Annotated in this window: 50 protein-coding genes (1 of these 50 cut by a window edge); 24 read left to right on the top strand and 26 right to left on the bottom strand. The window is 66.9% G+C overall.

Going from position 1 to position 56,557, the window contains the following annotated elements; all coding sequences use genetic code 11:
• Positions 1-143 carry the final stretch of a site-specific integrase gene (locus ACI2KI_RS00250; RefSeq protein ID WP_292082408.1) on the top strand. 1,180 nt of this gene lie to the left of the window's left edge, so the window shows 143 of its 1,323 coding nt (coding positions 1,181-1,323); its start codon lies off the left edge, out of view; the stop codon is at positions 141-143.
• Positions 144-231: 88 nt separating this feature from the next.
• Here the strand turns inward: ACI2KI_RS00250 and ACI2KI_RS00245 are convergent, their stop codons facing one another.
• The 5 genes from ACI2KI_RS00245 to ACI2KI_RS00225 all read right to left on the bottom strand — a co-directional run bounded on the left by ACI2KI_RS00245 (position 232) and on the right by ACI2KI_RS00225 (position 6,631).
• A complete protein-coding gene (locus ACI2KI_RS00245) occupies positions 232-1,770 on the bottom strand; it encodes a Fic family protein (protein WP_404616757.1) in 1,539 nt (512 codons plus the stop codon).
• A 275-nt stretch (positions 1,771-2,045) separates the two neighbouring features.
• Positions 2,046-3,665: an FMN-binding glutamate synthase family protein gene (locus tag ACI2KI_RS00240; protein WP_292082407.1), complete on the bottom strand. Its 1,620-nt coding sequence runs from the start codon at positions 3,663-3,665 to the stop codon at positions 2,046-2,048.
• A gap of 322 nt (positions 3,666-3,987) precedes the next feature.
• Positions 3,988-4,590, bottom strand: a complete 603-nt coding sequence (locus tag ACI2KI_RS00235; RefSeq protein ID WP_404616755.1) for a hypothetical protein — start codon at positions 4,588-4,590, stop codon at positions 3,988-3,990.
• A gap of 1 nt (position 4,591) precedes the next feature.
• Positions 4,592-5,665, bottom strand: coding sequence for an MFS transporter (locus ACI2KI_RS00230; RefSeq protein ID WP_292082405.1), 1,074 nt, complete (start codon positions 5,663-5,665; stop codon positions 4,592-4,594).
• Positions 5,666-5,770: 105 nt separating this feature from the next.
• Positions 5,771-6,631: an NAD(P)-dependent oxidoreductase gene (locus ACI2KI_RS00225; RefSeq protein WP_292082403.1), complete on the bottom strand. Its 861-nt coding sequence runs from the start codon at positions 6,629-6,631 to the stop codon at positions 5,771-5,773.
• 75 nt (positions 6,632-6,706) lie between these two features.
• Between ACI2KI_RS00225 and ACI2KI_RS00220 the strand changes: the two genes are divergently transcribed.
• The 4 genes from ACI2KI_RS00220 to ACI2KI_RS00205 all read left to right on the top strand — a co-directional run bounded on the left by ACI2KI_RS00220 (position 6,707) and on the right by ACI2KI_RS00205 (position 9,910).
• Positions 6,707-7,324: a TetR/AcrR family transcriptional regulator gene (locus tag ACI2KI_RS00220; protein WP_292082402.1), complete on the top strand. Its 618-nt coding sequence runs from the start codon at positions 6,707-6,709 to the stop codon at positions 7,322-7,324.
• Positions 7,325-7,352: 28 nt separating this feature from the next.
• Positions 7,353-8,141 carry an SDR family NAD(P)-dependent oxidoreductase gene (locus tag ACI2KI_RS00215; protein ID WP_404616753.1) on the top strand — a complete coding sequence of 263 codons (789 nt, stop codon included), beginning with the start codon at positions 7,353-7,355 and terminating at the stop codon, positions 8,139-8,141.
• 75 nt (positions 8,142-8,216) lie between these two features.
• Complete coding sequence (locus tag ACI2KI_RS00210; protein WP_404616751.1) at positions 8,217-8,981, top strand: electron transfer flavoprotein subunit beta/FixA family protein; 765 nt, start codon at positions 8,217-8,219, stop codon at positions 8,979-8,981.
• Positions 8,981-9,910 (top strand): electron transfer flavoprotein subunit alpha/FixB family protein, encoded by a 930-nt coding sequence (locus ACI2KI_RS00205; protein WP_404616749.1) that lies wholly within the window; start codon positions 8,981-8,983, stop codon positions 9,908-9,910. The genes ACI2KI_RS00210 and ACI2KI_RS00205 overlap by 1 nt, the downstream gene beginning before the upstream one ends.
• A 111-nt stretch (positions 9,911-10,021) precedes the next feature.
• On the opposite strand, the gene ACI2KI_RS00200 is transcribed toward ACI2KI_RS00205, so the two are convergent.
• The 3 genes from ACI2KI_RS00200 to ACI2KI_RS00190 form a co-directional block, all read right to left on the bottom strand.
• Positions 10,022-11,149 (bottom strand): acyl-CoA dehydrogenase family protein, encoded by a 1,128-nt coding sequence (locus ACI2KI_RS00200; RefSeq protein ID WP_292082399.1) that lies wholly within the window; start codon positions 11,147-11,149, stop codon positions 10,022-10,024.
• On the bottom strand, positions 11,146-12,453 hold the full coding sequence (locus ACI2KI_RS00195) for an MFS transporter (RefSeq protein ID WP_292082398.1): 1,308 nt from the start codon (positions 12,451-12,453) through the stop codon (positions 11,146-11,148). Before ACI2KI_RS00195 ends, ACI2KI_RS00200 begins: the two co-directional genes overlap by 4 nt.
• A 68-nt stretch (positions 12,454-12,521) precedes the next feature.
• A complete protein-coding gene (locus ACI2KI_RS00190; protein WP_292082397.1) occupies positions 12,522-14,837 on the bottom strand; it encodes a TonB-dependent receptor in 2,316 nt (771 codons plus the stop codon).
• Between the two features lie 156 nt (positions 14,838-14,993).
• On the opposite strand from ACI2KI_RS00190, the gene ACI2KI_RS00185 reads away from it, so the two are divergent.
• The 9 genes from ACI2KI_RS00185 (at position 14,994) to ACI2KI_RS00145 (ending at position 23,211) form a co-directional block, all read left to right on the top strand.
• Complete coding sequence (locus tag ACI2KI_RS00185) at positions 14,994-15,641, top strand: TetR/AcrR family transcriptional regulator (protein WP_292082396.1); 648 nt, start codon at positions 14,994-14,996, stop codon at positions 15,639-15,641.
• Positions 15,638-16,504: a MaoC/PaaZ C-terminal domain-containing protein gene (locus ACI2KI_RS00180; protein WP_292082395.1), complete on the top strand. Its 867-nt coding sequence runs from the start codon at positions 15,638-15,640 to the stop codon at positions 16,502-16,504. Before ACI2KI_RS00185 ends, ACI2KI_RS00180 begins: the two co-directional genes overlap by 4 nt.
• Entirely contained in the window at positions 16,485-16,850 is a 366-nt protein-coding gene (locus tag ACI2KI_RS00175; protein ID WP_292082394.1) for a Zn-ribbon domain-containing OB-fold protein, read from the top strand. Before ACI2KI_RS00180 ends, ACI2KI_RS00175 begins: the two co-directional genes overlap by 20 nt.
• 100 nt (positions 16,851-16,950) lie before the next feature.
• Positions 16,951-18,042, top strand: a complete 1,092-nt coding sequence (locus ACI2KI_RS00170; protein WP_292082392.1) for an acyl-CoA dehydrogenase family protein — start codon at positions 16,951-16,953, stop codon at positions 18,040-18,042.
• The gene (locus ACI2KI_RS00165; protein WP_292082391.1) at positions 18,035-19,192 is read left to right on the top strand and encodes an acyl-CoA dehydrogenase family protein; all 1,158 of its coding nucleotides are present in this window, start codon (positions 18,035-18,037) and stop codon (positions 19,190-19,192) included. The genes ACI2KI_RS00170 and ACI2KI_RS00165 overlap by 8 nt, the downstream gene beginning before the upstream one ends.
• Positions 19,189-20,430 carry a CaiB/BaiF CoA-transferase family protein gene (locus ACI2KI_RS00160; protein ID WP_292082390.1) on the top strand — a complete coding sequence of 414 codons (1,242 nt, stop codon included), beginning with the start codon at positions 19,189-19,191 and terminating at the stop codon, positions 20,428-20,430. Before ACI2KI_RS00165 ends, ACI2KI_RS00160 begins: the two co-directional genes overlap by 4 nt.
• A complete protein-coding gene (locus ACI2KI_RS00155) occupies positions 20,430-21,584 on the top strand; it encodes an acyl-CoA dehydrogenase family protein (protein WP_292082389.1) in 1,155 nt (384 codons plus the stop codon). Before ACI2KI_RS00160 ends, ACI2KI_RS00155 begins: the two co-directional genes overlap by 1 nt.
• Positions 21,581-22,480 carry an acyl-CoA dehydrogenase family protein gene (locus tag ACI2KI_RS00150; protein WP_292082388.1) on the top strand — a complete coding sequence of 300 codons (900 nt, stop codon included), beginning with the start codon at positions 21,581-21,583 and terminating at the stop codon, positions 22,478-22,480. Before ACI2KI_RS00155 ends, ACI2KI_RS00150 begins: the two co-directional genes overlap by 4 nt.
• Entirely contained in the window at positions 22,477-23,211 is a 735-nt protein-coding gene (locus tag ACI2KI_RS00145; RefSeq protein WP_292082387.1) for an SDR family NAD(P)-dependent oxidoreductase, read from the top strand. The genes ACI2KI_RS00150 and ACI2KI_RS00145 overlap by 4 nt, the downstream gene beginning before the upstream one ends.
• Here ACI2KI_RS00145 and ACI2KI_RS00140 read toward each other — a convergent pair whose 3' ends face one another.
• From ACI2KI_RS00140 to ACI2KI_RS00115, 6 genes are all read right to left on the bottom strand, one after another.
• A complete protein-coding gene (locus ACI2KI_RS00140; RefSeq protein ID WP_292082386.1) occupies positions 23,212-23,985 on the bottom strand; it encodes an SDR family NAD(P)-dependent oxidoreductase in 774 nt (257 codons plus the stop codon).
• Positions 23,982-25,544: a class I adenylate-forming enzyme family protein gene (locus tag ACI2KI_RS00135; protein ID WP_292082385.1), complete on the bottom strand. Its 1,563-nt coding sequence runs from the start codon at positions 25,542-25,544 to the stop codon at positions 23,982-23,984. The genes ACI2KI_RS00140 and ACI2KI_RS00135 overlap by 4 nt, the downstream gene beginning before the upstream one ends.
• 5 nt (positions 25,545-25,549) lie before the next feature.
• Positions 25,550-26,362, bottom strand: coding sequence for an SDR family NAD(P)-dependent oxidoreductase (locus ACI2KI_RS00130; RefSeq protein ID WP_292082384.1), 813 nt, complete (start codon positions 26,360-26,362; stop codon positions 25,550-25,552).
• A 1-nt stretch (position 26,363) separates the two neighbouring features.
• Complete coding sequence (locus ACI2KI_RS00125; protein WP_292082383.1) at positions 26,364-27,158, bottom strand: enoyl-CoA hydratase-related protein; 795 nt, start codon at positions 27,156-27,158, stop codon at positions 26,364-26,366.
• Positions 27,159-27,174: 16 nt separating this feature from the next.
• A complete protein-coding gene (locus ACI2KI_RS00120) occupies positions 27,175-28,326 on the bottom strand; it encodes a thiolase (RefSeq protein WP_292082382.1) in 1,152 nt (383 codons plus the stop codon).
• 79 nt (positions 28,327-28,405) lie between these two features.
• Positions 28,406-29,185: an enoyl-CoA hydratase/isomerase family protein gene (locus ACI2KI_RS00115; RefSeq protein WP_292082381.1), complete on the bottom strand. Its 780-nt coding sequence runs from the start codon at positions 29,183-29,185 to the stop codon at positions 28,406-28,408.
• A gap of 149 nt (positions 29,186-29,334) precedes the next feature.
• Between ACI2KI_RS00115 and ACI2KI_RS00110 the strand changes: the two genes are divergently transcribed.
• Genes ACI2KI_RS00110 through ACI2KI_RS00100 form a run of 3 tightly spaced genes read left to right on the top strand, consistent with a single transcriptional unit; the run spans position 29,335 to position 32,547 of the window.
• Positions 29,335-30,501: an acyl-CoA dehydrogenase family protein gene (locus tag ACI2KI_RS00110; protein ID WP_292082380.1), complete on the top strand. Its 1,167-nt coding sequence runs from the start codon at positions 29,335-29,337 to the stop codon at positions 30,499-30,501.
• Positions 30,502-30,539: 38 nt separating this feature from the next.
• Positions 30,540-31,361: an acyl-CoA thioesterase II gene (locus tag ACI2KI_RS00105; protein WP_292082379.1), complete on the top strand. Its 822-nt coding sequence runs from the start codon at positions 30,540-30,542 to the stop codon at positions 31,359-31,361.
• A gap of 16 nt (positions 31,362-31,377) precedes the next feature.
• Positions 31,378-32,547 (top strand): acetyl-CoA C-acetyltransferase, encoded by a 1,170-nt coding sequence (locus ACI2KI_RS00100; protein WP_292082378.1) that lies wholly within the window; start codon positions 31,378-31,380, stop codon positions 32,545-32,547.
• Here the strand turns inward: ACI2KI_RS00100 and ACI2KI_RS00095 are convergent.
• From ACI2KI_RS00095 to ACI2KI_RS00075, 5 genes are all read right to left on the bottom strand, one after another.
• Positions 32,531-33,826: an MFS transporter gene (locus tag ACI2KI_RS00095; RefSeq protein WP_292082377.1), complete on the bottom strand. Its 1,296-nt coding sequence runs from the start codon at positions 33,824-33,826 to the stop codon at positions 32,531-32,533. The two genes, ACI2KI_RS00100 and ACI2KI_RS00095, sit on opposite strands and share 17 nt — an antisense overlap.
• Before the next feature lie 66 nt (positions 33,827-33,892).
• Entirely contained in the window at positions 33,893-35,062 is a 1,170-nt protein-coding gene (locus tag ACI2KI_RS00090) for an amidohydrolase family protein (RefSeq protein WP_292082376.1), read from the bottom strand.
• A gap of 14 nt (positions 35,063-35,076) precedes the next feature.
• Positions 35,077-37,236: a TonB-dependent receptor gene (locus tag ACI2KI_RS00085; protein WP_404616739.1), complete on the bottom strand. Its 2,160-nt coding sequence runs from the start codon at positions 37,234-37,236 to the stop codon at positions 35,077-35,079.
• A gap of 123 nt (positions 37,237-37,359) precedes the next feature.
• On the bottom strand, positions 37,360-38,148 hold the full coding sequence (locus ACI2KI_RS00080; protein WP_292082374.1) for an enoyl-CoA hydratase/isomerase family protein: 789 nt from the start codon (positions 38,146-38,148) through the stop codon (positions 37,360-37,362).
• On the bottom strand, positions 38,141-39,052 hold the full coding sequence (locus ACI2KI_RS00075; protein WP_292082373.1) for a crotonase/enoyl-CoA hydratase family protein: 912 nt from the start codon (positions 39,050-39,052) through the stop codon (positions 38,141-38,143). The genes ACI2KI_RS00080 and ACI2KI_RS00075 overlap by 8 nt, the downstream gene beginning before the upstream one ends.
• A 152-nt stretch (positions 39,053-39,204) precedes the next feature.
• Between ACI2KI_RS00075 and ACI2KI_RS00070 the strand changes: the two genes are divergently transcribed.
• Complete coding sequence (locus tag ACI2KI_RS00070; protein WP_292082372.1) at positions 39,205-40,410, top strand: alpha/beta fold hydrolase; 1,206 nt, start codon at positions 39,205-39,207, stop codon at positions 40,408-40,410.
• On the opposite strand, the gene ACI2KI_RS00065 is transcribed toward ACI2KI_RS00070, so the two are convergent.
• Entirely contained in the window at positions 40,331-41,254 is a 924-nt protein-coding gene (locus ACI2KI_RS00065) for an IclR family transcriptional regulator (protein ID WP_292082371.1), read from the bottom strand. The two genes, ACI2KI_RS00070 and ACI2KI_RS00065, sit on opposite strands and share 80 nt — an antisense overlap.
• A gap of 184 nt (positions 41,255-41,438) precedes the next feature.
• On the opposite strand from ACI2KI_RS00065, the gene ACI2KI_RS00060 reads away from it, so the two are divergent.
• Positions 41,439-43,769, top strand: coding sequence for a CaiB/BaiF CoA-transferase family protein (locus tag ACI2KI_RS00060; protein WP_292082370.1), 2,331 nt, complete (start codon positions 41,439-41,441; stop codon positions 43,767-43,769).
• 81 nt (positions 43,770-43,850) lie between these two features.
• Here the strand turns inward: ACI2KI_RS00060 and ACI2KI_RS00055 are convergent, their stop codons facing one another.
• The 5 genes from ACI2KI_RS00055 to ACI2KI_RS00035 form a co-directional block, all read right to left on the bottom strand.
• On the bottom strand, positions 43,851-44,285 hold the full coding sequence (locus tag ACI2KI_RS00055) for a MerR family transcriptional regulator (protein WP_292082369.1): 435 nt from the start codon (positions 44,283-44,285) through the stop codon (positions 43,851-43,853).
• A 113-nt stretch (positions 44,286-44,398) separates the two neighbouring features.
• The gene (locus ACI2KI_RS00050) at positions 44,399-45,142 is read right to left on the bottom strand and encodes an NAD(P)-dependent oxidoreductase (RefSeq protein WP_404618887.1); all 744 of its coding nucleotides are present in this window, start codon (positions 45,140-45,142) and stop codon (positions 44,399-44,401) included.
• A gap of 79 nt (positions 45,143-45,221) precedes the next feature.
• The gene (locus ACI2KI_RS00045; protein WP_292082367.1) at positions 45,222-46,577 is read right to left on the bottom strand and encodes an MFS transporter; all 1,356 of its coding nucleotides are present in this window, start codon (positions 46,575-46,577) and stop codon (positions 45,222-45,224) included.
• A gap of 234 nt (positions 46,578-46,811) precedes the next feature.
• Positions 46,812-47,576, bottom strand: a complete 765-nt coding sequence (locus ACI2KI_RS00040; RefSeq protein WP_292082366.1) for an SDR family NAD(P)-dependent oxidoreductase — start codon at positions 47,574-47,576, stop codon at positions 46,812-46,814.
• A gap of 122 nt (positions 47,577-47,698) precedes the next feature.
• Positions 47,699-49,978, bottom strand: a complete 2,280-nt coding sequence (locus tag ACI2KI_RS00035; protein WP_312784151.1) for a TonB-dependent receptor domain-containing protein — start codon at positions 49,976-49,978, stop codon at positions 47,699-47,701.
• Between the two features lie 475 nt (positions 49,979-50,453).
• Between ACI2KI_RS00035 and ACI2KI_RS00030 the strand changes: the two genes are divergently transcribed.
• The 5 genes from ACI2KI_RS00030 to ACI2KI_RS00010 are packed head-to-tail and all read left to right on the top strand — an operon-like array spanning position 50,454 to position 55,309.
• Positions 50,454-51,551, top strand: coding sequence for an acyl-CoA dehydrogenase family protein (locus tag ACI2KI_RS00030; RefSeq protein ID WP_292083349.1), 1,098 nt, complete (start codon positions 50,454-50,456; stop codon positions 51,549-51,551).
• Positions 51,551-52,567: an acyl-CoA dehydrogenase family protein gene (locus ACI2KI_RS00025; protein WP_404616734.1), complete on the top strand. Its 1,017-nt coding sequence runs from the start codon at positions 51,551-51,553 to the stop codon at positions 52,565-52,567. Before ACI2KI_RS00030 ends, ACI2KI_RS00025 begins: the two co-directional genes overlap by 1 nt.
• On the top strand, positions 52,564-53,364 hold the full coding sequence (locus ACI2KI_RS00020; protein WP_292082363.1) for a crotonase/enoyl-CoA hydratase family protein: 801 nt from the start codon (positions 52,564-52,566) through the stop codon (positions 53,362-53,364). Before ACI2KI_RS00025 ends, ACI2KI_RS00020 begins: the two co-directional genes overlap by 4 nt.
• A 12-nt stretch (positions 53,365-53,376) precedes the next feature.
• Complete coding sequence (locus tag ACI2KI_RS00015) at positions 53,377-54,507, top strand: acyl-CoA dehydrogenase family protein (protein WP_292082362.1); 1,131 nt, start codon at positions 53,377-53,379, stop codon at positions 54,505-54,507.
• Positions 54,508-54,529: 22 nt separating this feature from the next.
• Positions 54,530-55,309 (top strand): SDR family oxidoreductase, encoded by a 780-nt coding sequence (locus ACI2KI_RS00010; protein WP_292082361.1) that lies wholly within the window; start codon positions 54,530-54,532, stop codon positions 55,307-55,309.
• 342 nt (positions 55,310-55,651) lie between these two features.
• On the opposite strand, the gene ACI2KI_RS00005 is transcribed toward ACI2KI_RS00010, so the two are convergent.
• Positions 55,652-56,557, bottom strand: a 906-nt coding sequence (locus ACI2KI_RS00005; RefSeq protein WP_404616731.1) for an amidohydrolase family protein, incomplete at its 5' end; no start/stop codon positions are given.

Raw genomic sequence — 56,557 nt, 5'->3', positions numbered from 1 at the left:
GCGGAGCCGCCGCCGTCACCCTGTCGACCTACGCCCTCTATGATTTCATGGTGGAGAAGCGATCAGCGCTGGCAGCATGGAGCGTGTTAGTCGGTGAGATAGTGGCCAAGCAGCCTCTGAATGCACCAAGCTCTCCTGGCTGAGACTTCGAGATGTGACGCGCTCGCGCAAGTCCCTCCCCCAACGAGCAGCCTGACCCGACGCCTTCAGGAATGATCGACCCGCAACCTATCATGCCGGAGCGGCGGGCGGCGTCTCTCCAATCAGACCTGCAAGAAAGTCGGCGAAGGGCCCAATGTTCTGATCGACGCTCGCCTGTTCCAGCGCGGCCATATAGGCCTGACGCCGTTGAACCGAGATGACGGTCCATGGATAGCCGCCCGAGGCGAACATCAGATTCATCAGAAACCGCCCCATCCGGCCGTTCCCGTCCAGATAGGGGTGAATATAGACGAAGATGAAATGACCCAGCACCACGCGCACGCTGGGCTCGGCCTCTTCATCGAGCAGTTCGAATAGCGTCCCCATGGCGTCTCTCACCGCATCAGGGTTCAGCGGCGTGTGGCGCGACCCGCGAATATAGACCGGCCCGTTGCGATAACCGGCGAGCGCGCCGGCAGGAATAAGCCCGGCCGTGACGCTCGGACCGAAGAGTTGGCGATACCAGCCTCTATGGTCCTCATCGGCGATGCGCCCGGCGTTCTGGCCCTCCAGCACCCGCGCGACGCTGGCTTTCACCGCCTGGAAGGCGTCATGGTAGCCCCTTGCCGCCAGAGCGTCGCGTTGCCGACGGTCTTCATCATTTGACTCGGGATTCCAGTCTCCGCGCCGCACCCGATCGATCAGGGCCGCATCGACCCGGTAGCCCTCGATCGAGAGCGAATGATAGGCGTCGGTGACGTAGAGGTCCTCCACCGCCTGGAGATAGTCCCTGGGGGCGACGGCTTGGTGGGCAGGCGCCGGAAAACGCGCGGGTATGTCGTCCCGCAAGGTTTGCCACATCAACCTGATCCGTCGGGAAGCCGGCGGCTCGTCACGGCGATAGACAAAGCCGGGCAATCGTCCGGCAAAGGGATCGGTCTCCCTGACATCATAGCCGGCGGCGCGCATGGTTTCGAGAATTTCGACGGCTTCGCCATCACGGCCGATATTTCGGCACGCGCCCGCGAGGCGACCGGCGATGACGGAATGCCCCCCGTTCAACAGCCTCTCAAGCACGGCGGAGAAATCGCGCTGGCCAGCCAGAACGGTCCTCATCTCCGTCGGATGGGTTGCGTAGACGCCGGGCCCAGCGGCGATGAGCGCCGCCTCCACCTTGTAGACCCGCAGGTTTCTCAGAACCGTCTGGTCCCGGTCCTGAGCCCCCGGCAAGCGGAGATCGTACACGCTTGAGCCGTGAATGAACTGCGTGACCTGACCGCGGCCACGTGGAGACCGGACCAGAAGCTGCTCAGGCACCCTCCACTGCTCTGCATGCAGCAGCAGGGATTGTTCCGGGGAAAGCGACCAGGCGTCTCCAAAGCGGTCTTCCAGATAGGCGCTGACGAAATCCCAGTAGGAGGCATACCAGGCGGTGGTTTCTCCAACAGTCTCGTCTGGACGAGCCGGAATGTACCAGCCGTTGATGACCGGGCGGATGAAACCCTGCCTGGTGAGACGTTCGCGCTGAACCCGCGTGAGATCCTGCGTGCGAATGACGGTTCGCCCCTGCTCCTGAAGCGCGTGCAGCGCCTCCAGGGCGTCAGCTAGCTTTTCCTGCGGCGTGGCCAAGGGGTCTGCGTCCTTCGTCCAAAACGTGCGCTTCGATCGCTGAATCAAGCTACGCGCTATTTTTCGCTTTTCATGCTGTATCAAATTTCGCTTTTAATGTCGTTTTATATTTCGCTTTTTTGGCTGCGTTAAATTTCGCTTTTCTTGTTGCGCCAAATTTCGCTTTTTACGTCATTAAAAATTCCAGGACGGTTTCGGTCCGATGCCCAAGACCAAAATCAACCCGTTGGGACGGCGTTCAAGAACGTAGATTGGCAAACCGTGGGGCCGCCCTGCTAGACCCGCGCTGTCGCGGGCTCTTCGAGATCGAAACGGTCGGCCCGGGCCAGGCGCCAGCTCTCGGAATAGAAGCTGCGGCCCTCTTCGCCAGTCAGGAGTTCGCCCGGGCGAAGGAAGACGTGAAGCTGTGAAAACAGCTTGATCTCGGTCTGGCTGATGCGACGCGCCAGATGGTGGGGGCGCAGGTCGCTGGGGTGGCGGATGCCCGCCGCCGCCAGCATTTCCGACAAGGCCTTCAGGGTGGTGCGGTGGAACTGGTGCACCCGCTCGGCCTTGTCCGGCACGACGAGGGCGCGCTGGCGCAGGGGGTCCTGGGTCGCAACCCCGGTGGGGCAGCGGTTGGTGCCGCAACTCAGAGACTGGACGCAGCCAAGGGCGAACATGAAGCCGCGCGCGGCATTGGCCCAGTCAGCGCCTATGGCCAGAACGCTGGCGATGTCGAAGGCGCTGGTGATCTTGCCGGCCGCGCCGATGCGGATCTGGTCGCGCAGGCCGGCGCCGACGAGCGTATTGTGGACGAACAGCAGACCCTCGCGCATCGGCGTGCCCAGATGGTCGGTGAACTCCACGGGCGCCGCGCCGGTGCCGCCCTCGCCGCCGTCGACGACGATGAAGTCGGGACGGATGCCCGTCGCCAGCATGGCCTTGACGATGCCCATGAACTCCCACGGCTGGCCGATGCACAGCTTGAAGCCCACCGGCTTGCCGCCCGACAGTTCACGCAACTTGGCGATGAATTCCATCATCTGCAGCGGGGTCGAGAAGGCGCTGTGGCTTGCGGGAGAGACACAGTCCCGTCCCATGGGCACGCCCCGCGTGGCCGCGATCTCGGCGCTGACCTTTTGAGCGGGTAGGATCCCGCCGTGGCCCGGCTTGGCGCCCTGGCTCAGCTTGATTTCGATCATCTTGATCTGGGGGTTCGCCGCCTGGGCCGCGAACCTTTCGGGGTCGAAGGCCCCGGTCTCCGTGCGGCAGCCGAAATAGCCGCTGCCCAGCTCCCAGATGATGTCGCCGCCGTTTTCGCGGTGATAGGGGCTATAGCCGCCCTCTCCCGTGTCATGGGCGAACCCGCCCATGGCCGCGCCCTTGTTCAGGGCGCGGATGGCGTTGGCGCTGAGCGAACCGAAGCTCATGGCCGAGATGTTGAAAACCGAGCCCAAGTAGGGCTGGGCGCACTGGTCGCCGCCGATCAGGATGCGGAAGGTGGCGGGGTCCGCAACGGGCGCGGGCCGGATCGAATGGCCCATGAAGTCATAGCCGACGCTATAGACATCCATCTGGGTGCCGAACGATCGTTCCGAACCTTCCTTCTTGGCCCGGGCATAGACCAGCGAGCGCTGGTTGCGGGAAAAGGGCGCAGCCTCCTGATCGGCCTCAATCAGATACTGCCGGATTTCCGGTCGGACCATCTCGGCCAACCAGCGGACGTGGCCCAGGACCGGATAGTTGCGGCGGATCGAGTGTTGCGGCTGGATCAGGTCGACGACGCCCAGCAGGACCAGCGCGCCGGCGATCACGGGCACAAACCACAGCCACGGATAATACAGGGCCAACGCCACGCCGACGATGAGAACGAGGATGCAGAGGCCAAAGGCCGAATACTGATTTAACCGCATGTTGCTGAGGTCCCTGTCGCCAGCGACCCGAATGCTCGGCCGGGTCTCATAGTCCCGCAACTATGGCGGCTGGATTGCGCCGAGACCAGCGTCAGCTTCTCCGACGACGCCCGCACGGCGCGCCGTCGTCTGGCGTAGATCGGCATCTCAATGCCAGATCAACGAGACCCCTCCTCCGATGGTCGCACCGCCTGGGCGGCGCAGGCGATCTGGGGCGCCCTCCCTCTCACCGGGCCTTCTGCATATCTACTTCGAAGCAATAGGGCTCGGGTCCAGTTTCGAGACCTATGTCATGATCTGTAATCTTCCCCTCCGAACCGCCTCAACCGGCGCCGCGATCAGGCTGAGGCGGTTCGCCGGGCGCTTCGCCCAGCGCGCGGACATCCAGAGGTTCTGGCTTGCGGCTGGCCAGGAGCGGCAGGTCGGGGACCAGCAGCGTCGACGCCAATCCCAGAAGGCAGACGAGGAATCCCGTGAACACCACGCCCAGAATGGCCGAGGTCACCGCAGCGCGAACCTCCGGCTGGACGACAGCGACCGCGCCCTCCCCCGCCGCGCCCTGATGCGCGCCCACCGCCATCTTCTCGATCTCCGCCAGCGACAGGCTGCGAACCTGCGCCGTCGGATCAGCAGCGGGCGCGCTCTTCATGGGAGCGGCCAGATTGTGGGTCAGGACCGCGCCGAAAACCGCCACGCCGACGGTTGAGCCGACCTGGCGGAAGAACTGACCCGCGCTGGTGGCCACGCCCAACTGGTCCCGCGGCACGGCGTTCTGGGACGCCAGGTTGAAAACGCTCTGCGCCGGGCCGAGCCCCAGCCCCAGAAGCGTCACCCGCCACATCAGGTCCGGCAGTTCAGCGTCTGGGGGCGTCTGCGACAGAAGGAAGGCGGCCAGGGCCGTGAGGGCCGCGCCGGCCACCATCACTTTAGCGGCCGATGCGGTTGACCAGAAACCCGCTCGCCGTCGCCGCCACGATCAGGCCGATCGTCAGGGGCGTCATCGCCAGGCCGCTGGTCGTGGCGGGAAGGCCCAGCCCCATCTGCATGTAGAGCGGCAGGTAGGACACCATCCCCATGAAGGCCATGAACATCAGGAAGGCCGAGAGGTTGGCGGTGGCGAAGGTCCGGTTCTTGAACAGCGACAGGGATATGATCGGGTTTTCGACCTTGGCTTCGACGACAAGGCAGGCGATCAGCGAAAGCGCCGCCAGAGCGAACAAGCCCAGAACGTGCGGCGCCGCCCAGCCGGCCGTACCGCCCAGGCTCAGCGCCAACAGCAGCGGCACGAAACAGGTCAGCAACAGCGCCGCGCCGATGAAGTCGATACGCCCGCCCGTCCGATGGGTCAGACGCGGCGTCTTCACCAGGATCATGAACAGGGCCAGACCCGCGAGCGGCAGGTTGATATAGAAGACCCAGCGCCAGCCGGCGACCTCATAGCCCAGCAGTTGGACGGTCGGCAGATCAGTCAGGAACCCGCCGACCAGCGGCCCGACAACGCTCGCCAGACCAAAGGTGGACCCGAACAGCCCGCCCAGCTTGGCCCGCTCGCGCGGCGGATAGAGGTCGGCGATGACGGCGAAGGCGGACGTGATCAGCGCGGCGCCGCCCAGGCCCTGGATAGCCCGGAAGACAATCAGCTGGATCATGCCCCCACCTAGCAGCGGTAGATCGCCGAACTCTCCCGACAGGCCGCACAGGGCCGACCCCACGATGAAGATGACGATGCCGATCACCAGGATCGGCTTGCGGCCATAGATGTCCGACAGCTTGCCGTAGATCGGCACCATGACGGTCGAGGCCAGCAGATAGGCCGTCGTCACCCAGGGGTAGAGATCCAGCCCGGACAACTGTCCTACGATGCGCGGCATGGCCGTGGCGACGATGGTCTGGTCCAGCGCCGACAGAAGAAAAACGATCATCAGGGCGATCAGGGTCACGCGCTTTTCAAGCGGCGTGAAGGTCTGCGGCTGGCTCTGCGTCATGGCGTGAGAGTGCATCGTGATTCCGTCCGCTGTCCACGCACGACACGGACGCTGGCCGGGACTGGGGCGGCGGCGCCTCCCGACGCCTTGACGCCGCCCCCGCCTGGCCGCGCGGGGAGGTTAATAGAAGCGATTCAGCTTCGTGGGCGACCGTTCGAAAACCTCTTCGGGCACGAAATAATCGGCCAGGAGGTCCGCCGCAGGATCATGCGCATAGGCCGAGAAGTCCGTCACTCCCGCTTCACGGAGCACTTCCTCGTCAATGAAGAAGTTGCCCGTGCAGGACAGCGCGGGCTTTTGGAAGATGACATAGGCGGCGTCGGCCACGATCTCGGCCTTGCGCGCCGCCCCGCGCTCCGTACCGATCACGTTTCGCACCGCCGCCGTATCGATAGCGGTCAATGGCCACAGGGAATTCACCGCGACGCCCCTGTCGGCGTACTCGGCCGCATGGCCCAGGGTGCACAGGCTCATGTTGAACTTCGCGATGGTGTAGGCCACGTGCGGCGCGAACCATTTCGCCTTCATGTCCAGCGGTGGCGACAGGTTGAGCACGTGGGGATTTTTCGCCGCCACGAGATAGGGCGCGGCGGCGCGCGTGCAAAAGAAGGCGCCGCGGCCGTTGATCTGATCCATCAGATCGTACCGCTTGGCGTCGGTCGCCGCCGTATCCGAAAGCGAGATGGCGCTGGCGTTGTTCACCAGAATGTCGATGCCCCCGAAGGTTTCGGCGGCCAGGGCCATGGCTGCTGCGATCTGATCCTCAAAGCGCACGTCGCCGATGATGGCCAGGCTCCGGCCTCCCGCCGCCTCGATCTCGGCAGCGGCGCTATAGACGGTCCCGGGCAATTTGGGATGGGGTTCGGCCGTCTTGGCGAAGATGACCACATTGGCCCCGTCGCGCGCTGCCTTCAGCCCGATCGCCAGACCGATCCCTCTCGATCCGCCGGTAATAAACAGCGTCTTTCCCTTAAGGCTCATCACGCACCCTCCAACCTCATCTTGAGATGGACATCTACTATCAGTTCGCTATTCTACTGACCAGTAGGAGGCATCATGATTCAGCCGGACTCCCCTTGGAAGCCAAAGGAAGATCGTTCCAAGGAGCGGTCCGCCAAGCGCGAGGCCGTGCTGCTCGCGGCGGCCACGGCGTTCAACGAGAACGGCTTCCACAACACGTCTCTGGATGACATTGCGGCCCGCCTGAACGTCTCCAAGCCGACCGTCTATTATTACGGAGCGAGCAAGGAGGCCCTCCTTTCAGCCTGCTATCTCGCCGCCCTGGGCCTGCTGGACGAGGTGACGCAACGCACGGGACCGCGAGACGCCTCCGGCGCTTCCCGGCTCTGGATCCTGATCGTCGCCTACGCCGAGGCCATCCTCTCCGTCTATGGCCGCTGCCTGACGCGCGTGCCCGACAACAGCCTTTCCCCGCCCTTGCGCGAGGAGGTTCGTCGCCTGAAGCGCACGGTGGACGACCGTATCCGCGCCGTGCTGGCTGACGGCGCATCCGACGGCTCGCTGACGCCCACAGATCCCAAGCTGACCGCCTTCGCCATCGCTGGCGCGCTCAATGCGGCGGCGTTGTGGTTCGAAGACGACGGCGAGCGCTCGCCGCGACAGATCGGCGAGCACTATGCGGACCTTTTCACCAACGCTCTGAAGCCGGCCTGAAGATCACGCCGCCCTCCCCGGAACCGACATGAATTTGACAATGGACACCGCCATCGCCGCCGTCGTCACGGGCGGCGCCTCGGGTTTGGGCGAAGCCGCAGCCCGCGCACTCGCCGCTAGAGGCGTCAAGGTCGCCCTGTTCGACATGAACGCCGAGCGCGGCGATCGCATCGCTGAAGAAATCGGCGGCGTCTTCTGCAAGGTCGACGTCACCTCCGACGCCGAAGTGGACGCAGCGTTCGAAGTCGCACGCGCATCGCACGGTCAGGAACGCATCCAGATTAACTGCGCCGGCATTGTTTCCGGGGCCAAAACCGTAAGCCGCAACCGCGAAACCGGTGCCCTTTCGCACTTCCCCCTCGACGTCTTCGAACGCACGATAAAGGTGAATTTGATCGGGACCTACCGATGCATCGCCAAGTCGGCTGCGGGGATGGCCACGCTTGATCGGCTGACCGACGGCGAGCGCGGGGTGATCATCAACACGGGCTCGGTCGCCGCCACAGACGGCCAGATCGGCCAGGCCGCCTACGCCGCCTCCAAGGCCGGCGTCGTGGGCCTGACCCTTCCGACGGCCCGCGACCTCTCCGGCGAAGGCATCCGGATCAACACCATTCTTCCGGGCATCTTCCAGACACCGATGATGGACAGCCTTCCCGCCAAGGTTCAGGAAGCCCTGGCTGCGGACATTCCCTTCCCGAAACGGCTTGGCGTCGGCCAGGACTACGCCGCGCTTGCGCTCCACATCATCGAAAATGTCTATCTCAACGGCGAATCCTTCCGCCTGGACGGGGCCGTACGCCTGGCGCCGCGCTAAGACATCCTACTCATCGGTAAACAAATTTAAGACCAACAACACGACCGCCGCAAACTGCGGCAAGGAGCCCCCGTCATGAAGGTACTCGTCCCGGTGAAACGGGTGATCGACTATAACGTCAAGGCCCGCGTCAAGGCGGACCAGACCGGCGTCGATCTGGCCAACGTCAAGATGAGCATGAACCCCTTCGACGAGATCGCCGTCGAAGAGGCCGTGCGTCTGAAGGAAGGCAAGGAACACCATGCCGCCGGCACGGCGACGGAAATCGTCGTCGTCTCCATCGGCGTGACCCAGGCCCAGGAAACCCTGCGCACGGCCCTGGCCATGGGCGCCGATCGCGGCGTCCTGATCCAGTCGGACGCCGACCTGGAGCCGCTGGCCGTCGCCAAGCTGCTGAAGGCGGTCGTGGACGAGGAGAAGCCGGACCTGGTCCTGATGGGCAAGCAGTCCATCGACGGCGACAACAACGCCGTGGGTCAGATGCTGGCCGCCCTGCTGGACTGGCCGCAAGCCACCTTCGCCGGCAAGCTGGTCATTGACGGCGGCAAGGCGACCGTGACGCGTGAAGTCGACGGCGGTCTGCAGACCGTGGCGGCGACCCTGCCGGCCGTGGTCACCGTGGACCTGCGCCTGAACACCCCCCGCTACGCCAGCCTGCCCAACATCATGAAGGCCAAGAAGAAGGAGATCGCGGTCAAGGCGGTTGCCGACTACGGCGTCGATGTCGCGGATCGCCTCAAGGTTCTGAAGGTGACGGAGCCGCCGAAGCGTTCGGCGGGCGTCAAGGTCGCCGACGCGGCCGAACTGGTTTCCAAGCTCAAAGACGCAGGGGTTCTGTAATGGCCGTTCTCGTCATCGCCGACCATGACGGCTCGGCCGTTCGCGACACCACCCACAAGACCGTGACGGCGGCCCTGGCCCTGTCGTCGGACGTGGACGTTCTGGTCCTGGGCCAAGGCGCTCAAGCCGTGGCCGACGCCGCCGCCAAGATCACGGGCGTGCGCAAGGTCCTGCTGGCCGAGGGCGACGCCGTCGCTCACGGCCTGGCCGAGGCCGTCGAGGCCACCGTCCTGCCGCTGGCCGCCAACTACGACGCCGTCCTGTCGCCCGCCACCACGGACGGCAAGAACTTCGCCCCGCGCCTGGCCGCCAAGCTGGACGTCGCGCCGATCTCGGACATTGTCGAGGTCGTCTCGGCTGATACCTTCGTGCGTCCGATCTACGCCGGCAACGCCCTGGAAACGGTGCAGTCCGCCGACGCCAAGAAGGTCATCACCGTGCGCCCGACGGCCTTCGCCGCCGCCGCTGAAGGCGGCTCGGCCTCGGTCGAGAGCGTCGCCGCTGGTGAAGCGCCCAAGACCGCCTTCGTCTCTGAGGAAATGGTCAAGTCGGACCGCCCCGAACTGGGCGCCGCCAAGATCATCGTCTCGGGCGGCCGCGCCCTGGGCTCGGCTGACGAGTTCCACGCCGTCATGGAGCCCCTGGCCGACAAGCTGGGCGCCGCCATCGGCGCCAGCCGCGCTGCCGTCGACGCAGGCTACGCCCCCAACGACTATCAGGTCGGCCAGACCGGCAAGGTCGTGGCCCCGGCCCTCTACATCGCCATCGGCATCTCGGGCGCCATCCAGCACCTGGCCGGCATGAAGGACTCCAAGGTCATCGTCGCCATCAACAAGGATGCCGACGCCCCGATCTTCCAGGTCGCCGACTACGGCCTGGTCGCCGACTACAAGACCGCCGTGCCGGAACTGATGGCCGCCCTCGGTTAAGGGCTGCCTCTACGCTGAATATGAAGCGCGCCGGACGGGAGACCGTCCGGCGCGTTCTCAGTTCCGACGTCGTGCGGCGGGCCAGTGGGGGCCAAGAAGTCCCTTGGCCCCTCAGAGAGCGCGGGCGATCACCATCCGCTGGATATCGGAGGTGCCCTCGTAGATCTGGCAGACGCGGACGTCGCGATAGATCTTTGCCAGACCATACTCCTCCAGGTAGCCGTAGCCGCCGAGTGTCTGGATCGCCCCGGAACAGACGGCCTCCGCCGTTTCCGACGCCACCAGCTTGGCCATGGACGCCTCCTTTAAACAGGGCTTGCCCGCGTCTTTGGTCGCCGCAGCATGAAGGACGAGCTGGCGGGCCGCCTCGAGCCGAGCGGCCAGGTCAGCCAGTCGGAAGCCGACGGCCTGATGCTCCATGATCGCCTTGCCGAAGGTGTTCCGCTCACGGGCGTAGACGACCGCTGCATCCAGCGCGGCCTGGGCCATGCCGACACTCTGGGCGGCGATCCCGATCCGTCCCGTCTCGAGGTTGGCGAGCGCGATACGATAGCCCTCCCCTTCCCCGCCCAGCAGGAGCCCGTCGTCCAGAAGCATGTCATCAAACTTCAGGGCGCAGGTGTCGGAGGCGCATTGCCCCATCTTGTGCTCGACCTTGTCGACCACAAGACCCGGCGTTCCTGCCGGAACCAGAAAGGCCGAGAGTCCCTTCTTGCCGCGCGCGGGATTCGTCACGGCGAAGACGATCGTCAGACCCGCGATCCGACCGGAGGTGATGAACTGCTTCGACCCGTTAATGCGCCAGGCCGAGGCCTCCCTGACGGCCAGCGTGCTCAGGGCCGCCGCGTCCGAACCGGCGCCGGATTCCGTCAGGGCGAAGGCCCCGATCATCTCGCCGCTGCACAGCCTGGCCATGTAGGCGGCCTTCTGGTCGTCCGACCCTTCACTCAGGAGGGCCGCGACCACGGGCGCGTTGTGGACGGAAACCACGGTCGAAAGCCCCCCGTCGCCCGCCGCCAGCTCCATCAGGGCGAGCGCATAGGAGACATAGTCCGCCTCCCCGCCGCCATAGACGCCCGGCGCGGTCATGCCCATCAGCCCCAGCGCCGCCAGTTCGGAAAACAGCGGCTCGGGATATCGGCCCTCGGCCTCCCATTTCCTGGCGTACGGGGTCACACGGTCTCGAACAAAGGTCTTCACCGCATCGCGGATCATCGTCTGGGTTTCGGTGAGAATCATGCAGCCGCCGCTCGGATCGCCGCTTCCTTGCGCAAGGCGCGCGCGACCATGTAGTGCGCCGTGGCGGCCAGCAGGAAGAAGGGCGTCAAGCACAGCATGGCGACCGTGAGGGCGCCATCTCCATATCTCGGCGCCGCGAGATCGCTGATGAAGCCGACGAACAGCGGCCCGCCGCCCAGACCAACGAGATTATTGATCAATAGAAACAGGGCCGAGGCCACCGTGCGATTGGCGGGCTTCGCGCCGTTCTGGACCACGGCGAGAGCCGGCCCCATGAAGACGATATTGAGAGCGATCGGGATGGCGAACAGCAGGAGCGACGCCGCCCAGCCCGGGGCGATGATCGCCGCCACAAAGGCCGGGGCAGCCAGGACCAGACTGGTCGCAGGCACGAGGCCGTAGGCGGCGGGATTGCGGCGTCCAAGGCGATCAGCCAGTCGGCCGCCGAACCAGAGACCTAGCGCCATGGCCCCTGCATTGACGAAGCCCAGATACTGGGCGACCTCGCCCAGGGCCATGCCCTTCGAGCGCATGAGGAAGGACGGTAGCCAGTTCAGCAGGCCGTAGGTCACAAAGGCCGACAAGCCGCCCGCCACAGCCACGCGCCAGAGCGACGGCGTCGCGAAGAATTCCCGCACCGCGACGCCCAGAGGCGCCTGGGGTTCGATTGTCGCGGCCGCAACGTCAAGGCGGCCGGTCCGGGGTTCCTTGACGAGAAGCCAGAGCAGAAGGGCGAAAAAGACGCCGGGAAGACTGACCACATAGAAGGCCGATCGCCAGCCGAACTCGACCGCCGCCCAGCCGCCCAGCGTCATTCCCAGCAGGATGCCCAGGGGCGCGCCCAGAGAAAAGAGCCCCAGGGCCTGGGCGCGAGCCTCGGGCGGGAAATAGTCCGATATGAGAGAATAGGAGGGCGGCGCGCCCCCGGCTTCGCCGATCCCGACGCCCATCCGCGCAGCGGCCATCTGCCCGAAGTTCTGCGAAAAGCCGCAGGCGATGGAGCAGACGCTCCACACGACGCAGGAGGCGGCCATCGTTCGTACGCGCCCGAAACGATCGGCGATCCAGCCGACGGGAATGCCGAAGACCGAATAGAACAGAGCGAACGCCAGCCCGGTAAGCAAGCCAAGCTGGGTATCAGACAGGCCCATCTCGGCCTTGATCGGTTGGGCGAGGATGGAGACGATCTGCCGGTCCAGAACATTGAAGGTGTAGATCAGGATCAGCAGGCCCAGAACGAAATTGGGCCGCTGGGTCAGACCGGTCAGACCGCGCGGCGCGGCTGGGTGAACAGGGGCGTGCATGGACTGTCCTCAGAAGAAAGGACGGCCCGGCTTGCGCACGGGCCGTGGTCGCGAACAGGAGGTCCGACCTAGAACTCGACGCCCAAGGAAACCCCATAGGTCCGGGGCTGGCCGGCAACCCGCACCACCGAGTCTTGGACGCGGATCACGCTATGCCAATAGTATTCGTCCGTGAGGTTGCGGCCCCAGACCGAAAACCGCCAGCGGCCGTCGGCTGACGTCACGCCGAGACGGGCGTCCACCAGGGTGTAGGCGTCGATGTCGAACAGGGGATTGCTGTCGAAGTCGGCGCTCGCGTCGCTGCGATAGGCGACGCTGCCGCCCACGAAGGCTTCGAGACCATTGGAAAGCGGCCAGACATAGTCGAGGTCAAGATTGGTCTGCAGCTCAGGGGCGAAGCTGAAGGGCTTGCCTGCGAAGTCCCTCTGTACGCCAAGCGCATCGAACCCGATGAACTCCTCGATCTCGGTGTCGAGATAGGCCAGCCCTCCATTGACTGTCAGACCCGTCATGGGCAGCCATTGAAGCTCGATCTCGCCGCCCTTGGCGTTGGCGCTCGGGATATTCACCAGCGCCTGAAGCGGCCCGAAGACGGGATCCACGATCTTGGACCGCGCCTGCTTGTCGATGTAGTCATAGTAGAAGATCGATGCATTCAGTTGCATGGTTCGATCGAACAGGGTGGCTTTGACTCCGGTCTCGTAGGCCGTCAGCTCTTCCTGGCGGACCGGATTATACTGGGTGTCGAACGACCCGGCGACGGTGATGGAATTGCCGGCCTTGTAGCCGCGGCTCGTCGAGGCGAACAACCTGATGTCGTCGGCCACCTCCCAGTTGAGGGCGACGCGCCACGACACATTGTCCTCGTCCAGGATCTTGTGCGGTTCGGTGGCCAGGAAATCCCGCCCCAGAACCACGCAGCCGTTGACCGGAATGAAGGGAGCGGGCGGCAGGCCGTTGGCGTTGCGGAAGAAGGCGCTGATGTTGGAGAAGGCCTGGATCGCAGCCGGTTCCGTCACATTGGTGCAGCCGACAAAGTCCAGTTCGGCCTTGGTGTAGCGCAGACCCGTGGTCAGAGTGAGGGAATCCGTGAGCTTCCAGTCTCCGGAAGCGAAGATCGCCGAGGATTTGATCTCATTGTTCACGCGACTGGAGGCGTCGCTGAACTTCACCCCGAAACTGTTCTGGACGTTGGAGGAGCTCTCGATGTTGACCGTCGAATTTTCCTCGGTGTCCGCGCTGGAGTAGGAAGCGCCGAGAACCCAGTTCAGTCGATCAGTGTCGCCAGACAGCCGCAACTCTTGCGAAAAGGCCTCGATGCTGCCGTCGAGTCCATACTGGCTGTTGTCGTTGCTCATCCCGTCACGGTCGATGTAGTCGTTGGTGTCGAGCGAGGAATAGGCCGTGATCGAGGTCAGGGTCAGAGCGTCGTTGATGTCCCAGACCGCCTTGGCGGACGCCTGCCAGAACCGGTCGTCGCGGAAGGGATCGCGCTGGTCGCTCCAGTCCGCGGCGCGGGCGTCATGCGGGGCCAGCGGATAGTTGGCCACTTCGGGCCGGACACGGGCCGGCGTCAGCGGCGTGATGGCGATGAGTTGGGTCGCCTGCGGCTCCGAGCGGTCGACATAGCCGTTCAGGTTGAAGGTCACCGAGAGATTGGATGTCGGATCCCAGTCCAGCAAAGCCCGGGCGCTGGTCCGGTTGGCCGCGCCCGTCGAATCGTCGCGGGTGTAGCTGTACTGCCAGTCGTCGCTCTGGAGGCTTTGGACCGCCAGGCGTCCGCGAAGGGTGTCGGTGAGCGGGCCGCTGACATAGCCCTCCAGTTCCGTGCGATTGAACCGTCCATAGCTGACCTTGAAGCCCGCGGAGGGATCGGCGGTCGGCGAAGCTGGAATATAATTGACCAGGCCGCCGGTCGCGTTCTGGCCGAAAAGCGTGCCCTGAGGGCCGCGCAGAACCTCGACGCGTTGCAGATCAATCATCGCGCCCTGGGTCATGGCGGGGTAAGGTAGGGCCACCTCATCCAGATAGACGCTGACCGCCGGGGCCGCCGCCAGGCTGTAGTCGAAATAGCCCACCCCACGCAGCGAATAGACCGGCGCATTGACGCCCGTGTCGGCGAAGCTGAAGCCGGGCGCGACCTTCTGGAGGTCGGCGACGGTTTCAATCCCGCGGTTTTCGAGTTGCTGCGACGACACCGCGGTGATCGCCAGCGGGATGGTGTTGACCGCCTGCTCGCGCTTTTGCGCCGTCACGACGATGTCCTCAATGGTCGTGGCCGCCTGCGACGCCGGCGCCCCCGCCGACTGCGCCAGCACGCCCGATGCGAACAAGGCGCATGGCGCGACCGTCGCGAGATACAGGACCCCCTTCAACTTCCTCATACCCTTAGCCTCCCGATGCGCGCCGATTGAGGGTCTTCGGGTTTCCGAGCCCGCGCGTCATAACCGGCCTAACATTCGGTAGGTTTTTTCACCTGTCAAGCGTTCGATTTTCTTGTGCCGGACCGACAGGTCCGCCATGATGGAGGGGCGGATTGAATGGCCGCATCAGGCAAGGACGAACGAATGGCTTCCACGGCAGGCACCACACCGCGGAAAGGCGAATTGTCGAGCAGCCGGCTTCTCGAGCTCGCGGCTGACCTTTTCCGCGAGCATGGCTACGCCGCCACGACCATGCGGGACATCGCCGACGCCGGAGGAATGAAGGCGGGAAGCCTCTATTATCACTTCAGTTCGAAAGACGAGATTCTCGACGGCGTCCTGGAGCGCGGCATCGGCGAAGCCATCAAGGGCTTTGAAGAGGCGATGGCCGCCCTCCCCGCCGACGCCACGTTCGACGCCCGGATCCAGGCGGCGACGACCGCGCATCTGAAGACCGTGTGGGAATACGGAACCTATACGGTGGCGAGCCGGCAATTGCTCAAGCACATCCCGGAATCCCTGCACGACAAGCATATCGGCATGCGGCGCCGCTACGACGATCTCTGGCGAAACCTGCTTCACGACGGTGTGGAAGCCGGCATCCTGGCAGGCGACGCCGACCTCGGCCTGACGCGCCTGTTCCTCCTGGGGTCGCTGAACTGGACCAGCGAATGGCTGGACCCCGAGAAGAAGTCCTTCGAGGATCTCGGCGCCATGGCGGCCGAGCTCTTCCTGAACGGCATGCGCGCGGCGCCGCGCAAATGAGGGCGTCGGCTCAGGCCCTGATCAATCTGTCCATTCCGGATGTCGAACAGGCCTACGCCGAACGCGACGCGATCCTCTATGCGCTCGGGGTAGGCGTCGGCGGCGACCCGACATCCCCGGCGCACCTCGCCTACACCTATGAAGACGGCCTGAAGCCCCTGCCGTCGATGGCTGCGGTCCTCGGCCACCCGGGTTTCTGGCCGCGCGATCTCGACACGGGCCTGGACTGGGCGCGCATCGTCCATGGCGAGCAGACCTTGCAGATTCACCGCCCCCTTCCCGCGCGTGGCGTCGTCAGGTCGCAATCCCGCATCAAGGGCGTCCGGGACAAGGGCGAGGGCAAGGGCGCAATCGTCGCCTATGAGCGCACCCTGACCATCGACGGCCGGCTCGCCGCCACCGTCGGCCAGACTCTCTTTTGCCGGGGCGACGGCGGGATCGGCTCTGTGGGCGAGGAGGCGTCGGCCATGACGTCGACGCCTGACCGGCCGCCGGAACACAGCTTCGAACTGCAGACCCTGCCCCAGACCGCCCTGATCTATCGCCTGAGCGGCGACCTCAACCCTCTTCACGCCGACCCGAAGGTGGCCCTCTCCATCGGCTTCCCCAAGCCGATCCTGCACGGTCTGGCGACCTATGGCGTCGCCGCCTTCAGTCTTCTGACCGAGCTGGACCTTCCGCCGGAAACCCTGGGCCGGCTCGACTGCCGTTTCAAAGCCCCCGTTTTTCCCGGCGAACGGCTCGCAACCGACCTCTGGCGCGAACAGGATCGCGTCCATTTCCAAGTACGCGCCGTCGACAGGGACCTTGTCGTTCTTTCGCACGGCCTGGCGGAGTTCATTCATGACCCACACCAAGCCTGACCAGGAGTTCCGGGCGCACCTTGCGGCCGGCCGCTTCATGATCCAGCGCAGCGCCTCCAGCGGCGCCCATGTCTTCTATCCGAGAGTGGCTGAACCCGGCACGGGCCGGCAGGATCTGGAATGGGTCGAGGCGAGCGGCGGCGGGGAGATCTACGCCCTGACCATCGTGCATCCACGCCCGCCGGAAGCCCCCTACAACGTCGCCATCATCGCTCTGGACGAAGGCCCTCGCCTCATGAGCCGGATCGAAGACGTCGCGCCCGACGCGCTGAAGATCGGTCAACGCGTCATCAGCCGGATCGCCGACCTGCACGGCGCCCCCAATGTGGTGTTCGATCTGGCCTGAGGCCTCTTGCCATCCCTCCACGCGCGCACTACCAAACGTTTGTTAGTTTCTAGCGCAAGCGCGCCGCGCGGCCCTATGCCGACGGCAGGAGGATGCAGACGTGAACCAGGACACCCGCAAGGGCGAGTTCCTGTCGATGGTGCAGGATTCGGCCCAGGCGTTCGTCGATGATCACCACCGGCGTGATCGTCTGAAGAACCCCTCCCCGTCCCTGTGGACCGGACTGGTCGACATGGGGCTGACTGCGGCCCTCCTGCCCGAAGACGACGGCGGGGCGGATATTGGCGCGGCCGGCGCCGTCCAGCTAGCTCGCCTGTTCGGCCGGACCCTGCTCCCGGAGCCCTTCGTCCAGTTGGCCCTGGTTCCATCCGTTCTCGTCGCCGCCATGCCGGCGGGGAGCCATCGCCAGGGCGCGGTGGACGGTTTGACGGCAAGGGGCGACGCCTCGGCCCTGTGCTGGCAGGAAGCAGGCGACGCAATCGACGCCTGGCCGAGCCGCACCCGGCTGACGGCGGGGCGTCTTGCGGGAGAAAAGCAGCTCTCCCCCCTCGCCGACCGCCTCTTCGTCGTCGCCGAAGCCGACGGAGACCCTGTCCTGACCGCTATTCATTGCGGCGACGAAGGCATCAGCGTGAAGACGCGTCGCGATCTGGCCGGCGGCGCGATCGCCGACATCCTCTTCCGCGACGCCCCGACGTCGGAAATCGTCCTGAAGGGTCCGGCTGCGCGTCAGGCGGTGCAGCGCGCCCTCGCCATGGGGGCGCTGGCGACGGCTGCTCAACTCCTGGGGGTCGCGGAGGGTCTGAACGCCCTGACGCTGGACCATCTCGGCGTGAGGCGACAGTTCGGCCGCCCCCTGGGCGGCTTCCAGGCCCTGCAACATCGCGCCGTGGACCTTCACATGGCGACCGCCCTGGGCGAGGCGTCGGTGGAACACGCCGCCGCCCTCTATGACGCCGATCCGGACGGCGCCGCCGCCTTGGCGGCGGTCAGCGCCGCCAAGGCGCGGGCCTGCGAGACGGCCGCTCTGGCGAGCCGTGAGGCGATCCAGATGCATGGGGCGATCGGCTTCACCGAAGAATCAGACGTCAGCCTTTTCGTCCGGGCTGTTCTGGGCCTCACGCCTCGCTTCGGCGGCGCCCTGGCGCACCGCCGAAGATTCCTCATGCTGGGAGGCGACATTGATGCCTGACGCTTTGCCGACGACCTCCGACGAGGCCTTCCGCCTGCGCTTCCGCCACTGGCTGGAAGCCCATTATCCCTCGGCCTGGCGACAGGACAGCCTTCGGCCTTTCCGACGCCTTCGGGGCGACCAGGTGCGGGCATGGATCGACATGCTCAATGCGGGCGGCTGGCGCGCGCCGTCATGGCCCCAGGCCTACGGCGGCCTGGGCCTGACCTTCGCCCAGCAGGTGATCTACGCCGAAGAGCTCGAGCGCATCGGCGCCGCGCGGGTCATCGACCTCGGCGAAGTTCAGCTGGGTCCGACCCTCATGCTCCATGGGTCCGAGGCGCAGAAGAAATTCTACCTCCCGAAGATTCTCTCGGGCGAGCACCTCTGGTGCCAGGGCTATTCCGAACCAGGGGCGGGCTCCGATCTCGCCTCCCTCTCGACGACGGGCGTGATCGACGGCGACGACATCCTCGTCACAGGCCAGAAAATCTGGACGACCCACGCCAATGAATCCACCCATGTCTTCGCCCTTGTCCGAACCGCTCGGAAGGAGCGCCGTCAGGACGGCATCACCTTCCTGCTGATCCCGATCGACACGCCAGGCGTGACCGTGCGGCCCATCAACAACCTCGCCGGAGAGGATGAGTTCTGCGAGGTGTTCTTTGACGCAGCGCGGGTCCCTCTTTCCCAGATCGTCGGTGAGATCGACCAGGGATGGTCGGTGTCGAAATCCCTGCTCGGCTACGAACGAGTCTGGATCGGAAGCCCGGCCCTCGCGGCCCGGGCGCTGACGCTGAGCCGCGCCCTGCTGGAGGCGGGCGACGCCGAGGGCGAACTCCGCGATCGCTATGCGCGCTGCGCCGTCGACCTGCATGACATACGCGCCCTCTACAGCCGGATATGCAGGGCGATCGGCGAGGGACACGAACCCGGCGCCGAAGTCTCCATGTTGAAAATCCTGTCGTCCGAGCTGCAGCAGCGCGCCAGCGAACTGAACCTGGACCTGGGCCAGGGCCGGGTCGCCGTCGAAGGCGCCTGCGAGGTCGGCGGCGTGCCGGTCGACCTGGCCTGGCAATATTACATGTCGCGTCCGCAGGCCATCTTCGCCGGGACCAATGAAATCCAACGCAACCTGCTCGCCAGAGCGGTGCTGGGAATGCCGTCATGACCTCCTCTGAAATCGTCCCCCCGCCGCTGAGCGGCCTGAGAGTGCTCGACCTCACCCGGGTGGTCGCCGGTCCGTTCGCGGCCCAGACCTTCGGCGACCTGGGCGCCGACGTCATCAAGGTCGAACGGAAGGGCGAAGGCGACGACGTGCGCCGCGTCGGCCCGCCATGGATGAAAGACGGCGATGGAGAGGACCTCGAGGAATCCACCTACTTCCAGAGCGTGAACCGCAACAAGCGCTCCATCGCCCTGGATTTCGCCGTCCCCGAAGGCGCCGAAGCCCTGCGTCGGCTGGCCGCGATCAGCGACATCCTGATCGAGAACTATCGTCCGGGCACCCTCGCCCGCTACGGCCTCGGCTATGAGGACCTTCGCGCCGTAAACCCTCGCCTGATCTATTGCGCCATCTCCGGCTTCGGGCAGGAGGGCCCCTATGCGGATCGTTCCGGCTACGACTACCTCATCCAGGGCATGGGCGGCGTCATGAGCGTGACCGGACCGCGCGATGGAGAGGACGGGGCCGGACCGGTCCGTGTGGGCATCCCGCTCGTCGACATCTTCGCTGGCATGAACGCGACCATCGGCGTCCTGGCCGCCCTGCAGCATCGCCACCGCACCGGCGAGGGCCAGTTGGTCGATATCTCCCTTTTCGATTCCCAGGTTTCGTCCCTGCTGAACACGGCCTCGGCCTGGCTGAACGCCGGAGCGGAACTCGGCAGAACGGGCAACGACCATCCGAGCGCCGCGCCCTACGGCGTCTATGAGGCCGCGGACGGTCACGTGATCATCGCCACCTTCAATGATCGGGAATTCAATCGGCTGGCCGACGTCCTGGGTCAACCGGAGTGGAAGACCGATCCCCGGTTCGCCGCCAACGGCGCACGCGTGCGCCATCGCGCCGCCATCAAGGCCGCGGTCGGCGACATCATTCGCACGCGACCGCGCGCCTGGTGGGTCGAAACCCTCAACGCCGCCAAGGTCTCCTGCGGCCCGATCAACGCCATGTCCGACCTGGAGCATGATCCTCATGTCCAGGCCCGCGACACGATCATCGCTCTCGATCACCCCCAGCTGGGCCCCGTGAGGACCATCGCCAGTCCGCTACGGCTGTCGCGCTCTCCCGTCGCCTATCGACGGGCGCCGCCCCTGATGGGGGAGCACACGCAGGAGGTCCTCTCCAGCCTGCTCGGCCTCGATCCGATGGCCCTGGCGACGCTGCGCGACAAGGGAGCGATCTGATGCCTGCGGCGCTGCACTTCCCCCACGCCCCCCTGCCGCCGGAGACGGAAGCGCTCCGCCTGGAGGTTCGCGCCTTTCTGGCGGATCATCAGGCCAGCTGGAGCGCCCGATCGGTCGCCCAGTCCTGGGTCGGTTTCGACCGGGACTTCACCCGCGCGGTCGGCGCCCGCGGCTGGATCGGCATGACCTGGCCCACGGCCTACGGCGGCCAGGACCGATCCATGCTCGAACGCTATGTCGTTCTCGAGGAGATGATGGCCGTCGGCGCCCCCATCGGAGCCCATTCGACGGGCGATCGTCAAACCGGTCCGCTCCTGCTGCGGCTGGGCACAGAGGACCAGAAGCGGGCGGTCCTGCCTCGCCTGGCCAGGGGCGAGATCTCGATCTGCGTCGGCCTCAGCGAACCGGACGCAGGATCCGACCTCGCCGCCATCCGGTCGCGCGCCGAGCCCGCTCCGGGCGGATGGCGCCTCAACGGGCGCAAGATCTGGACCACAAACGCCCATCAGTCGGCCTATATGCTCGGTCTTTTCCGCACGGAAGGGACCGCGAGCGATCGCCAGAAAGGCCTGTCGCAACTGCTGGTCGACCTCTCGTCGCCCGGGATCGAGATCCGGGGCATTCGGGACCTGTCGGGGCAAGCCCATTTCAACGAGGTGACGTTCGACGACGTCTTCGTTCCGGACGCGGGATTGATCGGCGAGGCTGGCGACGGCTGGGCCCAGGTCACCGCCGAACTGGCCTTCGAACGCAGCGGGCCAGACCGGTTCATGAGCGCCTTTCCCCTGCTGGACCGCTTGGCCCGGCACCCGGCCTGCGCCGCCGACCGGGGCGTGAGAAGCCAGATCGGTCAGGCGCTGGGCGACGTGGCTGTGCTTCGCTCCATGTCTCTGTCCCTGGCCGAGCGGCTGTCTCGCGGAGAAACGCCCAACCTCGAGGCTGCGGTTGTGAAGGAATTGGGCGTCTCATTCGAGCAGTCCGTGCCCGAATTGGCGCGAACCCTTCTCGCCGCCCTTCCTGAGGACGCCCCTGCGCCGGCGGACCTGGTGGCGCTGCTTCAGGCCACGCTGGAGATCGCCCCCACCTACTCCCTTCGCGGCGGCACGCGGGAAATCATGCAAGGCATCGTGGCGCGAGGATTGGGTCTGAGATGAGCGAATTGGACATCGGCGAACTGCTTTCGGATCAGATCCGACGGCTCATGGACGAAGCGGGCCCGGCGCCGGACGGAGCCGGCCTCTGGTCAAGCCTTCTGGATCTCGGCCTCGACCGCGCCATGATCGGCGAAGAGGCGGGCGGACAGGGCCTGGCATGGACAGATGTCGCCGCCCCCCTGGTCGCCTGGGGCGGCTATGCGGCGCCCGCCCCGCTCGCCGAAGTGCTGATCGGCGGATGGCTTCTGGGTCAGGCCGGTCTCCCCGCCCCTGAAGCGCCCGTGGTTCTGGGCGGCGGCGTCCCCGTCCCGCCCGGCGCCTGGACCCTGACATCCCATAGCGGCGATGGCAGGGATATGCTGTCTCTGATCTCGCCTGAAGGGTTCACGCAGACGCGTCCTGTCGCCGTCGGCCTGGCGCGGGCGGCCCTCGCGGTAGCGACAGCCGCACAGATCGCCGGCGCCCTCCAGCGCGCGCTGGAGCTGAGCATCGACCACGCCGCCTCGCGCGCGCAGTTTGGCCGACCGATCGGCAAGTTCCAGGCGGTTCAGCGGCTCGCTGCGGATCTGGGTCTTGAAGCGGCGGCCGCCCGCGCCGCCGCCGATTTCGGCTTTCGTCTGCTGCCGCGCGATCCCATCTTGGCCGCCGGCGTCGCCAAGAGCCGTGCGTCGCGCGCCGTCAGGATCGGCGCAGCGTGCGCACACCAGATCCACGGAGCCATCGGCGTGACCGAGGAATATCCCCTGCATCGCCTGACGATGGCCATGTGGCGATGGCGGGACGTCGCCGGCGGCGAGGTCGCCTGGGGCGACGCCCTGGCGCGGCGCTACCTGCCGACCACGGATCGGCTCTGGCCGAGTCTGGTCGCCGACTGGGATCAAGAGGCCAAGACATGAGCGTCAGGGGAAAGCGGATCATCATCACCGGCGCCGGTTCAGGGATTGGCGCCGCCGCCGCCCGAATGCTCGCCGAGGCCGGCGCCGAACTCGGGCTGGTCGATCTTGTCGAGGCCGAGACCCGCGCCCTGGGACGCGTACTCAATGCACATGCGTTTCAGGCCGACGTAAGGGACGAAACCGCGGTGGAGACGGCGGTCAACGCCGCCGTCCGCGCGCTAGGCGGCCTGGACGGCCTGGTGAACTGCGCCGGAACAGCGACTGTCCAGACGCTCGAGAACACCTCCCTGACGGACTGGCGACGCCTGGTCGACACGAACATGACAGGGGTCTTCCTCACCTGTCGCGCCGCCATCCCTGCGCTACGGGCTTGCGGAAAGGGAGCGATCGTCAATCTCGCCTCGGCCAGCGGCCTGACCCCCTCCTTCGCGGGGGCGGCCTACAGCGCGAGTAAGGCGGGCGTGGTGATGCTGAGCAAGGCCCTGTCCCGGGAGCTGGCCCCGACAATCCGCGTCAACGCCGTCTGCCCCGGGGCCGTTCGCACCCCGATGTTCTCGCAGATGACCGGCGAAGCGATCGAGGCCGAAACGGCGGTAGGGGCGGGCTACGCCCTGGGTCGGATCGCCAGCCCCGAGGAGATCGGAACGGCGATCCGCTTTCTGATCGGAGACGACAGCGCCTTCATCACCGGCGTGGCTCTGGCCGTCGACGGCGGGCGCAGCTTCCACTGATCAGAGGTGGAAGCCGCCGTCCACGACGAGGCTGTGCCCCGTGACATAAGCCGCCCGGGACGAGGCCAGGAAGACCGCCGCGTCGCCGATCTCCTCAAGCCGGCCGAGCCGGCCGAGCGGAACGGCCGCAATCGTCGCATCGACGAACTTGTCGTTGATCTGACCCGCCGTCATCATCTTGTCGAACAGACCGCCGTCCAGGACGCCCAGCGCCACGCCGTTCACCCGCACGCCGAAGCGGCCCTCCTCGCGCGCGAACCCCTTCACCATGGACTCCACGCCGGCCTTGGGCACGACCGAGAGTCCGTCCTTGATCGGCCAGCGGTAGAGTCCGGTGGTGTGGATGGCCACGGCGGATCCCCGCGAGCGCCTCAAGGCCGGAATCGCCGCATGCATCAGGGCGAAGAAGGCCAGGGTGTCGCCCGTGAGAAAGCCGGCGAACTCCTCGGGCGTGACCGAGGACAGGAATTTGAAGGGCAGCATGGGCCCGGCTGCATAGATGACCGTATGGATGGCGCCGGCCGTCCCCTCAACCTCGGCGACCAGATCCGCGACAGCCGCGTGGTCGGTGAGATCAAGCGCGAGACAGCGGGCGCTCCGCCCTAGCGCGCGAACAGCCTCGGCCGTCGCTTCGGCGGCCGCATGGCTCGATCGATAGGTCAGGACCACATCGGCCCCGTCCGCCGCCAGGGCGCGGGCGACCGCGCCGCCGACCCCGCCCCCCCCGCCGATCACGAGAGCGACTCCGGTCTCGAAGGCCTTGTTGCGCGTCATGTTTCGGTCTCCCCCTGACGCAGCGAATCCCGCAGCGCCGGCTTGTTGATCTTTCCGCTGGGCAGGATGGGCAGGCTATCGACGAAGACGACGCGGCGCGGCCGCTTGTATCCGGCGATAAGCGTGCGGCAGTGGTCGACGACATCGGCCTCGGTCAGCGTGCTGCCGGGTCGTGTCACCACCGCCGAAAGCACCGCCTCGCCCCATTTGGCGTCAGGGACGCCGACCACCGCCGCCCCAAGGACGTCGGGGTGGGCGAGGATGGCGTCCTCCACCTCGCGGGAATAGATGTTCTCGCCCCCAGAGATGATGACATCCTTCTTGCGGTCGACCAGGTAGGCGTAGCCCGCAGCGTCCATGTGGCCGACGTCGCCGGTATGCAGCCAGCCGTCGCGCAGGGTGGCCAGCGAGGCGGCGCTGTTGTTCCAGTAGCCGCGCATCACGACCGGGCTCCTGATGCAGATTTCGCCGATCTCCCCGGCCGCCAGACTGTGGTCGGCCTCGTCCAGAATGGCGATTTCGCAACCGATGAAGGCGTGACCGATCGAATAGAGGCGCCGACGCGCCGTGGCGTCTTCGGACAGCGAATGGGCCGACACCGGCAGAAGCGTTCCGATCCCCTCGGTCTGTCCGTACATCTGCTGGAAAATAGGTCCAAAGACGCTCAGGGCCCGATCCAGAAGCACGGGCGGCATGGGGGCGGCCGAATAGAGCAGGGTTCGCAGACTCGAGATGTCCCGCGTTTCGATATCGGGACAGTCGAGCAGCCCCTGGACGAGGGTCGGCGCCATATGCGTGGCGGTGATGCGGTGCGTCTCGATGTCCGCCAAAATAGCTGCGGGATCATAGGTCCTGTGCAGATAGACCACGCCGCCCACCCATTGCTGAGCCAGGGCGATCGCCTTCGCGCCGATATGGAACAGGGGCATCATCAGCAACGTGCGATCCTGCCCCCCCAGCTGCATGGCTGCGGCGATGATGGAGGCGGTGGCCACTTCGGCCTTGTGCTCCAGCATGCACCCCTTGGGACGACCGGTGGTGCCGCTGGTGTAGATCAGATAGCAGAGGTCGTCCGGACCAGGCGGCGGAAGGTCAGGACCGCTCGCCGCCCCGCCTTCGAGAAAGGCGTCCCAGGATTCCGCCCAGTCGAGGGCTTCGCCGACGACGACGAAGCGTTCAACCCCTTCCAGAGCCGCGCGGATGGCCGCGACCTGATCGGCGAAGACGCTTTCAAAGATCAGGATCCTGGCGCCGCTGTCCTCGATGATGTGGCGCATCTCCATTGGCGCCAGCCGGAAGTTGACCGTCGCCGCGACAAAGCCGTGGAGCTCGCAAGCGCCGTAGACCGTCGCCAGCTCCAGGGAGTTCATCGACAGGACCGCAACGCGATCCTGTCGCTCCATGCCAGCCTGATGTAGCGCTGACGCCAGTCGCTGGGCCGACGCCAGGAACTCCCCATGGCTCAGGCTTCGCCCCCCGCATACGAAGGCGGGTTCGTCAGCGTAGCGCAGCGCGTTGCGCAACAGCATGTCCCGAAGGGTGGTGTCCGGCGTTTGCAACGGGTTCAGGCCCCCATGTGGAAGCCGCCGTTCACCGACAGCCTCTGGCCGGTGATGTAGGAGGCGCCGTCAGACAGGAGGAAGCAGACCGGGGTCGCGGCCTCGTCCGGGAGAGTGAAGCGTCCCAGCGGGATCTTGGCCAGATAGGCGTCGCGGAATTTCTCGCCGCGCACCGTCTCCGTCATCGGCGTCTCGACCACTCCGAAGGCCACCGAATTGGCGCGAATGCCGAACCGCGCCCATTCTCGCGCCGCGCTCATCGTCGCGCCCAGCATGCCGGCCTTGGCCGCGCCGTAGTTGATCTGGCCGAAGGTGCCCTGGACGCCTGCGTCCGACGAAATATTGACGATCGCCCCGGCCACGGGATCGCCCGCCTTGACCCGCGCGATCATGGTGCGTCCGACGGCCTGGGTGAAGAGGAAGGCGCCGGTAAGGTGAACGCTGACGACGGCGTTCCACTCGTCGAGGGTCATCTTCTCGATCAGGGCGGTGCGCGTGATCCCCGCATTATTGACCAGACCGTGAAGCCCGCCGAAATGCGCGTCGGCGTCGGCGACCGCCGCCGCCACGAATTCGGGATCGGCCACGCTGCCGACATAGGCCTTGGCGCGGTCGCCCAGCGCCGCCTCGACGGCTTTCAGGGCCTCGTCCTGCAGATCAACGAGCGCCACCCTGGCGCCAAGGCTCACCGCGCGTTCAGCGATCGCCCGGCCGATGCCCTGGGCGGCGCCGGTCACGACGATGGTCCGGCCTTCAAGAGACATGGGATTTGCGGGCAGGCCTGCAGGCGAGGCCGAAGGCGTGGGAACAGCGGCCATCTCAGCGCCCCGTGTAGTCGGGCTTGCGACGTTCGCGCATGGCGGCGATCGCCTCGCCATGGTCGGCGGTGATGCTGGCCATGGCCTCATAGGCCATGCCGACGTCCATCATCTGGTGCGCCAGCTGTTTGAGGCCGATGTTCATGGTCACCTTGGACCAGCGGATCGCCTTGGTCGCGCCGGCCGCCAGACGGTCGGCGTAGGCGTCCACAGCGGCGTCGAGTTCTTCGGCCGGCAGGGAGAAGTTGATCAGCCCCATGGCGGCGGCCTCGGGCGCGGGCACCAGGTCGCCCGTGAGCAGATAGTGTTTGGCGCGAGCGTAACCGATCATCTGCGGCCAGATGATCGCGCCGCCGTCGCCGGCGACCAGGCCGATCTTGACGTGGGGATCGCCCAGGCGAGCGGTGTCGGCCGCAAAGATGATGTCGCAGAAGAGGGCCACGGTGGCGCCGAGGCCGATGGCGTCGCCGTTCACCTTGGCGATCACCGGCTTGTCGCAGTCGATCGCTCCGAAGACGATGCGTTTCGCCTCCCGCACGGCTTCGGAGAAGCCGTGCGGATCGTTCCTCATCGCCTCTATGTGCGACAGGTCGCCGCCCGCGCTGAAGGCGCGTCCGGCGCCGGTCAGGATCAGGACGTCGGTGTCGGGATCGGCGGCCACATCCGGAAAGAGATGCGCCAGTTCCGTATGCAGGGCGCCGGCGATCGCATTGAGCTGATCGGGGACGTTGAGGGTCGCGGTGAGGACCTTGCCCCGACGCGAAAAGCTGATGGATTTATAGTCTTCGAAGCGCACGATGGTCTCCTTGAAGTCAGAGGGCGGCTGCGCCGCCCAGGATCAGAGTAGCTTGGCTGGACAGGGTGCCCCCGTTGCCGTGGGCGAGCGCGATTTCAGCGTCGGCGATCTGGCGGTCGCCCGCCTCGCCCCTGAGCTGGCGCACGGCCTCGACGATGGCGAGCAGGCCGTACATGCCGGGGTGGGCGTAGGACAGGCCGCCGCCGTTGGTGTTGACGGGCAACACGCCTCCCGGCGCGATCGCGCCGCTCGCCACGAAGGGGCCGCCCTCCCCCTTCTTGCAGAACCCCAGGTCTTCCAGGAACAGAAGGGTGTTGATGCTGAAGGCGTCGTAGAGCTGCACCACATCGATGTCAGCCGGTCCAAGCCCGGCCATGGCGTAGGCGCGTCGCCCCGAGGCCGAGGCCGCCGTCGCCGTCAGGTCGGGCATGGAGGCGATGTCGGAATGCCAGGTTTCGGCCGCCCCGCCGAGGACATAGACCGGGCGTGCCGCATGGTCCTTCGCACGGTCCGCCCGGACGAGAACGACGGCCGCCGCCCCGTCGGTGATGAGACAGCAGTCGCGAACCGTCAGCGGCGTGGAGACCATGCGTGCGGCGAGCACGTCGTCGATCGTCAACGGCCCCCGGGCGAAGGCTTCCGGGTTGAGATTGGCCCAGGCCCGGGCCGACACCGCCACTGCGGCCAGGTGCTCCCGCGTGGTGCCGAACTCATGCATGTGACGCGAAGCCGCCAGGGCGTAGGACGAAAGCGGATTCAGGGGGCGATAGGGGGTCTCGTAAGGCGACGCCTGCCGCATCGACACCAGGCCGCCGGCGCCCGTACGCTGGTTGCTGCCGTGAACGACGAGCGCAACGTCGCAATAGCCGGCGTCCAGAGCCAGGGCCGCCATGACCACATGGCTCATGAAGGCGGACCCGCCGGTCCGGTTGTTGTCCGTGAAGGCCGGACGAATTCCGAGATACTCGGCCACGCCGAGACCGGAGAGCGCGTCGTTCGAGGTGCAGACGAAGAGGCCGTCGACCTCGCCGAGCCCTATGTTCGCCTGTTTGAGCGCCGCCAGGCCGGCCAGGGCCGCCATGTCGTTCGGCGTATAGCCGGGAGCCTCCCCGACGCCGAAGGTGGCTGCGCCGACGATTGCGGCCGCTCCACGCGGAAACTGATCCATTGACGCCTCCCCGGCTGTCTTCGCAGCCTCGTCGTTGACGCTAACCAGCGCCACGGTTTCTGTCTATCGTTTGTTAGATTTATTTGAAAAGAGGCAGTCGCCGCTCAAAGAAGGCGCCGATCGCCTCGTGGAAATCCTCCGACCCCGCCGCCGAGACGAAACCCGCCGCCTCGTCCTCCATCTGCGCGACGAGCGGCTTGTCCCCCGCCGTCCGCAGCAGGCGTTTGGTCGAGACGATCGCCTCACGCGGTCCGTCGCAAAGACGATCTGCGATCGCCCGGGCCTCGGCCTCCAGTTGGTCGGCCGGGAAGACGGCGTTGACCAGGCCGAGCCCCAGGGCCTCGGAGGCGGACAAGGTCTGCCCCAGCAAGGCCACGCCCATGGCGCGCCGCAGGCCGAGGTGGCGCACCAGGCTCCAGGAGCCCGAGCAGTCCGGACTGGCCGCGACCTTGAGATAGGCCATGTCGAAACGTGTCGTGTCGGCGCAGACGGCCAGATCGGTGGACATCGCCAGACTCATGCCCCCGCCCGCCACGGCGCCGTGAAGCACGGCAAGCGTAACGAGACGGCTGTCCGCTAGCAGGGCGATGGCGCGATGAAGCGGGTGGATGAGCCGCAGGGCGGCCGAGGGCGCCTCCGCCCCCGCCTCCCTGAAATAGGCCAGATCGCCGCCCGCCATGAAGGCGCGGCCCTCGCCGCGGACGATCACCACCCTGACAGAATCGTCAGCGGCCGCCCGTTCGGCCGCAGCGAGAAAGGCCTCGGCGAGCGCGGGATCAATGGCGTTGAGACGGTCCGGACGGTTGAGGATGATCGAAACCACGCCGCCGTTCTGGCGGTAAAGGACAGGATCGCTCATCGTCGCCTCCAACCAGCGCCGACAAGTCGTCCGCGCCTTCCAATTACATTCAAAGACGTTTGACACCTGTCGAACGTTCGTTAGATTTAACGCGCATACGACGACGGTTGCAAGTCGATCGTCGACGAGATTCATCGGGGAGAGTGTCCATGGCGTCCGAACTGTTGTCGGAAGAGGTTCTCATGCTGCGGGACAGCCTACGGCGGCTTCTCGACGACATCGCACCGCCCGAAACCATCGCCCGGTGGGACCGCGAAGACCGCCTGCCTCCCGAGCTCATTCACGGCCTCGCCGAATTGGGCGTCTGCGGCCTGGCGGTCCCGGAAGAGCATGGCGGACTGGGTGTGGACGTGCCCGCCCTGCTCATGGTGGTCGAGGAGTTGGCCCGCCGCAGCATGGCTCTGGCCGGCCTCTATGTCATGTGCGTCAGCTACGCCGGCCTCAACCTGGGCGAACTCGGCAGCCCCGACCAGAAGGCCCGCCTCCTGCCCCGCGTGGCCGAGGGCCGCCTCCTCTTCGCTCTCGGCCTGTCCGAACCGGACGTCGGCGCCGACCTCGCCGCGGTGGCCACGCGCGCCGAGCGCTCTGGCGACAAGATCATCGTCAACGGCGTGAAGCGCTGGTGCTCCGGCGCGGAATTCGCCGACTACATCTACACCCTGGTGCGCAGCGGCCCGCCCGAGGAGCGGCATCGCAACCTCTCTTTCCTGATCATCCCCCGGGATGCGCCGGGCGTCAGCATGACCACGACGGAAACCATGGGCGTGCGCGGCGTGCCGACCAACGACGTCGTCTTCGAGAACGTCGAGGTCTCGGTGCGCGACGTCATGGGCGAGGAGGCTGGCTGGAACCAGGGGTGGAGCCAGCTCGCCGGCCCGACGCTTGAGGTGGAGAAGCTGCAGCCCTCGGCCATGGCCATGGGCCTTGGCGAGGCCATGGTCGAGGAAGCCTGGCTCTACAGCCAGGAACGTTCCCAGTTCGGCAAGCGCATCTGCGGCCACCAGGCGGTGCGCCACACGCTCGCCGACGTTCAGACCCGTCTGAGAGCCTGCCGCCTGATGCTCGACCACGCCGCCGGCCTGGTGAAGCGCGGCGAGCCGAGCGCCGTACAGACCTCCATGACCAAGCTCTTCATTGCAGAAACCATTCGCGGCGTGGCTCTCGACTGCCAGACGGTGATGGGCGCCTACGGCTACGCCCAGGGCTTCGCCATGGAGCGGTACGTCCGCGACGCCCTGGTCCTGCCGATTTTCGGCGGATCCTCGGCCATCCAGCGGTCCAACATCGCCAACCTGATGCGGCTGCCGCGGGAATGAAGGCCGCCGATCGACCGGTCGTCCCGGCAGGCGACATATTGCGCCTGTCCCGCCTCGACGAGACCCGGTTCCGCGCGTCTGACTTCCAGCGCAATCACAGCCAGGCCATATTCGGCGGCTGTTTCCTCGGGCAGGCGATCATCGCCGCCCGGGCCACGACGCCGGATCGACCGCCTAGCGTGATGTTCGCCCGCTTCCTGGCGGGCGGCGACCCTGACCAGCCCGTGGACTACGAGGTCGAGACCGTTCGGGACGGACGCTCATTCTCGGAACGACGCGTCACCGCCCGTCAGGGCGACGGGCCCCTGGCCTTCGAGGCCATGATCAGCTTTCACGCGCCTGAGGACGGCGTCTCGCACGCTCGCCCGCGATCGTCGGTCGCGGACACGCCCCAGGACCTGCCCCGTCTGGCAGACCTCGGCCGCCTCTATCCGGACGAGATCGCATCGGCGGACGCCGAAGGGGTCGGCGGCCTCAGGGCCATCGATGCGCGGCTGTTGCAGCCGCATGACTATTTCACCCACCCCGCGGAACCGCACGGACGTTTCTGGCTTCGCGGCGTCGGCGTCGCCCCCGACACCTGCGGCTACGCCGCCGTCGCCTTCCTCTCGGACTTCATGTTGCCTGTAGCGGCGATGCTGCCTCATACCCGTTCGGCCTTCGACGGCGGCTTCACCAGCGTGAGCCTGAACCACGCGATCTGGTTCCACGCCCCTGTGCGGGCCGACGACTGGTTTCTCCATGAATCCGAAAGTCCCTGGGCGGGTCAGGCCCGGGGATTGAGCTTCGGCCGCCTGTACGCCAGCGACGGCGGCCTCGCCGCTTCCACCTCCCAAGAACTGTTGATCCGGCGCCGCTAGCGCCAAAGGAGCCCCCATGGCCGAGGCCTATATCGTATCCGCCGTCCGCACCGCCGGAGGCCGCCGCAACGGAAGGCTGAAGGCCTGGCATCCGGCGGACCTGGGCGGCGCTGTCGTCGACGCCGTCCTGGACCGCGTCGGCGCCGATCCGGCCCTTGTCGATGACCTGATCTTCGGCTGCGTCGGACAGGTCGGCGAGCAGTCCCAGAACGTCGCCCGCAATGTGGTGCTCTCGTCGAATCTCCCGGACACGGTTCCCGGCGTCTCCGTCGACCGTCAATGCGGTTCGTCCCAGCAGGCCCTGCACTTCGCGGCCCAGGCCATCCTGTCCGGCAACGCCGACGCCGTCATCGCCGGCGGCGTCGAGAGCATGTCACGGGTGCCCATGGGCCTGCCTTCGGCCCTTCCGGCGGAACACGGGTTCGGCGTGTCCCGCGGCATGCGCATGGCCGCCCGCTATCCCGGCGTGAAGTTCAGCCAGTTCGACGGCGCGGAAATGATCGCCGCCAAACACGGATTGACCAGAGAGGCGCTCGACGCCTTCGGCCTTGAGAGCCACCGGCGCGCCGCCGCGGCCGCCGGGGCGGGCCGGTTCCGCGAAGAAATCCTGCCGCTCGACATCGAAGGCGTCGACGGCCTCGAGATCCATGAGACGGACGAAGGGATCCGTTACGACGCCAGCCTTGAGGCCATGGCCCAGGTCAAGCTTCTCAAGGACGGCGGGCGCCTCACGGCCGCGACGTCGAGCCAGGTCTGCGACGGCGCCTCGGCCCTGCTCGTCGTCAGCGAGGCGGGCCTGAAGGCCCTGGGCCGCCCGCCCCTGGCCCGTATCCACCACATGTCGGCCTTCGGCGGCGATCCGGTCATCATGCTTGAGGCGCCGATCGAAGCCACGCGACGCGCCCTTTCACGGGCGGGACTGCGTCTGGACGACATCGACCTTTACGAGGTCAACGAAGCCTTCGCCTCCATTCCTCTGGCCTGGCGCAAGGCCCTCGCCGCCGATCCCGACAAGCTCAACGTCAACGGCGGCGCCATCGCGCTGGGTCATCCGCTGGGCGCGTCTGGCGCCAAGCTCATGGCGACGATGATCCATGAGCTCGGCCGACGCGGCGGCCGCTACGGCCTGCAGACCATGTGCGAGGGCGGCGGCATGGCGAACGTCACGATCATCGAGCGGCTCTGACACGGCTTGCCGGAAGGTCGCCTTCAATGCGGCTGGCTGCGGCGGCGATCGCCGCAGCGGCCGCGACATAGGCGATCGGCGCAATCATCAACGCCAGTCGAAGACCGTCCACGCCGCGGCTGGGCGCAAGGCCGTCGCTGACGGCGCCGACGATCAGCGGGCCGAGTGAGGTGCCGAGGCCGTGAATGATGAAGACCATCACCGAGGCGGTCAGGGCGCGCATCTGCACCGGCGCCATGGTCTGGGCGAAGGCGTAGCTCGGCCCCATGTAGAGCGATCCCAGGAAGAGCGGCGCCGCCAGCAGGACCAGCAGGCCCAGGCGGCTGTCCGTGTTCAGGGCGAAGTAGAGACAGGGCGCGCTGACCGCCAGGCCCAGCCCGGCCAGGATCAGGGTGCGACGCGGGCTGTTCCAGCTCGACACCCACCCGCCCACGAGGACGCCGGCGCCGGCGGCCAGGCCTGTGACGACGCCGATATAGGCGCCGGCGTCGGCGATGGAAAAGCCACGAACGCGGACCAGGTAGCTTGGGCCGAAGGTGATGATCGCGGATGTCCCGAGCGTGAACAGGGCGCCGCCCAGCGCCAGCCATTTGAACGATCTCATACGCCAGAGCGCGACCAGGGCCTCGCCGAGCGTGGCCTTGACCTCGACCCGGCGCACTTCGTCGCTTTGCCCGCGCCTCGGTTCCTTAAGACCGATCAGCATCGCCGCCGTGAGGGCGAGGCCCGCCATCCCCGCGAGCACCAGGGTCTGGCGCCACCCCATGGCTTCGACCAGGCGCCCGCCGAGGGCGAGGCCGCCCATGACGCCGAGCGCGCCGCCCGCCTGGAAGACCGCCATGGCGACGCCGCGGCGGCGTAGCGGGAAATAATCCGCCAGGATCGCCTGGCTGGGAGGCACCGCCCCCGCCTCGCCGACGGCCAGGCCGATGCGGGCCAGGGCCAGATGGGCGAAGCTCTGGCCCAGAGCGCCGGCAGCGGTCATCAGGCTCCAGAAGGCCAGGGCGCCCGACACGACCAGCTTGCGCGACGTCCGATCCGCCAGTCGCGCCAGCGGCAGGCCGAGCAGCGAATAGATGACCGTGAACATCACCCCGCCCAGGAGCCCCACCTGGGTGTCGGACAGAGCGAACTCCGCACGAATGCTCTCCAGCATGATGAAGGGCAGCTTGCGGTCGATCAGGCTGAAGGCGTTGACGAGGGTCAACAGCAGGAGGGCGAGCCAGGCGGCGCTCGTCGTCCGCGTCAGTACGGCGCTGGCGGGATTGCTCGCAGTCATCGGACCTCTCGGTTGGCGTGAAAATGTCCGGGTCGGGCGCGGCCCGACCCGGCAGTCGGGAGGCGGCTAGAGGCCGGGGAACAGAAGGGCGCCGTTCTCGACGAAGAACTTCCTGGCGTAGGTTGGATCGAGGCGATCCAGCCACTTCTGAAACTTGCCGACCGGATCCCGGCTTCCCTCGAGATGGGGATAGTCGGTGCTGAAGACATAGATTTCCTCCATGCCGTAGCGGTCGATCATCAGGGGCAGGTTCTCGTGATAGAAGGGCGCCACGCGCACGTTGCGGCGCACGTATTCGCTGGGCTTCATCGGATAGGAGCGGCCGACCTTGGCCAGGAATCCCGTCCAGAGGTCCATGCGCTCCACGCACGGGCCCACCCACCCCGAACCATATTCGATGATGCCTAAACGCAGGCGGGGGAAGCGCTCGAAGACCCCCCCCATGACGAGGATCTGCAAATAGAGCTCGGCGGGCATGTGAGCCACGAGCATGAAGTAGGGGCTGATCGCCTCCTCGCCGCCAGGGCGCGAGGCCGGGGTTCCCTTGAGAGTCTCCGCCTGGCCCCATTCCCGTCCCGGCAGGATCGGATCGGCCGCCTCGCCGCTCAGCATGCCGCCGCCGCCCAGATGCAGGGTCACCGCGACATCGGCCTCCTCGAGGCGCCGCCAGAAGGGATCCCAGGCCGAATGGGCGGGGGAAAGGCCGGCGGGCGGCGCAGCGCAGGGCAAGGTGACGAGTTTCGCTCCGCCGCGGATCACGCGGTCGACCTCCTCGAGCGCCCAGGCGATGTCGCCCATGTTGATCATGCAGGCGACCCGGGCGCGACCTCCGGTCTGCGCGCCCCAGGCCAGGGCCACGTCGTTGTAGCGGCGACAGGCCGCGCGGGCCGAGGGCGAATCCACCCGAAGCTCCTTGCCGAAGGTGTTCTGGAAGACCAGCTGCGACCGCAGGCCCATCATCTCGAGCGCTTCCACCCGTTCTTCGGCGCGTGAGAAGGAGGCGCCCAGGGCGCTGATGCCCTTGATCGACCAGATATCCTCGCGATTCTGCGCCCGGCTGGCCCTGTCTTCCTCCGAGCCGAAATAGGCGGCGATATAGTCGGAGATGGGATCGCGCCCCAGGTCTCCAAGGATTTCGCGCATGAGGTCGGGCTCAGGATAGACGTGGCCGTCCGCGTCCAGGCGCTCGCCGAAGAAAGGGTCCTTGGGCGGCGTGAGAATTTCGGAAACGCTCATTCGGAACGTCCTTCCTAGAGATCAAATTTGAGGGTGAAGGAGACGAAGCGCGGCCGCTGGTAGGCGACAAAATCACCCAGGGCCGACGTGAACATGTTGGAATAGACCGCCTCGTCCGTGAGGTTTTCGGCGGAGACCAGCGCAGACCACCGCCCGCTCGGCGAGGTCCAGCGCGCCGAGGCGTTGACCAGGGCGTAGTCGGGCTGAACGATACGGTTGAGCGGGTCCGAGTACCACCGGGCACTGCCATAGGCGTCGGCGCCAAGGCGCAGGTCGCCGCCGTAGAGCGGCAGGGTGTAGTCAAGCCCCAGGCTCCAGGTCCATTCCGGCGACCGCGAGGGGCGATTGCCGCTCACGTCGCGCACCACCTGCCGGTTGCCGGCCGGCGCGCCGTTGAAGAAGAGGGCCGGATCCGGCTCGAGCACCACCGCATCGGGGAATTCGTCATACCGGGCGTCAAGCAGGGACCCGCCGAACCTCAGATTCAACCGATCCGTCAGCGACGCCTCGATATTGGCCTCCAGTCCCTGAATGGTCGACTGGGCCGCATTGGACAGGGCGAAGGTGGTCGCGCCGTTGATGAACAGGGGGACGGTCACCTGCAGGTCCTGATAGTCATAGTGATAGGCCGCAAGGCTGAGCCGCGTCCGCTGCGCCAGATCCGTCTTGAGCCCGATTTCAAAGGCGTCGACATATTCCGGATCCGCAGGCACGGACGCTCCGACCGCCGAGGTCGAGTTGAACGTCCCGCTCTTGAAGCCCCGCGTATAGGAGGCATAGACGTTAGCGTTCCTGGCGAACTGGTAGCGCGCGACCAGCCGGGGCGAGATATCCGACCACTGGTCCTCGCCTTCCGCGGCGACCACCGTCGGCGTCCTCTGGTTGAAGCGGGCGCTTCGTTCCTCACAGGAGGCGCGCAGGCCCCCGGTCAGGAAGAGGCCGGTCACCGGTTCGAAGACCAGTTCGCCGAAGACCGAAGCGGCCTGGGCCTTTTGCCGACCCGCAAAATTGGTCGCCCCCGAGATGAAGGGATCCAGCACGGATTCGTTCGAGAAGAGATTGCCGCCGAGCGTCCAGTTCCAGCGCCCTCCCCCGCTCGAGGCCAGCACCGCCTCGAAGCTGTAGGTCGACGCCTTGAAGGTCGTGTCGTTGCCGGAGACGGCCGCGGAGGTGTTGTCGGAATCCGTGAGATTATACTGGCTGGCCTCGCTGTAGGCGAGGACGGCGCGCAGGTCGAAGCCCGCGAATTCCCGGCTGTAGTGGAGATCGGCGGCGAAGGATTCGCCCTTGGAGATCGGGATGAACTGGGTCGCCGTCGTCCAGGGCTCGCTCGGCGTCACCGACCCGGGAACCCGGCGTCCCCGGCTGTTCCCGGCCAGGGGTTGTCCGGACTGGTTGGTGTTGTCGCGTCCATCCTGATAGCTGAGCCCCAGCCACAGGCGGCTGGCGTCGTCGATGTCGAACACCAGCTTCGTCCGGGCGGCGAGGAGCTCGCGGCTGCCGCTGTCCTTGTTCAGGAAGATGTTGCGGACGAAGCCGTCGTCCTGCAGCGCCGTGACCGCCAGATTGGCGCTCAGACGCTCGGTCAGCGGCCCGGAAACATAGCCCGCGGCCTTCCAGTAGCCGAAATCCCCGGCGGACAGGGCGATGGTCAGGTCGGGATCCGCGTCCGGCATCCGCGTGGTGATATTGATGGCGCCCCCCGCCGCATTGCGGCCGAACAGGGTGCCCTGCGGTCCCTTCAGGACCTCGATCTGCTCGACCCCCTCCAGTTCGAACAGATTGCTGAACTGCTCGGGCCGATAGACGCCATCGATATAGATGGCGACGCTGGATTCGTCGCCCTGGCTGCCGTTGCGCGAACCGACGCCGCGGATGGTCGGCTGGGCGAACTGGTTGGAGCGCGCAAAGACCAGTCCCGGAGTGACCGTCGTCAGGTCCTCTGTCGAAACGATCCCGGCGTCTTCAAGGCGCTCGCTGGAGAGAGCCGTCACCGAAATAGGCACGTCCTGCAGGCGCTCCGACCGGCGCTGCGCCGTCACGACGATGTCGTCCAGGGTGGACGGCCCGTCCGACGGCGCCGGTTGCGACGTCGAAACAATATCCTGCGCCAGGACGTTTCCGGCAGACAGAACGCAAACACCACTGACAGCTCCAAGTAGCAGATACTTCATGTCTTCTCCCCTTGATTGCTCTTGTTTGACGAGCATTGGGGTTAGACTTCGGCATATCTAATGCGAACTCAATACGACGCCTCTCAACACCGCAGATGCGATGAAAGACCGAAGCAAGCCAGCCTATCTCCCCACGAAAACCACCGGTTCCTTCGCCAGGAAGGCCTTGCGCGCCGCCAGATGATCCTCGGTATTGGCCAGGCCTGGAACGGTGTTGAGCTCGAAGCGGGTCACGTCGTCGAGACCGGTCAGCCCCTGGGCCATCGCGGCCTTGATCGCCGCCAGGGACAGGGGCGCGGAGGCTTCAAACTCGGCCGCAACCTCCAACGCCCGGTCGAGGGCTGCGCCCTCGGCCGTCAGCTCGTCCCCCAGCCCTATGGCCACGGCCTCTTCCGCGTCAATCGTCCGCGCCGTCATCATCAACCGCCGCGCCCTGGCCAGACCGACGCGGAGCGGAAGGGTGTACAAGAGCCCCATGTCAGGCAGCAGGCCGATCTTGGCGAAGGAGGCGCCGAAGCGCGCGCCGCGGGCGACGACGACGACGTCAGCGGCGGCGGCCATAGACATGCCAGCGCCGAAGGCGTCCCCCTCCACCGCCGCGATCGTCGGCTTGGCGCCGCCGATAATCAGCTCGAGCAGTCGATGGACGCTCTTGAGGCGTTCGCGCACGGCGAGCGGTCCGTTGTCAGCGTCGCTGACGCGGCGCAGGTCGGCGCCGGAGCAGAAATGACCCTCAGCTCCGGTGAGAATGATCGCCCGGACGGCGGGGTCGCTCGCCGCGGCCGCGATCGCTTCGGCGATCCGGCCGCGCATCTCGGGATAGAAGGCGTTGCGCCGTCCAGGGTTGGTCATGGTCAGGACTAGCGCCGATCCGCGGCGCTGCACGACCAGTCCGTCGATGACTTCAGTCATGGGAAATCTCCAGGTTGTCACGCGCCGCGCGAAGGCGGATCTCGTCGTCGCCATAGGGCGCGTCGCGGCGATGGAGCGCGGTCTTGACGCCCTCTGCCTTGACGAGGTCGAAGAAGGCCCGCGGAGCCTCCGCCAGATGGGCCCGGGCGTCGTTCTCGGCGGCGAAGCGCTGAAGCGTCTCCCAGCCCATCAACTCCAGGCCCATGTTGACCACGCGCTTGTGGGCCGCCAGCAAGGCGGGATCGCCCAGGGCGATGCGGTCCGCCAGTGCGGCGACGGCGTCGTCCAGGTGAGCGGCCGGATGCGACTCCATGACCAGACCCAGGACCGCGGCGTCCCGTCCCCGCAGCACGTCGCCCGTCAGCAGCATGCGCTTGGCCCACTGGGGTCCCAGCAGATAGAGCCACATATGGTTGGCGGGCGACCCCAGGGATCGGGCCGCGGGAAAACCGATGCGGGCGTCGTCGGCGGCGACGACCATGTCGCAGTTCAGCGCGATGTCCGTGCCGACCGCCAGGCAATTGCCCTGGATCTTGGCGATCACCGGCTTGTGCATGCGGAAGATGTCGAGGCGAAGGTTGGACCCGTAGCGGGTGTGCCAGACATCATCCTCGAAGGCGGTCCGTCCGCGATAGTCTGCAGGATCATAGGGACGGCGACCGTCGGCGCCGGGTTCAATGCCCTCGGAGATGTCAGCGCCCGAGCAGAAGTCCTTGCCCGCCCCCTGAAGCACCACGCAATGAACGGCCTGCAAATCATCCGCCTCCCGCAGCGCGTCGTTGAGTTCTCTCAAACAACGCGCGCTTTGAGCATTGCGCTTTTCGGGGCGATTGAAGGTGATGTAGGCCACCTTGCCGCGCACCTCGAACAGCAGGGTCTCCGGCGCATCCAGCCACTTGCCCATCATCTCGCTCCTCTGTCGTTGACAGACCGATAGCATCCCCGGTCCCGGCTGGAGCATCGGGGATGCGATGTTTGCTTCGCCCCCGCGCGATCCGCGGCCGGGCCCTCTAGCCTGGCCTGCGGACCGACGCCGGTGCGCAGGGAGAATCCAAGATGAAAACCGAGACCTTTCGCGGCTTTGGCGGCGTCGTCTTGTCGGTCGAGCGCCACGGCTCTCCCGAGGACCCCGGCGTGGTTCTGGTCCATACGGGAGGCCAGAGCGCCGTCGCCTGGCGGCAGACGGCCGAAGCGCTGGTGGCCGCCGGCCGGCATGTTCTCTGCCCGGACCTGCGGGGCCACGGCCGGAGCGCACGCCCCGCGGACGGCCGCTACGACCTGGACGCCTACGCCGAGGACCTTCGCGCCCTCCTGCGCGCCCTGCCCACGCGCCCCGTGATCGTCGGGGTCGCCCTGGGCGCCGCGATCGCCCTTGCAGCGATCGCGGACGACGGCGCCCACCTGGCGGCGGGCGTCGTCACGGCGGGCGTGGCGCCAGACCTTGATCCCGAGGCGGTCCGCCGCCTCGCGCGGGACCCGCGGCCGGACGAGGGCGCCGACCCGCGCTGGACCACAGGCCTGGACATGGCGACCCTGCAACAGACGCTGGAGTCGGTGCTGGGCCAGGTCCGGCTGCCGCTCCTGATCCTTCACGGCGCCGACAACCGGCTGGTCAGCCTGGAGGCGCGTGAGTCCATGGCGCGCCGGGCCCCGAACGCCCGCCATGTGGAGATTGAGGGCGCGTCTCATGATGTCGCGGCCGATCAACCCGAGCGGTTCCAGGCCCTCCTTCTGGAGTTCCTCGAGACCGAGGCCCCGCGCGACCCCATGGCCTATCAATCGGGCTCGGATGTGCGGACCCTGCGCGACGCCCTGGGCTGCTTCGGCACCGGCGTCACCGTCGTCACCACGACGGACGGGAACGGGACCCCGGTGGGCCTGACCGCAAACTCCTTCACCTCGGTGTCGCTGGCCCCCCCGCTCCTGCTCTTCTGCCTGGCGCGGAGCGCCGGTTCCCTGGCGGCCTTCGAGACGTCGTCGACCTTCGCCGTCAATGTCCTGCACATCGGCCAGCAGCCGACGTCCGACCGGTTCGCACGCCCCGGCGAAGACCGTTTCGCCGAGACCGCGTTCGAACCCTGGCATGACGGCGTACCTGCGCTCGTAGGATCGCTCGCCGTCTTCCTCTGTCGCAAGCACGCCGTTCACGACGGCGGCGACCATCGGATCTTCGTCGGCGAGGTCATACGGGCGCGTTTCGAACCGAGACGGGATCCGCTCCTCTATTTCCGCGGCCGGTATCGACGCCTGCACTTCGCCTGAACCGCGTTTCCGTCGCGCGGCCCGACAGGTGTCGGGCCGTCGCGGCCCGGATCCGTTCGGCGAAGTCCGCGGCGCGCTCGAGCGTGGTTTGCGCGTCGCTGCCGATGCCGACGCCCAGCAACTGTCCGTCGCCGCAATCGGGTAAGGGCGCGCAGACCATGCCGCCGCCGCGCCAAACGGAGTTGGAGGTCACCGCATAGCCCAGCCGCCGGATCTCGACCGCTTCGGCGAGGACCGCCGAGGGCGCCACGCGCCATTTCTCGGAAACCTGTGCGTTCAGACGGTGGACGAATTTGCGAACGGCGTCGTCGGGCAAAGCCGACAGGAGCGCCCGCCCCATGGCCGTGTGCAGCGGGAAGGCGCTGCAGTCGGGGACAATCGTCGTGACCAGGCGGGTCGAGGGCAGAACATGGACGTACCGGACGACCAGGCCGACGGGCATGCCCAGAACCACGAACTCCCCGGTCTGCTCGTTCAGATCGGTCAGCATGTCCATCAGCGGCCCGCCGCGCAGCAGCAGGGGCGAAACCCCCGCCCCCAGCAAGGCCACGCGGGCGGTCGGCACATAGGTGCGCCGGAAGGGATCATGAGCGAGATAGCCCAGGGCGGTAAGACATTTGAGCAGTTCCGACGTCGAGGACTGCGGCAGGCCATGCGCCTTGGCGATGTCCATGACGGTGGCTTCCGGCTGTTGTCGGGTCGCGAAATACTCGAGCACCTGAAGGACCCGTTCGGCCGACTTGATGCGTTTGGCGTCTGAGGCCAGGAGCGTGGAAGCCCGGCTGGCGGTCGAAGATCGACGAGGCGCGCGTGTCGGCGCCGCGGGATAGGCACAAGCATCCATAGCTTCACTCCCTGCATCCCTTCTTTGAGGGTTTCTAACTACCATCCGTTAGGTAGAAAGCGATTGTCAACGATTTCGGGGACGAAGGCGGGCCGGCGCAACGCATATGCGGTGCTTCCCGAGGATGGATTGCCGCCCCCTCGCCGTTCCGACACCCTCGTTCGCAGTCAGGGAGATGCGGCGCGTGACCACCACCAACTCGACGAACGGCCGGGCGCTCTCCGCCCTGCGGGTCATTGATCTCGGACAGGGACCGGCGGCCGTCCGCACAGCCCAGTTGCTCGCCGAACTGGGCGCCGACGTCGTGCGCCTCGTGCGCCATGACGAGGCGGACACGGCGGAGCGGCGTGCCCTGAACCGCCACAAGCGTTCGATGCGGATCACCTTCGAACCGGACGACCGCCCTGCCCTGGAGGCCTGGCTTGGCGACGCGGATGTCGTGGTGGACGACGGCGCCCTCGCCTTCGCCGGCCTGGACCCGACCCAGCCGCCGGCCTGCAACCCCGATCTGATCGTCTGTTCCGTTACCCCCTACGGGCTGTCCGGCCCCCGACGGGACGAGGACGCCGATGAAGGCGTGCTGCAGGCGCAGGCGGGGCTGATGGCGATCACCGGCCATGACGACCGCGCCGAGGGCGGCGGCCCCATGCAGATCGGCGTCCCGCTTGTCACCGGCCTGTCTGCGATCAACGCCGCCACCGGCGTGATCGCGCTTCTGATCGGCCGCCTCCGCGGTCATGCGGGTCCCGCCTTCGTGGACGTCGCCATGTTCGACGTCGCCGTCGCCATGCAGTCGCACGTCGTCCAGAACTACCTCGTCGCCGGCCGCCAGCCGCAACGCCGCGGCAACGCCGGCAACGGCGGCCACCCCGCCCAGACCTTCGACTGCGCGGACGGCGTGATCTATATTTCTGCGGGGACGGATCAGCACTACGCCAAACTGTGCGAGGCGCTCGGCCGCCCGGAGATGATCCACGACGCGCGTTTCGCCAATGTCCTCGCCCGGGATCGAAACCGCGCCGAAATCGACGCCGTTCTCGGTCCGATCCTGAGGACCTTTGCGCGCAAGGCCCTGATGGATCTTCTGGTGAAGGCGGGCGTACCCTGCTCCGTCATCAACACCTACGCCGATCTGGCGACCGACCCCCAGGTCAGGGCCCGCGCCCTCGTCAACCAGGACGAAAACGAGCTCCCCTGCGTCGCCAGCCCGCTCCGTCTGCCGCGCTCGCCCCTGACCTATCCCGCGCCGCCACAGCCCGGCGGAGCCGACGGTCAGGATCACTCCTGGCTCCGACCGCGTCGCCTCCCGCCCCGGCCCGCCCCCAGCGTCCGTCCAGCCCAGCCGCTTGAGGGGATCAAGGTCCTGGATCTCGGTCGGGTGTTGGCCGCGCCCTGGGCGTCGCAGGTGCTCGGCGACCTTGGCGCGGACGTCCTGAAGGTGGAACGGCCCGGTCGCGGGGACGACGCGCGCCTTTACGGCCCTGACGCCCTGACGGATGCGACCGGAGCCCGCACCCTGGAATCCGCCTTCCATCTCTGCGCCAACCGCAACAAGCGCTCCATCCTCGTGGACCTCGCCTCCGCCGAGGGACAGGCGCGCGTTCGCTCGCTGGCGGCTGAAGCCGACGTGCTGATCGAAAACTTCATCGCCGGCAACCTGGCGCGCTTTGATCTCGACGCGGCCAGCCTGACGACGCTCAATCCCCGGCTGATCTATGTCTCTCTCACCGGCTATGGCCAGTTCGGTCCCTATGCCGGCAGACCCGGCTACGACGCTGTGTTCCAGGCGCAGGGCGGCCTGATGGCCATGACGGGGCGTCCCGACGGCGAGCCGGGGGGCGGCCCTTTGAAGACGGGTCCCAGCCTGATGGACGTTTCTACCGGTCAGTTCGCCGCCCTGGCGGCGGTCGCCGCCCTCCATCAACGCTTCGCAGACGCCGCCCCCGGGCAGCATGTGGACGTCGCCCTGCTCGACGTGGCGGTCGCCATGCAGGCCGGCAGTCTTCAGGCCTATCTCGAGACCGGGGTCCAGCCGCCGAGACGCGGCAATCGGGTCGGTCCATCGCCAACGGATCTCTACCAGTGCCTGGACGGACCCATCTTCCTGTCCGCGAGCCGCCCCCGCCACCTCGACGCCCTGACAATTCTGGGCGAAGAGCTCGCGGGCGAACATCCCGCGTCCGACGACCACCCCGGCGCATCGCCTCTGGAAACCGCCCTGCGACACGGGTTCCGGCGTCTGCCCCGGGCACGCCTGCTCGAACGCCTGGTGGCCCTTGGCGTGCCCAGCGCCGCCGTGAACAGCTACGAAGAGGTCATGGCTGATCCTCAGGTCTGCGCCCGAAATCTGGTTCAAAGCCTCCCCCATCCGGCGACCGCGGGGGGGTCCGTCAGGATTCTCGCTTCACCGATAAGGCTAGGCGACGGGAGACCGCCGCTCCAGCGCCCGCCGATGCTGGGCGAGCACGAGGCTGCGGGCGGCTTTCGAACTTCGACAGGGCCGGGTCGGGCCTGAAGGCGGCGTCGCCGGCCCTCACACTCCGGCCCGCGCCCTTCCTCTCGTTGGTACCTGCGCCAGGACTGGTGTGACGAGGCGTCAACCCAGGGCGACGTCCGACGCCTCTCGAAGCGCAAGATCGACGCCTCGAGGGGCGGCCTCCCGCATCCATCCCGCCGATTCGTCGGACTTGAGCCGGTCCAGAAGGGCCGAAAGCTGTTCGCGCTGGCTCTCCACGTCGGCCAGCCTCTCCTCGATGATCCGCCTGAGTCCGCCCGTGTCGCCGTCCTTAAGGATCCTGGCGATATCCGCCAGAGGGACGCCGAGGCGTCGCATCCTCACCACCTGCAGAGCCCTGCCCACCGAAGCAGGCGAATAGAAGCGCTCCTGGCGCCCCCCGCGATGCGGCGTCAGGAGGTCGAACTCCTCATAATACCTCAAGGCGCGCGCCGTCGTTCCGGCGAGTCTCGCAAGCTCCGTGATCGTAAGTCCTTGAAGGTCTCGCCTGCGCGAGGGGCGGCGCGTCCCGGCCATGAAATCGTCCTGATGCAAGACCGGCCGGCTTGCGGCGCGGACGGATTGAAATTCACCAGCCCTCCCATCGCCCGCCGCGGAGCGACGCCGACGGTGAGGCCGGGGTTTGCAGCCTAACTCCAGGCTCCTGCCGCCGCGATCGTGAGCGGAAGCCTGTGATCGTCTCCGAGGGCGGCGCAGGCCATTGCGACGTCCTTGTCGAGATAGGGCTTAATCCGCTCGAGGAGGTCGGGCGCCGTGGCGCCGCCCTGAAACCGGGACATGGCGTAGCTGGCGCCGCTGGAGGTCATGACGGCCTGAACCGTCAGGTCCGGATCCAGACCCCAATGATCGGCCTGGATCCGGACCTCAGCCGCCAACGACATCTGCGCGGCGAACAGGAGATTGTTCAGAAGCTTCGCCCGACGCCCGTCGCCCAGAGCCCCCACGTGAAGGATGCGCGAGGCATAGGACTCGAGAACAGGTCTCGCCGCCGCGAGGGCCTGAGCCTCCCCGCCAGCCATGACAGCGATACGACCGGCCAGGACGGCGTCCCTATCGCCGCTGAAAGCGACGTCCAGCAGGCTCACGCCGGCGGGTGCATGGGCGGACAGCCGCCCAAAGAGTTCAGGATCTCCGGTCGTGTGGACCATGACCACGCTGTCCGCCCGCATCGCCGCCAGCGCGCCATCAAGGATCAAGGCCTGATGGATCTGATGATCGTCGAACAGACAGACGCCGAGGATATCGACATCGATAGCCGCCTCCGCCCCGGACCCGCACGCGATTGCCCCTGCGGCTCGAACGTCTTCGCCCTCCGCCGGCTTTCGAACAAAGGCCTTCAGGTCATGGCCGGACTGTAGAATTCGCAGCGCCATCGGGACCCCGATCTGCCCGAGCCCGATCCAGCCGACCTTCATCCCGGGCCTCGTAGGCCGCCGCGCAGAGCCGTCATCCCTAGTCCTCCGCGCGCAAGGCCCGGGCCGTACGCTCATAGGGCTTGAGCCCCGACCAGGTAATCCACAGGCCGAGCAGGGAAACCGGCGCCCCGACCAGGGCCAGCGCATAGGGCAAGGCGGCGTCGCTCTTGAACACATGGTCGGTGACCAGGGCGATGGACATCGGGCCAAAGCCGATGCCCACCAGACCGCCGAACAGGAGATAGAGCGCCACGGCCTTGCCGCGCATGCGATTGGGCGTGATTTCCTGAACCGCCGTCGGCGCCGCCGCCTGAGCCATGCCGAAGCCGGTGACGACCAGCGTCAGCAAGAGGAAGCTCAGCCAGGGCGTTCCCACAAGGGACCAGGCGCAGACCGTCGGCAGCACCAGCAGCCAGGCCAGCATGGCGACCCGCAGGCGGGCCGCCGGCACGCCCTTCGTCGCCCATCGGTCGCTGATGTAGCCGCTCGCCAGGGTGCCGGCGAGCCCGCCGACAGCCACCAGGACGCCGATAATCAGACCCGAGGTCTTGGTCGGGATATCGAAGCGTCGATCGAAGAAGGTCGGGGCCCAGGCCAGGTTGCCGTAACCGATGATGGCGACAACTCCCGGATAGGTCAGCACGCGGCTGTAGGTGGACTTGAAACGCCCCAGATGACGAAGGAACTCCATCCAGGTGCCTTCGGCCCTGCTCTTGCCAGACGCCTGGTCGCGTCGGATTGGTTCGCGGATGGTCAGGACGATCAAGGCCAGGATCACCCCTGGCGCGCCGGCGATGAGGAAGGTCATCCGCCATTGCTCCATCTGCCCCACGAAGGGCAGGGCCAGCCCGGCTTCGGGCACCAGATGGGCGATCAGGGCGCCGAGGATCAGGGACGCGCCCGAGCCGATGGCCAGGGCGAGATAGTAGACGCTGAAGGCGCGGCCCCGCCGATGGGGCGCGACATAGTCGGCGATGATGGAATAGGCGGCGGGGGCCAGCACGGCTTCGCCGATGCCGACGCCCATGCGGGCCAGGACCAGGTGGTTATAGTTCTGCGCAAAGCCCGAGAGGACCGTCATGACGCTCCAGACGACCATGCCGACGATGATCAGGTTGCGCCGCACGGTCCGGTCGATCAGCCATCCGAACGGAAGGCCCGCGACGGTATAGAAGAGGGCGAAGGCATAGCCCTGGAGGAAGCTGAACTGGGTGTCGGAGATGCCGAACTCGGCGCGAATAGGCTTGACCAGGAGCGCAGGCAGTTGCCGGTCCAGCTGCGACAGCAGGGTGGCGACGAACAGGACGCCAATCACATACCAGGCATATTTGAGCGGCGGATACGGCGGCTCGACGCCGGACCTCTCGCCTGGCTTGTGTGTGGTCCCGACCATCAATCTCTCCCTCGTCTCTTGTCCGGTCGATCCCGGCCGATGGCGCCTTCGCCTGAAACCGGCGGCGCTTTCTTGTCCTGGCCGCAAGCGGGCACAGCAGCGGACAGAATACCTGCGTCGTCACAGGGGCTGTCAAGAATTGTTTTGATATCGAAATAGCATTCACATAATAGAATATTTTCGACGCAGCCATGCGCGGTGCGTCCGTCCCGGAACCGCTGACGGCCCTGATCCCTAGCGGACCATGAGCATGCCGCCGTCGATGGCGATCACCTGGCCGTTGATGAAGCGGGCGCCGTCTGAGGCCAGGAAGGCGAGCACGGGCACGAAGTCGCGCTCGACGTCGCCCAGCCGCCCTCCGAGCGGGATGGTCTGCGCCTTGACGGCGTCGTGAGCCGCCAGCTGGTCCTCGTCCATCGCGGCGCGGGTCTGGTCGTACATCGGGGTCCAGATGGCCGGCGCCACGGCGTTGGCGCTGACGCCCTCCCGCCCCCACTCGACGGCGATGGTTCGCGTCCACGCCAGGACGGCGCCCTTGGCCGCCGCATAGGCCGCCTTGCCGGGATGCCCCTTCACGCCGGCGGCGGACGCAAAGTTGAGGATCGTCCCGCCTTGCGCTCTCAGATGCGGGTAGGCGGCGCGATTGGTCAGGAAGGCGCCGGTCGCATTGACCGCCATGACATGGTTCCAGAGATCCAGCGTGGTCTCGGCGGCGGCGGCGAAGGGCGCGACGCCGGCGGCATGGATCAGAACGTCCAGCCCGCCCAGAGCCCCGACGGCGGCCTCCACGGCCGCGATCACTGAGGCTTCCGAGGCCACGTCGACCTGAAAGAAGGCCACGGCCCCGGCTTCATCGACGATCCGCGCGCCGTCAACCGACTGGAGGTCCAGCGACGCCACTCGCGCGCCCATGGCGGGAAAGGCGCGAACCATGGCGGCTCCCATGCCGCTGGAGCCGCCGGTGATGATGATGCGGCGCCCGTCCAGCGATGCCGACATGGCCATGCTCCCCGGCAAGACCGACCCTGGGAAAGGGTCGACCGAAGCAAAAAGGCGGGGCGCGGTCGCACTGAACCGCGCCCCGAGGATAGAGGGCTGGAACCCCCAGACTTACACGCGCCTCAGAAGGCGTAGGACACCGACATTCCGTAGGTGCGTGGGCTGCCGACCACGATGCTGTTGAAGTTCGCCCCCGCGAACGAGCCCGACCTTGCGGCGAAATACTCGTCCGTCAGGTTCTTGCCGTAGAGGGCCACTGTGATCGGCCGGGCGTCGAAGGTCCACGACACCTGGGCGTTGAGCAGCCCATAGGCGTCCTGGCGGATAGACTTCCGCTGGAACTCCGTCAGGTCCACCGGCCCCGCCCCGGTGATCGTCACCGTGTTCAGGAAGTAGACGTCCGAGCGCCAGTTGTAGTCGAGATGCAGGTCAAGACGTCCGGCGTTGAACTGGACGGGATAGTCGGCGCTGACCGACCAGGTCGTCTTGGCCACCGTCGGCACCTCGCTGCCCTTGTAGGGGCCGTCGGTGAACTTGGGCTCGATCAGGCCGAGCGACCCGTGCAGGCGCAGGTCGCCGAGCAAGGCCGTGGCTTCAAACTCCGCGCCGTAGATTTCAGCAGTGCCCGAGTTGAGCACGGCGATGACGACCGGCGACGTCTGCAGGACAGCATTTTGCTGGATGTCGTCGAAGGTGGAGAAGAAGCTGCTGGCGGAAAACCGCAGCCGGTTCTCGAACAGGGCCAGCTTCGCGCCGATCTCGTAGCTGCCGACGCTTTCCTCGTTGAAGGGCGTGAAGAAGGCCGCCGTCGTGCCGCTGGCCTGCTGGAAGCCGCCGGTGCGGAAGCCCTTGGAGTATTTGGCGTACAGCAGACCGTCGCCGGGAAGCCTGTAGTCCAGGCCGACGGTAAAGGGCACGGTCTCGAAGCTGATGTCGTCCGGCGTGTAGAGGCAACTCCCCGGCGCTTCATTCAGACCCATGGCCGTGAAGGGACAGGGCCCCGGCGTGATCGCCGAAGCCGGCGGTTCGGCATTGGTTGGATTGCCCGTCACGACATAGCGCGCCGGCGTATAGGTCATGCCGCGGGTGTCCTTGACGGCGCGGACGCCGGCCGTGAACCGCAGGCTCGGGAGGATCTCGTAGCTTGCCTGGGCGAAAACGCTGACTGATTTGTTGTCAGGCCGGATCGTATTGTCCTGGATGGCGGCGGGGATACGCGTCAGGGGCGTATTGCGCACCTGTTCGTGGAAATAGTAGGCGCCCACCGTCCAGTTCAGACGATCGGAAAGGCTCGCGCCCGAGAGCTGCAACTCCTGGGAGACCTGTTCGCCGTCGAGGACGAACTCGCGGACATCCGCCGTCGGCAGGGGCGTGCCGTCCAGGTCGGACGCGCCTTCGAAATAGACGTTGCGATAGGCGGAAATCGACTTCAGCACGCCGAACGGCAGTTCCGCCGTGATGGTCCCGTTGAAGTCATAGACCCTGGAGTCGTTGACCGGATTGATGCCGGCCTGGCTGATCCGTGACCCGGGCTCGGCCACATAGGGGGCGTACATGGCCGGGCTCAAACCGGCCTGATAGGTGTTCAGCACCCACAGAGGCTGGTGGTTCGAGCCCCAGTAGTGGTCGAAGCTCAGATCCACCCGCAGCTCGGGGGCGATGTCGGCCCGAACCGAGGCGCGAACAAAGTCGTCGTTCTGGTCGGCGACGTCGCTGCCCAGCGTCGGATTGCGGCCGTAGCCCGAATGCTCGACATGGCCGTAGACCAGGCGCGCCGCCAGCTTGTCTTCGACGAGCGGCAGGTTGACGATGGCCGTGGCGCTCAGGGCGTCGTAGTTGCCGTAGCCGACCTTCAGCGAGCCTCCGAACTCATAGTTCGGCTTGTTCGTGGTGATGTTCAGCGCGCCGCCGATCGTATTGCGTCCGAACAGGGTCCCCTGGGGACCGCGCAGGACCTCGGCCGAGGCGACGTCCACCAGAGCGAAATTACTGCCTTCAGGACGGGCGTAATACAGACCGTCGACATAGGTGCCGACCGCCTGGTCGACGTTGGGAAGCACGCCCCCCGGCGCGACGCCGCGGATCGCCAGGATCAGGTCATTGTTGCCGTAGGGGGTGGCCGTGAAGGTGATGGACGGCGCATTCTCGGTCAGGGCCCGCACGTCGGTGATCTGGCGGCGTTCCAGCTCCTTGACCCCGAAGGCGGTCACGGCGACCGGCACGTCCTGCAGACGCTGCTCGCGCCGTTGGGCGGTCACGATCACATCCTCAAGACCCGTCGGTCCGCTCGCAGGCGCCTCAGGCTCGGGCGACGCGCCCGTCGTCTGGGCCAGGGCGGCGGAGGGCAGAACCAGCACGGATGCGCTAGCGCAAAGCAGGGCTTTCCAATGAACAGCGGTCAACGACACTCTCCCTAATGTCCGGCGCGACGGGGGAGACCCGCCATGCCCGCGACCTTTGCCGCGAGGTCGCCCCGCCGACACGGCCGCTTGTCGTCTCCCACTCGGATATGGACTTCACCGAGTCAACAAATTTTCTCACACTAAAATTTCATTCTGAATCTAGTCCATCCCCTGAAGGTCGATTCTGAGGCGCTCGACGCCGCCGGACCGGAACCGACGCCAAAAGCCCTGGCGCGCCGCCCTCGACGGCGTCGCCCCGGGTCCGGAGTGCATCGGGGCGCCGCCCCTCTCCGGCCACCTTGAGGCCGGGCGGGGTCGAGACGGTTCGCGTGTCGCCCAAAATTCTCTGGTCAGAACCATATTCTCGGATGTATGGATTTGGGGCTTCCCAGGGAAGCGGGCCAACATCCCGGAATCACCAGTGAATCTCCTCGATCAGTTCGGCGCGCCAGCGCTCCCCCCCGGCCTTGAGCCACTGAGAGACCAGGTCCGCGCCTTCCTGGCGCAGCGGCTGGCCGACTATCCTGCTCAAGAACGCGCCCTCTCCTGGATGGGCTTCGACCCCGAATTCAGCCGGGCCCTGGCCAGGCAGGGCTGGGTCGGCCTCACCCTGCCCAAACAATACGGCGGACACGACGCGACGTCGTTCGAGCGATTTATCGTCAGCGAGGAGCTGCTTGCCGCCGGAGCGCCGGTCTCGGCGCACTGGATCGCGGATCGACAAAGCGCGCCCCTGATCCTGCGTCATGGCGCCGAGAGCCAGAAGCAGCGCTATCTTCCGGCCATCGCCGCCGGGGAGATGTACTTCTGCATCGGTATGAGCGAACCCGATTCCGGTTCCGACCTCGCCTCCGTCCGGACCCGCGCCGACCGTCAGTCGGACGGCCGCTGGCGGCTGAACGGCCGCAAGGTCTGGACCACCAACGCCGACCGGTGCCACGCCATGATCGCCCTGGTTCGCACGGATCCGGCCAGCGAACGACACGCAGGCCTGTCCCAGGTGATCGTCGACCTCGACCTGCCCGGCGTGACCATCCGCCCCATCCGCGACATTTCCGGCCATGAACATTTCAACGAAGTCACCTTTGACGACGTGATCCTGGAGGCTGACGCCCTGGTGGGAACCGCAGGCGAAGGCTGGGCGCAGGCGACCTCGGAGCTGGCCTTCGAACGCAGCGGCCCCGAACGGTTCCTGAGCGCCCTGACGCTGTTCCGATGCCTGACGGAGGCGGTCGGGGTCTCCCCCGACGCCCGCCAGGCGGTGGAGATCGGCCGCCTGGGGGCCTGGCTGGTCGCCTTGCGCGCCATGTCCATCTCCGTCACCGGACAATTGGCCGGCGGACAGGACCCGGTCTGGGCGGCGTCCTGCGTCAAGGACCTGGGCACAGGATACGAGCAGGACACCGTCGAGACAGCAATCCGCCTGATTGATTCTCTGCCCGAGGCCGATCAGGCGCGAACCACGCGTCGGGTCCTGGCCGTCACCCAGGGCATGGCGCCCTCGTTTTCTTTGCGGGGCGGCACCCGCGAAATCCTGCGCGGCATTCTTGCGCGCGGTCTGGGAGTCCGCTGATGCGCGCCATGTTCCAGGAGAGCGTCGAGCGCCTGTTTGCGGACGCGGTCGACGCCGAGACGCTGCGCCTCGCCGAGACCGGCGCCTGGTCCGACAGCCTGTGGGCTCAGATGGAGGCGCTCGGCCTGTCCCTGGCCGCCGTTTCCGAGGACCTGGGAGGAATCGGCGCAAGCTGGACCGACCTCTTTCCCGTCATCCGGGCCTGCGGCGCCAGCGCCGTCCCTGCCCCCCTGCCGGAAACCCTCGTCGCCAACGCCCTTCTGTCCGCCTGCGGCATCGCCCCGCCGGAGAGCGGCGTGACTGTCTTCGCGGCGGGCGACGCCTTCTCGGTCCTGCCCGACCTGCCCTGGGGCCGTCAGGCGCGCTGGCTGGTCCTGCATGACACGACGCGCGGACGCCTGGGCCTGCACGACATGACGGGCGCCGCCGTGGAGCACGACGTGAACGTCGCCGGCGAGCCGCGCGACACCGTCGTCCTCGCGTCCGGCTCCCTGGTCTCGGACGCGGCCTTCGACGGCCCGCCCGACACGGTGCGCCTGAGCGGCGCCCTGATCCGCTCGGGCCAGATAGCCGGCGCACTCGGACGGCTGACCGAGATGAGCGCCCAGTACGCCAACGAACGTGTCCAGTTCGGCCGCCCGATCGGCAAGTTCCAGGCGGTCCAGCAGCAGCTCGCCCTGCTAGCGACCCAGGCGGCCGCGGCCGGCGCCGTCGCGGAAGCCGCCTTCATGCAGGCCCGGCGGACGCCGCATTTCGCGACCACGGCCTCGGCCAAGGCCGTGGCCGGCGAAGCCGCGGGCCGGGGCGCGGCCATCGCCCATGCCGTTCACGGCGCCCTGGGCTTCACCCACGAACACAGCCTGCACTTCCTGACACGACGCCTCTGGGCCTGGCGGACGGAGTACGGATCCGACGCGCGATGGTCCGAACGGCTCGGTCGCCTCATCGCCGACGCTGGCGAGGACGGCCTGTGGCCCTTCATCACTGAAACCCTCAAGGAGCGCCCTCAGCCATGAGCGACTTTCTTCTGAAGTCTCGCGACGGCCCCGTGACCGTCTGGACCCTGAACCGACCGGAACAGCGCAACGCCTTCAGCCGCCCCGAGGACATGTACGCCTTCGAGGACGCCTGCGAGGAGGTCCGCGCCGATCCCTCCATCCGCGTCGTGGTCCTGACCGGAGCAGGCTCTGCCTTCTGCGCGGGCGGCGACGTCAAGGCCATGCGCGACCGCACCGGTCTTTTCGAAGGCTCGCCCTACCAGCTGCGCAATCGCTATCGCGACGGCATCCAGCGGATTCCCACGGCCCTCTATGAGCTGGAGACGCCGATCGTCGCCGCCGTCAACGGGCCGGCGATCGGCGCGGGCCTGGACCTGGCCTGCATGTGCGACATCCGGATCGCTTCGGAGAAGGCCACGTTTGCGGAAAGCTTCGTCAAGCTCGGCATCGTCCCGGGCGATGGCGGCGCCTGGCTGCTTCCGCGCATCGTCGGCATGCCGCGCGCCAGCCACATGGCCCTGACGGGCGACGCCCTGGACGCCAAGACTGCGCTGGACTGGACCCTGGTCACCCAGCTGACGGCGCCGGATGCGCTGATGGAGACCGCCATGGCCCTGGCGCACCGTATCGCCGGCAATCCCGGCCATGCCCTGCGCCTCACCAAGCGGCTGCTTCACGAGGGGCAACACATGCGGCTCGGCGCCCTGCTGGAATTGTCCGCCGCCTACCAGGCGCTGGCGCACCATACCTCCGATCATGCAGAAGCCGTGGCGGCCATGCTTGAAAAGCGTCCCGCGCGCTTCACTGACAGCTAGACGGAGCTCAAAATGCGCAAGGTCTTCCGCGAGGACCACGAGATGTTCCGCGATCAGGTCCGACGCTTCGTCGAGACCGAGATCGCGCCGCATCACGCCCAATGGGAACGGGACGGGATCGTGCCCAAATCCCTCTGGCTCCGGGCCGGAGAAGAAGGCCTGCTCTGCGTGACAGCGCCGGAAGCCTTTGGCGGCGCCGGCGGCGACTTCGGCCACAGCGCCGTGCTGATCGAGGAACTGGCGCGGGTCAATGCGACCGCTGTGGGCTTCACGACCCATTCCGACATCGCCGTGCCCTATCTTGTGAACTACGGCTCCGAGGACCAGAAGGCGCGCTGGCTGCCGAGGCTGATCAGCGGCGAGCTCATAGCCGTCATCGCCATGTCTGAACCCCAGATCGGCAGCGATCTGCGCGGCATGCGGACCAAGGCGCGCCGCGAGGGCGACCACTACATCCTGTCCGGCCAGAAGACCTTCATCACCAACGGCGTCAACAGCGGGCTCGCCATTGTCGCCGCCAAGGTGGAGGGGCAGGCCAATCCCAAGGACATCACCCTCTTCTGCGTCGAGGAGGGAACGCCGGGTTTCACCAAGGGCGCCAAGTTCGAGAAGATCGGCCTGCGCGGCCAGGACACTTCGGAACTCTTCTTCTCCGACGTGCGGGTGCCCGTGGAGAACCGCCTCGGCGAGGAGGGCCAAGGCTTCGCATGTCTGATGACGGAGCTGGCGAAGGAACGTCTGGTCATCGCCATCCGGGCCGCCGCCTCGCTGGAGGCCATGCTGGACAAGACGATCGCCTATACCCGCGAGCGCATCGTGTTCGGCAAGCCCCTGCTGGAGTTCCAGAACACCCGCTTCAAGCTGGCCGATGTTAAGGCGCGCACCACCATGCTGCGGGTCTTCGTCGACGACTGCCTGCAGAAGCTCCTGGACGGAGAGCTGACCCCCGAGACCGCCGCCATGGCCAAGCTTACCGGCGCGGAACTTCATGGCCAGCTGCTGGACGAACTGCTGCAGCTGCACGGCGGTTACGGCTACATGAGCGAATACGACGTCGGCCGCGCCTGGGTCGACGCCCGGGTCGCGCGCATCTACGCCGGCACATCCGAGATCATGAAGGAAATCATCGCCCGCACCCTTTGAGGGCGGTCGTCGGAGCAGAATCATGGACCTTGGCCTCCAGGGCAAACGCGCCTTCGTCAGCGCCTCCTCCGCCGGCCTGGGCAAGGCCTGCGCCCTGTCTCTGGCGCGCGAGGGCGCCGAGGTCTGGCTCAACGGACGCGATGAAGAGCGGCTGGCCCGCGCGGCGGATGAAATCCAGAACGCCGTCGGTCGCCGCCCGCATACGGTGGTCGGTGACATCGACGCCGCCGAAGGCCGCGCTGCGGCGCTTTCGGCCTGCCCCGCCCCGGACATCCTGGTCTGCAACAGCGGGGGGCCCAAGCCTGGCCATATGGACCAGTGGGATGAAGCCGCCTGGACCGAGGCCGTGTCTGCCAAGATGGTCTCCCCCATCCTGCTGATCCAGAGCCTGATCGGCGGCATGCGCGCCCGGAGATCAGGCCGGATCGTCGTCATCACCTCCGCCATGGTGAAGTCACCGCAGCTGCCCATGGCCCTGTCGGCGGGTCCGCGCGCCGGTCTGACCGCCTTCTGCAAGGCCCTGGCCCGGGAGGTCGCCGGCGACGGCGTCACGGTGAACTGCCTTCTCCCGGAGAAGATCGACACGGATCGCCTTGAGCGGATGACGCGGTCCCTGGCCCGCCTGAAAGGCGTCGACGAGAGCGCGGCCCGCGCGGAAATGGCGCGCTCGCTCCCGGCGGGACGTTTCGGCCGGCCTGAAGAAGTCGGAGACGCCTGCGCCTTCCTCTGTTCGTCCCGGGCCGGCTACATCACCGGCCAGAACCTTCAGCTCGACGGCGGGGCCTACGCCGGCCTCGTCTAGACGAACGGCCTCGCTCAAAGCCCCTCGCCCTGGGACCTCGCCAGGCGCCGCCGCCTGACCCTTCATCGTCAAAGACCGCCAGACGAGCGCCTGCGCGCCAATGCGGTGCGGCTGCTGGGCCGCGCCGGACGCTGGCTCGATGAGGCCCGGTCATGAAAAACGCCCGCCGGAGGGTTCCGGCGGGCGTTTCACTGGGCGCTCCGGGGAGAGAGCGCGCCTGGAGCCTGATCGGTCGCGGAGGAATCGCTTCGCGCTTCCGCCGAGGCCGTGAATCAGGCTCCAGGATTGATGCTGGAGCGAATATCTGGGTTCAGATGCGATCCCATCTGAACCGATTTCGCTCTAGCGACGGCCCGAGACGGTCGATTCCGCCGAAGCGTTCTCGAACATGCGGTTGATGTCGCCCGAGGTCACCGGCTTGCCGGCTTCACGCTGCGGCGCGGCCCCGCCGAGCCCCAGCAGGGGATCGGTGTCGACCGGCACCGCCGCCGCCTTGCGCTTGAGGGCGCCGACCGTGCAGTCCTCGCGCTTCAGCACCGAGAAGGGATCATAGGAGAACTCGCGCATCGCATTGATGTGGGTGATCTTGTCGATGGTCTCGCGCGACAGCCCCTGGATATCCGCCCACAGCTTGTCGGCCGAATGCGGCCAGACGGAATCCGAGTGCGGATAGTCGCACTCGTACATGACCATGTCCTCGCCGATGTAGTCCAGGTTCGCCAGGCCGAACTTGTCCTCGATGAAGCAGCTGATGATGTGTTTCTTGTAGATGTCGCTCGGCATCTTGCCGGGACCGAAGTTGGAGTTGGTCCAGGCGTTGTGGTGACCGTGGGTGAAGTCGGCCCGCTCCAGCAGATACGGAATCCAGCCGATCCCGCCCTCCGACAACGCCATCTTCAGCGTCGGGAACTTCTTCCACATCGGCCCCCAGATCCAGTCGGCCGCCGAGTTGGCGATCGAGATCGGCATCGAAGTGATCCAGGCGTCGATCGGCGACAGGTCCGAGGCGTGGTTCGCCGCCGCCCCCGTGCCGATGTGGCAGCAGATCACCACCTGGTTGTCGGCGCAGACCTTCCACAGCGGATCCCAGTAGGGATCATGGATCGACGGCCAGCCCGACAGCGCCGGGTTGTCCGAGAAGGACAGGGCGTGCACGCCCAGCTTGACCATCCGCTCCACCTCGGCCACCGCCGCCTGCATGTCCCAGAAGGGCGTCAGCATCAGCGGAATGAAGCGCCCCGGCGCTGC

This window comes from Brevundimonas sp. NPDC046655, assembly GCF_044901625.1.
Taxonomy (GTDB): domain Bacteria; phylum Pseudomonadota; class Alphaproteobacteria; order Caulobacterales; family Caulobacteraceae; genus Brevundimonas.
This window is presented reverse-complemented; position numbering and strand designations above follow the sequence as displayed.

Excerpts from the sequence above, each read along its gene's own strand:
- ACI2KI_RS00025 (WP_404616734.1), top strand. The coding sequence starts at position 51,551 with ATGCGCGCCATGTTCCAGGAGAGCGTCGAGCGCCTGTTTGCGGACGCG.
- ACI2KI_RS00075 (WP_292082373.1), bottom strand. The coding sequence starts at position 39,052 with ATGGGCAAGTGGCTGGATGCGCCGGAGACCCTGCTGTTCGAGGTGCGC.
- ACI2KI_RS00155 (WP_292082389.1), top strand. The coding sequence starts at position 20,430 with ATGCCTGCGGCGCTGCACTTCCCCCACGCCCCCCTGCCGCCGGAGACG.
- ACI2KI_RS00055 (WP_292082369.1), bottom strand. The coding sequence starts at position 44,285 with ATGGCCGGGACGCGCCGCCCCTCGCGCAGGCGAGACCTTCAAGGACTT.
- ACI2KI_RS00115 (WP_292082381.1), bottom strand. The coding sequence starts at position 29,185 with ATGAGCGATCCTGTCCTTTACCGCCAGAACGGCGGCGTGGTTTCGATC.
- ACI2KI_RS00095 (WP_292082377.1), bottom strand. The coding sequence starts at position 33,826 with ATGACTGCGAGCAATCCCGCCAGCGCCGTACTGACGCGGACGACGAGC.
- ACI2KI_RS00015 (WP_292082362.1), top strand. The coding sequence starts at position 53,377 with ATGCGCAAGGTCTTCCGCGAGGACCACGAGATGTTCCGCGATCAGGTC.
- ACI2KI_RS00185 (WP_292082396.1), top strand. The coding sequence starts at position 14,994 with ATGGCCGCATCAGGCAAGGACGAACGAATGGCTTCCACGGCAGGCACC.
- ACI2KI_RS00045 (WP_292082367.1), bottom strand. The coding sequence starts at position 46,577 with ATGGTCGGGACCACACACAAGCCAGGCGAGAGGTCCGGCGTCGAGCCG.
- ACI2KI_RS00145 (WP_292082387.1), top strand. The coding sequence starts at position 22,477 with ATGAGCGTCAGGGGAAAGCGGATCATCATCACCGGCGCCGGTTCAGGG.
- ACI2KI_RS00120 (WP_292082382.1), bottom strand. The coding sequence starts at position 28,326 with ATGGATCAGTTTCCGCGTGGAGCGGCCGCAATCGTCGGCGCAGCCACC.
- ACI2KI_RS00090 (WP_292082376.1), bottom strand. The coding sequence starts at position 35,062 with ATGAGCGTTTCCGAAATTCTCACGCCGCCCAAGGACCCTTTCTTCGGC.
- ACI2KI_RS00175 (WP_292082394.1), top strand. The coding sequence starts at position 16,485 with ATGACCCACACCAAGCCTGACCAGGAGTTCCGGGCGCACCTTGCGGCC.
- ACI2KI_RS00205 (WP_404616749.1), top strand. The coding sequence starts at position 8,981 with ATGGCCGTTCTCGTCATCGCCGACCATGACGGCTCGGCCGTTCGCGAC.
- ACI2KI_RS00070 (WP_292082372.1), top strand. The coding sequence starts at position 39,205 with ATGAAAACCGAGACCTTTCGCGGCTTTGGCGGCGTCGTCTTGTCGGTC.
- ACI2KI_RS00130 (WP_292082384.1), bottom strand. The coding sequence starts at position 26,362 with ATGGCCGCTGTTCCCACGCCTTCGGCCTCGCCTGCAGGCCTGCCCGCA.
- ACI2KI_RS00215 (WP_404616753.1), top strand. The coding sequence starts at position 7,353 with ATGAATTTGACAATGGACACCGCCATCGCCGCCGTCGTCACGGGCGGC.
- ACI2KI_RS00210 (WP_404616751.1), top strand. The coding sequence starts at position 8,217 with ATGAAGGTACTCGTCCCGGTGAAACGGGTGATCGACTATAACGTCAAG.
- ACI2KI_RS00180 (WP_292082395.1), top strand. The coding sequence starts at position 15,638 with ATGAGGGCGTCGGCTCAGGCCCTGATCAATCTGTCCATTCCGGATGTC.
- ACI2KI_RS00230 (WP_292082405.1), bottom strand. The coding sequence starts at position 5,665 with ATGCACTCTCACGCCATGACGCAGAGCCAGCCGCAGACCTTCACGCCG.
- ACI2KI_RS00140 (WP_292082386.1), bottom strand. The coding sequence starts at position 23,985 with ATGACGCGCAACAAGGCCTTCGAGACCGGAGTCGCTCTCGTGATCGGC.
- ACI2KI_RS00050 (WP_404618887.1), bottom strand. The coding sequence starts at position 45,142 with ATGGCGCTGCGAATTCTACAGTCCGGCCATGACCTGAAGGCCTTTGTT.
- ACI2KI_RS00200 (WP_292082399.1), bottom strand. The coding sequence starts at position 11,149 with ATGATTCTCACCGAAACCCAGACGATGATCCGCGATGCGGTGAAGACC.
- ACI2KI_RS00080 (WP_292082374.1), bottom strand. The coding sequence starts at position 38,148 with ATGACTGAAGTCATCGACGGACTGGTCGTGCAGCGCCGCGGATCGGCG.
- ACI2KI_RS00110 (WP_292082380.1), top strand. The coding sequence starts at position 29,335 with ATGGCGTCCGAACTGTTGTCGGAAGAGGTTCTCATGCTGCGGGACAGC.
- ACI2KI_RS00010 (WP_292082361.1), top strand. The coding sequence starts at position 54,530 with ATGGACCTTGGCCTCCAGGGCAAACGCGCCTTCGTCAGCGCCTCCTCC.
- ACI2KI_RS00240 (WP_292082407.1), bottom strand. The coding sequence starts at position 3,665 with ATGCGGTTAAATCAGTATTCGGCCTTTGGCCTCTGCATCCTCGTTCTC.
- ACI2KI_RS00020 (WP_292082363.1), top strand. The coding sequence starts at position 52,564 with ATGAGCGACTTTCTTCTGAAGTCTCGCGACGGCCCCGTGACCGTCTGG.
- ACI2KI_RS00150 (WP_292082388.1), top strand. The coding sequence starts at position 21,581 with ATGAGCGAATTGGACATCGGCGAACTGCTTTCGGATCAGATCCGACGG.
- ACI2KI_RS00190 (WP_292082397.1), bottom strand. The coding sequence starts at position 14,837 with ATGAGGAAGTTGAAGGGGGTCCTGTATCTCGCGACGGTCGCGCCATGC.
- ACI2KI_RS00195 (WP_292082398.1), bottom strand. The coding sequence starts at position 12,453 with ATGCACGCCCCTGTTCACCCAGCCGCGCCGCGCGGTCTGACCGGTCTG.
- ACI2KI_RS00085 (WP_404616739.1), bottom strand. The coding sequence starts at position 37,236 with ATGAAGTATCTGCTACTTGGAGCTGTCAGTGGTGTTTGCGTTCTGTCT.
- ACI2KI_RS00065 (WP_292082371.1), bottom strand. The coding sequence starts at position 41,254 with ATGGATGCTTGTGCCTATCCCGCGGCGCCGACACGCGCGCCTCGTCGA.
- ACI2KI_RS00100 (WP_292082378.1), top strand. The coding sequence starts at position 31,378 with ATGGCCGAGGCCTATATCGTATCCGCCGTCCGCACCGCCGGAGGCCGC.
- ACI2KI_RS00040 (WP_292082366.1), bottom strand. The coding sequence starts at position 47,576 with ATGTCGGCATCGCTGGACGGGCGCCGCATCATCATCACCGGCGGCTCC.
- ACI2KI_RS00165 (WP_292082391.1), top strand. The coding sequence starts at position 18,035 with ATGCCTGACGCTTTGCCGACGACCTCCGACGAGGCCTTCCGCCTGCGC.
- ACI2KI_RS00220 (WP_292082402.1), top strand. The coding sequence starts at position 6,707 with ATGATTCAGCCGGACTCCCCTTGGAAGCCAAAGGAAGATCGTTCCAAG.
- ACI2KI_RS00225 (WP_292082403.1), bottom strand. The coding sequence starts at position 6,631 with ATGAGCCTTAAGGGAAAGACGCTGTTTATTACCGGCGGATCGAGAGGG.
- ACI2KI_RS00160 (WP_292082390.1), top strand. The coding sequence starts at position 19,189 with ATGACCTCCTCTGAAATCGTCCCCCCGCCGCTGAGCGGCCTGAGAGTG.